44 protein-coding genes and 1 pseudogene (1 of these 45 running past the window's edge) are annotated in these 57,671 nt (G+C 27.3%); 36 read left to right on the forward strand and 9 right to left on the reverse strand.

The window, feature by feature from the left end; all coding sequences use genetic code 11:
* Positions 1-199: 199 nt before the first annotated feature.
* The 22 genes from KGF38_RS13820 to KGF38_RS13925 all read left to right on the forward strand — a co-directional run bounded on the left by KGF38_RS13820 (position 200) and on the right by KGF38_RS13925 (position 29,347).
* Entirely contained in the window at positions 200-1,546 is a 1,347-nt protein-coding gene (locus tag KGF38_RS13820) for a hypothetical protein (protein WP_074179668.1), read from the forward strand.
* Between the two features lie 38 nt (positions 1,547-1,584).
* Positions 1,585-2,361: a hypothetical protein gene (locus KGF38_RS13825; protein ID WP_074179669.1), complete on the forward strand. Its 777-nt coding sequence runs from the start codon at positions 1,585-1,587 to the stop codon at positions 2,359-2,361.
* The gene (locus KGF38_RS13830; RefSeq protein WP_054270754.1) at positions 2,354-2,767 is read left to right on the forward strand and encodes a hypothetical protein; all 414 of its coding nucleotides are present in this window, start codon (positions 2,354-2,356) and stop codon (positions 2,765-2,767) included. Before KGF38_RS13825 ends, KGF38_RS13830 begins: the two co-directional genes overlap by 8 nt.
* A complete protein-coding gene (locus KGF38_RS13835) occupies positions 2,748-3,563 on the forward strand; it encodes a baseplate J/gp47 family protein (RefSeq protein WP_074179670.1) in 816 nt (271 codons plus the stop codon). Before KGF38_RS13830 ends, KGF38_RS13835 begins: the two co-directional genes overlap by 20 nt.
* An 8-nt stretch (positions 3,564-3,571) precedes the next feature.
* On the forward strand, positions 3,572-4,246 hold the full coding sequence (locus KGF38_RS13840) for a hypothetical protein (protein ID WP_054277045.1): 675 nt from the start codon (positions 3,572-3,574) through the stop codon (positions 4,244-4,246).
* A complete protein-coding gene (locus KGF38_RS13845) occupies positions 4,247-5,365 on the forward strand; it encodes a hypothetical protein (RefSeq protein WP_074179671.1) in 1,119 nt (372 codons plus the stop codon).
* 15 nt (positions 5,366-5,380) lie between these two features.
* Entirely contained in the window at positions 5,381-8,752 is a 3,372-nt protein-coding gene (locus KGF38_RS13850; protein WP_074179672.1) for an Ig-like domain-containing protein, read from the forward strand.
* Between the two features lie 25 nt (positions 8,753-8,777).
* On the forward strand, positions 8,778-12,455 hold the full coding sequence (locus tag KGF38_RS13855; RefSeq protein WP_074179673.1) for a hypothetical protein: 3,678 nt from the start codon (positions 8,778-8,780) through the stop codon (positions 12,453-12,455).
* Positions 12,456-12,573: 118 nt separating this feature from the next.
* Positions 12,574-14,790: a hypothetical protein gene (locus tag KGF38_RS13860; protein WP_074179674.1), complete on the forward strand. Its 2,217-nt coding sequence runs from the start codon at positions 12,574-12,576 to the stop codon at positions 14,788-14,790.
* Positions 14,791-14,979: 189 nt separating this feature from the next.
* Positions 14,980-16,347, forward strand: coding sequence for a hypothetical protein (locus KGF38_RS13865; RefSeq protein ID WP_074179675.1), 1,368 nt, complete (start codon positions 14,980-14,982; stop codon positions 16,345-16,347).
* A gap of 8 nt (positions 16,348-16,355) precedes the next feature.
* Positions 16,356-16,841 carry a hypothetical protein gene (locus KGF38_RS13870; RefSeq protein ID WP_054270746.1) on the forward strand — a complete coding sequence of 162 codons (486 nt, stop codon included), beginning with the start codon at positions 16,356-16,358 and terminating at the stop codon, positions 16,839-16,841.
* 7 nt (positions 16,842-16,848) lie between these two features.
* A complete protein-coding gene (locus KGF38_RS13875) occupies positions 16,849-17,727 on the forward strand; it encodes a hypothetical protein (RefSeq protein ID WP_054270745.1) in 879 nt (292 codons plus the stop codon).
* A gap of 35 nt (positions 17,728-17,762) precedes the next feature.
* Positions 17,763-18,071: a hypothetical protein gene (locus KGF38_RS13880; protein WP_074179676.1), complete on the forward strand. Its 309-nt coding sequence runs from the start codon at positions 17,763-17,765 to the stop codon at positions 18,069-18,071.
* 36 nt (positions 18,072-18,107) lie between these two features.
* Entirely contained in the window at positions 18,108-18,437 is a 330-nt protein-coding gene (locus KGF38_RS13885; protein WP_074179677.1) for a hypothetical protein, read from the forward strand.
* 1 nt (position 18,438) lies between these two features.
* The gene (locus KGF38_RS13890) at positions 18,439-20,619 is read left to right on the forward strand and encodes a virion structural protein (RefSeq protein WP_074179678.1); all 2,181 of its coding nucleotides are present in this window, start codon (positions 18,439-18,441) and stop codon (positions 20,617-20,619) included.
* Between the two features lie 10 nt (positions 20,620-20,629).
* Positions 20,630-22,393 carry a hypothetical protein gene (locus tag KGF38_RS13895; RefSeq protein ID WP_074179679.1) on the forward strand — a complete coding sequence of 588 codons (1,764 nt, stop codon included), beginning with the start codon at positions 20,630-20,632 and terminating at the stop codon, positions 22,391-22,393.
* Positions 22,390-24,516 (forward strand): hypothetical protein, encoded by a 2,127-nt coding sequence (locus KGF38_RS13900; RefSeq protein WP_074179680.1) that lies wholly within the window; start codon positions 22,390-22,392, stop codon positions 24,514-24,516. The genes KGF38_RS13895 and KGF38_RS13900 overlap by 4 nt, the downstream gene beginning before the upstream one ends.
* On the forward strand, positions 24,516-26,234 hold the full coding sequence (locus KGF38_RS13905; protein ID WP_074179681.1) for a hypothetical protein: 1,719 nt from the start codon (positions 24,516-24,518) through the stop codon (positions 26,232-26,234). Before KGF38_RS13900 ends, KGF38_RS13905 begins: the two co-directional genes overlap by 1 nt.
* Positions 26,227-27,465 carry a hypothetical protein gene (locus tag KGF38_RS13910; RefSeq protein ID WP_074179682.1) on the forward strand — a complete coding sequence of 413 codons (1,239 nt, stop codon included), beginning with the start codon at positions 26,227-26,229 and terminating at the stop codon, positions 27,463-27,465. The genes KGF38_RS13905 and KGF38_RS13910 overlap by 8 nt, the downstream gene beginning before the upstream one ends.
* 242 nt (positions 27,466-27,707) lie before the next feature.
* Positions 27,708-28,070: a hypothetical protein gene (locus KGF38_RS13915; RefSeq protein WP_054270737.1), complete on the forward strand. Its 363-nt coding sequence runs from the start codon at positions 27,708-27,710 to the stop codon at positions 28,068-28,070.
* 26 nt (positions 28,071-28,096) lie between these two features.
* The gene (locus KGF38_RS13920; protein WP_054270736.1) at positions 28,097-28,357 is read left to right on the forward strand and encodes a hypothetical protein; all 261 of its coding nucleotides are present in this window, start codon (positions 28,097-28,099) and stop codon (positions 28,355-28,357) included.
* Between the two features lie 78 nt (positions 28,358-28,435).
* Positions 28,436-29,347 carry a sigma-70 family RNA polymerase sigma factor gene (locus KGF38_RS13925; RefSeq protein WP_054270735.1) on the forward strand — a complete coding sequence of 304 codons (912 nt, stop codon included), beginning with the start codon at positions 28,436-28,438 and terminating at the stop codon, positions 29,345-29,347.
* Between the two features lie 59 nt (positions 29,348-29,406).
* On the opposite strand, the gene KGF38_RS13930 is transcribed toward KGF38_RS13925, so the two are convergent.
* Positions 29,407-29,784, reverse strand: coding sequence for a PadR family transcriptional regulator (locus KGF38_RS13930; protein WP_054270734.1), 378 nt, complete (start codon positions 29,782-29,784; stop codon positions 29,407-29,409).
* A 265-nt stretch (positions 29,785-30,049) separates the two neighbouring features.
* On the opposite strand from KGF38_RS13930, the gene KGF38_RS13935 reads away from it, so the two are divergent.
* The 5 genes from KGF38_RS13935 (at position 30,050) to KGF38_RS13955 (ending at position 36,801) form a co-directional block, all read left to right on the forward strand.
* The gene (locus tag KGF38_RS13935) at positions 30,050-30,484 is read left to right on the forward strand and encodes a hypothetical protein (protein WP_054270733.1); all 435 of its coding nucleotides are present in this window, start codon (positions 30,050-30,052) and stop codon (positions 30,482-30,484) included.
* Positions 30,485-30,566: 82 nt separating this feature from the next.
* Positions 30,567-31,673 (forward strand): hypothetical protein, encoded by a 1,107-nt coding sequence (locus KGF38_RS13940; RefSeq protein WP_074179683.1) that lies wholly within the window; start codon positions 30,567-30,569, stop codon positions 31,671-31,673.
* Between the two features lie 110 nt (positions 31,674-31,783).
* Positions 31,784-32,926, forward strand: coding sequence for a peptidylprolyl isomerase (locus KGF38_RS13945; protein ID WP_074179684.1), 1,143 nt, complete (start codon positions 31,784-31,786; stop codon positions 32,924-32,926).
* Between the two features lie 454 nt (positions 32,927-33,380).
* Entirely contained in the window at positions 33,381-34,772 is a 1,392-nt protein-coding gene (locus tag KGF38_RS13950; protein WP_054270730.1) for a peptide MFS transporter, read from the forward strand.
* A 235-nt stretch (positions 34,773-35,007) separates the two neighbouring features.
* A complete protein-coding gene (locus KGF38_RS13955; RefSeq protein ID WP_074179685.1) occupies positions 35,008-36,801 on the forward strand; it encodes an aminopeptidase P family protein in 1,794 nt (597 codons plus the stop codon).
* An 83-nt stretch (positions 36,802-36,884) separates the two neighbouring features.
* On the opposite strand, the gene KGF38_RS13960 is transcribed toward KGF38_RS13955, so the two are convergent.
* Positions 36,885-38,267 carry a peptide MFS transporter gene (locus tag KGF38_RS13960; RefSeq protein ID WP_054277028.1) on the reverse strand — a complete coding sequence of 461 codons (1,383 nt, stop codon included), beginning with the start codon at positions 38,265-38,267 and terminating at the stop codon, positions 36,885-36,887.
* Between the two features lie 255 nt (positions 38,268-38,522).
* Between KGF38_RS13960 and KGF38_RS13965 the strand changes: the two genes are divergently transcribed.
* Positions 38,523-38,870 (forward strand): cupin domain-containing protein, encoded by a 348-nt coding sequence (locus KGF38_RS13965; protein ID WP_054270727.1) that lies wholly within the window; start codon positions 38,523-38,525, stop codon positions 38,868-38,870.
* 17 nt (positions 38,871-38,887) lie between these two features.
* The gene (locus tag KGF38_RS13970) at positions 38,888-39,922 is read left to right on the forward strand and encodes a DUF6398 domain-containing protein (protein ID WP_074179686.1); all 1,035 of its coding nucleotides are present in this window, start codon (positions 38,888-38,890) and stop codon (positions 39,920-39,922) included.
* A gap of 48 nt (positions 39,923-39,970) precedes the next feature.
* Here the strand turns inward: KGF38_RS13970 and KGF38_RS13975 are convergent, their stop codons facing one another.
* Positions 39,971-41,020 carry a PTS transporter subunit IIC gene (locus KGF38_RS13975; protein WP_074179687.1) on the reverse strand — a complete coding sequence of 350 codons (1,050 nt, stop codon included), beginning with the start codon at positions 41,018-41,020 and terminating at the stop codon, positions 39,971-39,973.
* Between the two features lie 274 nt (positions 41,021-41,294).
* Between KGF38_RS13975 and KGF38_RS13980 the strand changes: the two genes are divergently transcribed.
* The gene (locus KGF38_RS13980) at positions 41,295-42,830 is read left to right on the forward strand and encodes a hypothetical protein (RefSeq protein ID WP_054270724.1); all 1,536 of its coding nucleotides are present in this window, start codon (positions 41,295-41,297) and stop codon (positions 42,828-42,830) included.
* Positions 42,831-42,964: 134 nt separating this feature from the next.
* Here the strand turns inward: KGF38_RS13980 and KGF38_RS13985 are convergent, their stop codons facing one another.
* A complete protein-coding gene (locus tag KGF38_RS13985; RefSeq protein WP_054270723.1) occupies positions 42,965-43,666 on the reverse strand; it encodes an aspartate/glutamate racemase family protein in 702 nt (233 codons plus the stop codon).
* A 125-nt stretch (positions 43,667-43,791) separates the two neighbouring features.
* On the opposite strand from KGF38_RS13985, the gene KGF38_RS13990 reads away from it, so the two are divergent.
* Together KGF38_RS13990 and eam are read left to right on the forward strand one after the other, a co-directional pair.
* Positions 43,792-45,195, forward strand: a complete 1,404-nt coding sequence (locus tag KGF38_RS13990) for a PLP-dependent aminotransferase family protein (protein WP_054270722.1) — start codon at positions 43,792-43,794, stop codon at positions 45,193-45,195.
* Positions 45,196-45,574: 379 nt separating this feature from the next.
* A complete protein-coding gene (gene eam / locus KGF38_RS13995) occupies positions 45,575-46,843 on the forward strand; it encodes a glutamate 2,3-aminomutase (RefSeq protein WP_054277022.1) in 1,269 nt (422 codons plus the stop codon).
* 92 nt (positions 46,844-46,935) lie between these two features.
* Here the strand turns inward: eam and KGF38_RS14000 are convergent, their stop codons facing one another.
* Together KGF38_RS14000 and KGF38_RS14005 are read right to left on the reverse strand one after the other, a co-directional pair.
* Positions 46,936-47,292, reverse strand: coding sequence for a hypothetical protein (locus tag KGF38_RS14000; protein ID WP_054270721.1), 357 nt, complete (start codon positions 47,290-47,292; stop codon positions 46,936-46,938).
* A gap of 150 nt (positions 47,293-47,442) precedes the next feature.
* Complete coding sequence (locus KGF38_RS14005) at positions 47,443-48,537, reverse strand: AI-2E family transporter (protein WP_054270720.1); 1,095 nt, start codon at positions 48,535-48,537, stop codon at positions 47,443-47,445.
* A gap of 469 nt (positions 48,538-49,006) precedes the next feature.
* On the opposite strand from KGF38_RS14005, the gene KGF38_RS14010 reads away from it, so the two are divergent.
* The 4 genes from KGF38_RS14010 (at position 49,007) to cspC (ending at position 56,365) form a co-directional block, all read left to right on the forward strand.
* Positions 49,007-49,828: an AAA family ATPase gene (locus KGF38_RS14010; protein ID WP_054270719.1), complete on the forward strand. Its 822-nt coding sequence runs from the start codon at positions 49,007-49,009 to the stop codon at positions 49,826-49,828.
* 20 nt (positions 49,829-49,848) lie between these two features.
* The gene (locus KGF38_RS14015) at positions 49,849-51,045 is read left to right on the forward strand and encodes a vWA domain-containing protein (RefSeq protein ID WP_054270718.1); all 1,197 of its coding nucleotides are present in this window, start codon (positions 49,849-49,851) and stop codon (positions 51,043-51,045) included.
* Positions 51,046-51,286: 241 nt separating this feature from the next.
* A complete protein-coding gene (cspBA, locus tag KGF38_RS14020) occupies positions 51,287-54,682 on the forward strand; it encodes a bifunctional germination protease/germinant receptor pseudoprotease CspBA (RefSeq protein ID WP_074179688.1) in 3,396 nt (1,131 codons plus the stop codon).
* Positions 54,683-54,691: 9 nt separating this feature from the next.
* On the forward strand, positions 54,692-56,365 hold the full coding sequence (cspC, locus tag KGF38_RS14025) for a bile acid germinant receptor pseudoprotease CspC (protein ID WP_074179689.1): 1,674 nt from the start codon (positions 54,692-54,694) through the stop codon (positions 56,363-56,365).
* Positions 56,366-56,440: 75 nt separating this feature from the next.
* On the opposite strand, the pseudogene KGF38_RS14030 reads toward cspC, so the two are convergent.
* The 3 genes and pseudogenes from KGF38_RS14030 to KGF38_RS14040 all read right to left on the reverse strand — a co-directional run.
* Positions 56,441-56,686, reverse strand: a pseudogene (locus KGF38_RS14030) (GNAT family N-acetyltransferase); the annotation flags it as partial.
* Positions 56,687-56,698: 12 nt separating this feature from the next.
* The gene (locus tag KGF38_RS14035) at positions 56,699-56,965 is read right to left on the reverse strand and encodes a hypothetical protein (protein ID WP_227832463.1); all 267 of its coding nucleotides are present in this window, start codon (positions 56,963-56,965) and stop codon (positions 56,699-56,701) included.
* 13 nt (positions 56,966-56,978) lie between these two features.
* Positions 56,979-57,671, reverse strand: the 3' portion of a protein-coding gene (locus KGF38_RS14040; RefSeq protein WP_074179690.1) for a hypothetical protein. 234 nt of this gene lie beyond the right edge of the window; only the last 693 of its 927 coding nucleotides appear in the window; its start codon lies beyond the right edge, outside the window; the stop codon is at positions 56,979-56,981.

Raw genomic sequence — 57,671 nt, forward strand, 5'->3', positions numbered from 1 at the left:
TAAATAACTTATGTAAGAACCGTAGGAACTACGGGGATAGCCTGTGGAGAATTGGTAAGACATATTTCAGTATGCAAGATTCTATGAAACAGGAACCCTGTGACTTTAGTCATGGGAGGTTCAGTTAGATATAGTAGAAAAGAGAAATAAATTAGACAGTCAAGAAGTTTTAAAAGAAGGAACCAGAGTACATATTCGTATGGGGTATGGTTCAAATCCTTCAAAATATCCAGTTGTATTTAATGGAACTATAGTTGAAATAAATATCTCAAAAGATAATATATCAATAGAAGCAAAATCAGATGGTATAGAGCTTACAGATAAATATCTAGATGAAAAAATGAATTTTTCAGATGACAATATAGATTTAAAAAAAGATGCAAGTAATATAATATTAGATTTAATAAGTAAGAGAAATTTAAAAATAGAATACCAAAACGTTGAATGTAATGAAAAAAATCTTAAGAGTAAATACGGTGTAGAGCATTTTGGTATGTACGATTCTAACTCTATAGGAACTTACAGAACAATTCAAAATGACATATCTGAAAATATATATTTAAGTAATTATAAAGGAATATACTTCAATGATATTCAGAATATTGATTATATAGGAGAATCGATTTATGAGTTTTTACCAATAGGTAAAAAGATATGGGATATATGTAAAATGAGTGAAAAATCTATGCCTGAATTTGTAGTATATCCAAGACCATTTTTATTTGAACATAGATTGTTTTTTGGTTTACCTATTTGGATGTATAAATTTAATATAAACAATATAAAAAATGATATATATGAGTACTCTAAGGCTTTTTCACAAATGCATATAGTAGATTTTTATGACTCAATTATAGATAATAATATAATTATAGATAATAATAATTTAATAACAAATGTAAGAGGAATCTATAATGTATTAGGTAATTTAGAATCTACACCTTTTATAATAAGTGATAGCAATATAAAATGGTCAAATCAAAAGCTTAAAGTATTAGACAATTCAAGAATACAAAATTTTAATGTATTTTCTAACTTAGAGGATAAAACTTTAAAATACAGAGAATTATATGCAAATAATAGACATATGGCCATAAGAAATTGTATATCAGAAATTCAAAACTCATGGAAAGAAGCTTACGATGGCGAGTTGATTATTACAGGAAAACCGCAAATAAATGTATATGATTTAATAGCAATTAATGATTTGTTTGGAGGAATGGTAGGTGTATGTTTAGCAAAGAAAGTAACACATTCACTAAATATGAAAACTGGATTTACAACATCAATTACTCCAGGTTTGTTAACTACAAATTCGTTAAAATATAGCGGTATGAGTAATGTACTAAAATCATGTAATAAAGTATTATTTTATGTATCAAATATATTAAATAATGAAAGATTAGCAAATCTAAACGATACAACTGATAAATTTAAATGGACAAGATTATATAATTATGAAAATCTAAATAATATGCTTACTACACAATATGAAATGTTTAATTATAAAAACACTATAATTACATATCCATTATATAAAGTCTAATTCATATATGAAGTTTAATCTAAAGTAGGGGGGATTATGTGAAGCTCAAAGATAAATTAATAGATAACATCATAGATCCATATTCAAATACAATATTTACAACTTCTATAGGAAAAGTCATAGATTTTAATAGGCATAAAAATACAGCAGATATATATGTAGAGAATGTAAAAGGTAATAGTGCAGTTTTTTCAAACGTACCTTTTCAAAATATAGGGGAAGGAGTTCATCTATTACCATTAGAAAAAGATGATAAAGTCTATATACAATTTAATAATGGCTCTGTATTTCAGCCTAAGATAACAGGAATAGCAAATGAGTCTCACCAATATCTATCAAGAAAAAGAAAAACTCACATTAGAGATGGATGTCTGTTATCAAATATAAAGAGAGACTCAAGAGAAATAACCAAGAAAATGAGTGAGACTTGGTTAGATTATGATAATAAAGATAAATCAAAATATAAAGATTTTATGGATAAAAATCCTATTGATAGTGTTTTAGAAAAAATAGAAGGAAAAGGAAGTTTTGCAGGTAATGAAGTTGGTATATATCATCCTAAGAAATCTTCAATTGTAAAATTAAGAGATGATAGCAGTATAGACATATTTATAGCAACTAATGTTGGATTAAGGATAAATGCTGAAAATAAAACTATAGAAGTTTTTGGAGATTTTTCTACTAAATCAGAAAACTGGTCAATAATCTCAAATAATATAAATATATGTGCTGAAGATAAAATTATTTTATCTGGAAGTGAGATAGTTATTGATACAAAAAAGATAGAAATAAATGGAGTAGATAAAAATGTTTGATTTTTGCATAACAGATAGTGGAGAACTTATATATGATAATAATTCCAATAATTTGCTATATTTAAATTCAGATGATTTACTTAGACAAAAATGTATTTGTAGAATAAAATCTGTAACAAAAGATTGGTTTAATGTGGACTATATAGGTTCAGATATAGAAAAATTTTTAGGAAAACTAAATAATAAAGATACGCTAGATTCAATTATAGCATCTATTGAAAATGCATTATTTTATGACAGGCTGGTTGGAGAAAATAATTTGTTTTTTATACCTAAAATACACAGAAATAAGATAGAATTATTAATTTTCATAAAAGAAAGAAGAAATAACAATCCGATTGTTATTAACATGGAAATTGACATAGTTAGTGGGGTGAAAATCAAGTATGATATTAATACACAATAAAAATTTTGAATCTCTGGTTAAAGAAACAGAAGTTGAGTTAAATAAAATTGGGTTTGACACAAGCCCTGGTTCTATAGCTAAACTTTTTTCTGACATAATAAATAAAAATATATCAGAATTTTATGATGTACTTACAATGAGCCATCTTCAAGCTTTTGTAACTACAGCTACAGGCAAATTTTTAAACGCTATAGGTTTATTAGTGGGATGCAAAAGATTATTTGAAGAATCAGATGAAGATTACCGAAAAAGAATTACTCATCAAACATTAACTTTGGCTAAGGCAAATGAAACTTCAATAAGATTAGCCGTTTTAAGTATAGAAGGTGTAAAAGATGTAATATTAAAAAGATACTCTCATGGTCCAGGCAGTATGACTATTGTGCCAATAGCTGAAAATATAGATGATGAAGATTTGCTTTCAAGTGTAAAAAAAGCATTATTAGATATAACATCATTTGGAGAAAAGGTTGTAGTAAAGTTACCTAATTTTAAATATCTAAAGTTAAATATAGATTTAGTTTTTTCTTCATATGTGGATGAAATAGAGAAACAGTCTATAAGAGTGTCTGTAAGAGAAAAAATTATAAGCTATATAAATTCAATAAATATAGGAGAATCACTATTTATAAATGAACTGACTCAAAGAATAATGCAAGTTAGTGATTCTATACTAACTTATTCTTGTAACAGTATTAAGATAAACAATAAAAATTGTTTGTTAATTAATCATGATTGCAGATGGGATGAGAAATTTATTGTTTCTCCAGATGAGGATTCTGTAGTAATTATATAGGGGACATAATGACTGAAAACGTATATTTGGAATTAATAAAGAGTTTTGTAGCAATTATAACTGCAATTATCACTGTAGTTGGAGCTTACTTAGGTAGAAAAAAATATAAGATAAAGAATAAAGAACAGTATAGAGCCAAAAATAATCAGTTAATGTTGTATTCGCATCCAATATTTAAAAAAATAGAGCTAAATAAAAATATTATAAAAATACATTTTACACTTGAAAATAAGGGAAAAGAGGCTGTTTTTAGAGAAATATTAATTAATCATATGAATATATTTAAAATTCATGCTTTAAAACTATGTAAAAAAGTGGATTCTGGAAAGATTGTGGATACAGATGAATTATATACAGAGAGTGTTTATACATTAAATAATATTATTGCTGATTTGAAAAGTTTTTATAAAGATAGCAATTGCTATTCACAAGAAGAAGTAAATGTACTTGATATAGTAATGGATAAGTATAATCATTGGAATTCAGATAGGCAACAGGAAATAGTTGCTAGGATTCAAGAAATTTGTGTATCTGCTTTTTATACAGATATATACAATAAGTCTATAACAGTATTTGACACACTTCTATTTGTAATGAATGATATTATGTTTGATGCAAATAAAACATTAAATAATTTAAATGGAGATTTAGTAGGGCTTAAGTTTAGAGGAGTGATTATCTAAATGAAAGAAAGTGATTTTGCAAGATATACAGAAAAAATAAGATCAATGCTTCCCTTTTGGTTTGAAATGAAGAAAAACCCTAACAAATCTATTGGGATTGAGTTTTTAAATATCTTTGGCATGGAGTTAGATGAAATAGAAGAAATATTGCTTTATGCTTCAAAGCAAATCTATATTGAGTCAGCAGATGAGGATTTTGTCGATTTGGTATATAAAGTTTTATTACCAAGCAACTTTAATGTAAATAATATTTCTATGGTGTATACAAATCAACTTATACTTGAAAGAAGTTGGGATTTGTATACTTTTTTTGGAATAAAGAAAAATGAAAAAAATTTAGAAAACAACATAAGTCAGCCAGATTATTATTTTATTGATAAAAAGAAAAAAGTAATTTATGTTAGAGAATCATATGATAAAGAAGAAGATTTGCCTTTTGGGAAAATAAAAGTAAAGTGCAATAATAAAGAATTTTTATTTGAGTTAAATTTACATCATGTATGGAATTTTTTTGATGAGTTTGGTTTTTTAGTAGGATGTTCTAGGCTTAAAGGAGAAAAGAACCATGAATATAAGCTTAGAATTCTTGATGTTTTTAAAAATCCAGCTAATTCCACAAAACGAGGTCTTGCCAATGGAATTTCAAGAGAGCTTGGAATTAGAGAAGTAAAAGAATGGAAAGATATGAGTAAAGATTTTGTTATATCTGAAAAGATGGTTTTGGTAAATACTATATTAGTAGATAACAATTTAATAACTTTAGATGATGTTTACATCACTTCTACAGGAGAAATTCTATTAAAAGGAAATCCTGATAAAAAAAATCAATCATCAGTTGTTTCTTTTATAAAGAGTCTTGAAATGTATGAATTAGTAGATATAAATAATAAAAAATTAAGTATAGAATTATATAATTCAGATGCAACCCCAACCAAGTTATTAATTGATTATGTAACAAAGATAAAAGAAGATACTTCAATTTTTTGGAATGATTTTAAGTATGATGAAGATATATGGGTAAGAGAAGATGAAGATTATGACAATAGTTTTTCGTTTTTACCAACATTTCTTGACTCAAGTATAAAAGGTTTTTCAAAATATGGATATTATAAAAAGTAGACTGGAGGTGAAAAGATGGAAGAAGAAAAGAGTACAATTATGAAAGAAAATGAAATACCAAATCATACTAAATTTGAATTGCCAGAAAGAGTGGAAATGGTTCCACATATAAATACTAATATAGCAAGTAGAATGAAAGCTTTTCAATCTGGAATAGGAGATTATAATGATTGTAAGTTATATAAATCAGAAGATACTACATATAAAAAGACATTTAAACTGTTAAATAAAATATATGGAATAAGAGCAAGTAACAAAGTGAAATACAACACTATAAAATTTTATTATAGATATAAGATGGAAGCAAAAACTAATTATATAACTTATGATTCTAAAGTAAGAGTGAAAGTAAGCGCAAGAGAAGTATCTTCAATTGGGGAAAAAATTGAAGGAGAACCATTTGGACCAACTTACACATCTGAACTAACTTTAGATTATATATTTGATGAATATACTCAAGTAGCAGATATTTATTTATATAGTTTGATGCCAGAATTAAAAAATAAGGATTATTCAAAGCGATATAAATTTGATATAGAAGTTTATGATATAAAAGGACCAGTAAGAATATATTCATATACGCATGGATATAGGGATTTTTTAGAAGATAATGAAACTGATAATAGGGTTGAATTTAGTGAATATGGTTATTTTGACCATAAGGTGTGTATAAAAGCGATAGAAGTTACAAGACAAAAAGAGTATATAGAGATATTTCCACCATTAGAATATGATTCGCTTGTTGGAGTTATAAATGGAGATTTTCAGGTATCAGAAAATGGTAAAAAAGATATGATGGATACAGCTCCACCCTTTGAAGCTTCTATTGATGTTTATGATAGAAAATATTATTGTATCATAGAAAAATTTAGCCCAGAAGAAGCTTATGTTTTATATGAATTTGAAAATCAAGTAGACGAAGATAATTATACTCTAATCAATGGAGATAAAATAAAATTTTATTCAGATTCTATAATTGCAGATTCAACTGAATATAAGGAGTTTTTAGGCCAAGTTGATAGAGGGGAATTCATAATTGATGATAATAGAAAACACACTTATATATATGGTCTTACCGAATTTAATTTAAATTCAACTGAGTATAAGAGGTTTGAGCTTGTAGTGGAAGCTAGTATAAGTGATGTGGTGATTTTAGATTATCCCAAAGTGCTTACTATAAGATATGGGCATATTGATGATATTATAATTGTGTCTTTAAGGACATTACAAAATGCTTTAGCACGTTGGTGTCCAAGTATACATAATGGATATTATTATTATAATCAAGATGAGTATTATTTATATAATAAATGCAATATGAATGGTCAAGAAAAAGTATTACAGGATGCTTTTAATAAATTTAGAGTATTAATAAAAGTTACATTGAATGTATCAGAGTCAGAAGGAAAATTTGAAAGATACGATATTAGAAAAACTAATAAAAAAGACTTATTACTTGACAGTTCAAAATTTTTCTACAAAGATAATATGCTGTGGCCAAAACCAACAAAATGTTATAACGATTATTATTATGACTTTCTTGATGAATATATTTATGAAACAACACCATTTGTATTCAACAAAAAACCTACATCTATTCAAGAAATATCATGGATACAAAAATCTAGTCTATTCAGTACTGTAGATGTATATTATGTAGGGCATAACGATATTTATGGAGAATGGATGCAACCAGTTAAATTGATTTATGGACAACCCATTCCTCAAAATTTAATACTATGCAAAGTATTTAAATTAAGATTTGTACTCAAACCGTCTAAAATGCCTAAACTACAACATCGAGAATTAATTTATGAATGTGAATCTGATTGGAGAAATTTTATTGACTCTTTCTTGAGTTTCAATTTTTATTATAGAGAAGAAGTATTGATGCCATTATCAGATAATTCTATTTCAGTATCTATAACTAATATAATTGATTTAGGAGATACAGTAGAAGAATCAGCAGATTTAAGATATATAATGCCAGCAATGAAGTTTGATGGAAAAGTAGAATTTTATATACAGGATGATAATGTGTTGATTAATCTAGAAGGAAAACTAAACTCAGATAAATGGATTCAAGTAGAAAATAATACAAAGATTGAAACTAAGAGATTTGTGAGATTTAAAATTGTTTTGAAAGAGGGAGCAAAATTATATAGTTTAAATCTAAAAGTTGGAAGATATGAGTATACAGGAATGAATTTAGAAACATTTGTACCTGCGATAGGAAATATACAAGTTAAAGCCACTTATAATCCTACAGAACACTCATCTAAATATGAAAATATAACATCATATAATCTACCATATGATACCCAACAATATACAATTATAAAAAATATTGAGGAATATGCAGAGGCAGTCGCAAAAGCAAATGATTTCAAAGTAGAAAATATTCAAAGTATAAAATTTACCAAAGTAGATGTATATTCTGAAGAATATAATCTTTTATATGATGGTGAAGGTAAAATAACTAAAAAACCATTAAAAGCACAATCATTATATGTATCTCAAAATGATTTTATAGCAGAATTAGACCAAGATGGAATAATATTTAAGGTTCCATATACTAAAACTATAAGAATGTCTCCTATACCACAACAATATTCACCTATTATTATATATGAAATTGGAATAGAGGAACCATATACTCAAGTATTTTTTATAAGTAAAACAGGAGAATATTCACTTGAAAATGAAGAAAAATTTGAATCTCTAGGATTTAAAACTTTATACTTACAAAATATAGGTATAGATGAGACAACCATAGAGATTACAATAAATGATATATCAATGAATAACTATAATATTGAAAATAATGTTGTAGTTTTTGAAAAGGAAATTCCTAAAGGAAGTACAATAAATGTTAGATACAAAATTAAGAACTCTTTTATAGCTTTATATGACTATGAAAAAGATGAAGTTGAAATAAAATTGCATAAATTTGAAGAAAAATACCCAACTAAGGTGAAGGTATATTTTGAAACTCATAAAACATCTTCACTAAAAGAATTAAAGCATATATCATTAAATCCAATCTACAATACCCTATACAATGGATATATATACATATCAGACTACACTTTAGAACCTTACTTTTTAAAGATTTACTCAGAAAACAACTTTATATTTGCAAATGGAAAAGATGATATAAGCATCTTAATATCAGTAACAGATAAATATAATAATCCAATTGAAGGTGCATCTGTAAACGTAGAAGCTGCTCTTGGAACAATAGAAAAATTAAATGATAGAACTGATATTAATGGAATAATTGCATGTATTTATACAAGTTGGACAGGCAATTGTATAGATGTTATAAAAGCAATTGCCAATGAAAATGCTAAAGATGAAATTAATATAGTAAATAGAAAAATATAGATAAGTTACAAAAGGGGAATGTTTTATGGATATTAGTAAACTGAAAACATTAAATTATAAGATTACAAATGGGTCTAACCTTCAAGGAGCTATTCTGATAAATGATGGTCAAATAAATTCTTTAGGAGATGCATATAAAAAAGGCTCTATTGAAGAAGAGACTTTTTTAAAATTAGCTGGAGATGTTACTTTTAATATTTCAAACAATATAATTTATTTTAATTATTATGCAAATGATTTATACATAGGAGAAGACTCTTTTGACTTTGTTGTGAAATTAGAAAATGGTATGACATATATTCAAACAATCGATATTTTAATTGAGCAAAAAATAGTACCTATAAATTCAAAAGAAAGATTTATAGAAATATATTTTGATGATGAACAAGAAGATAGAGTAAATGTGAATATATCAAGCAATGTTGACCAATCTATAGAGTTACCAACCACAGTAGTTTATAGTTCAACAGATAAAGAATTTAATATTGATAAATGTGTTGAAACTAATGATGCTATAAATAACTTTAGTGTAATACCATACCCTTTATATGATTGTAAGGTTGAGATAGTGACTAAAGTTAAGAACGATATAGTAAATAATGGAGCAAGTATAAAAGTAATTAACAGTGCCAATATATCCTTTATAAAAAATAAGAAGTTTTTAGGGGATGAATATGGAAAAATTATATTTAAAAACTTTGTAAATAAAGAATACAATATTGATTCACCTACAAGAGAAATAGTTTATATAGTTTGGCATGCAAGAACAATTGCAACCGAATATAATCCTAAAGATGATATTGTAGTAAATCAAAGACCTGATATAAGTATGCCTGATTTCAAAATACCTACTATAGATTATCCGCAAGCACCAAAATATGAATCTATTTTGGAAAAAGAAGAATGTATATCGGGAGATTTATTTTCCAATACAAAAGTGCATAAGGAAATCGATAATAAAGGTAATAAATCTATTAAACTTGGAAGAAATATTCCAAGTGGAGCAGTAAATTTAGCCTATTATTATAATACAACAGCATCTCTAGATGATACTGTTTCTGTAATAGAAACTAATACCAATAATGTAACATTGCATTTTGTTGATGATTGGATTCATAAAAGAAACTTAGCTACAAAAAATGAAGACTATTTTCCAGAGACTATTGAGTTTGATGGTGAAAAAGGTACAGAATTAGAAGGATATTGGGGAATTTTATACAGAGACTTTGTTATGTGGGATGAATCTACTATCACTGATTTCAAGCCAGAATATAAAGTTCAACATGAGGAATTTCAAGGTCTATTAGCAAAAAGAGTGCCTATAGATAAGATATACAATGATGGTGACAGATATGGTGTTTTAAATCTGACAAATTCGATATTCGAAGCTGTAAATTTTGTTGAAACTGAGAATGAATTGATTGACTATAATCCCAAAACTTATAATGCATATACGCGATATGAAGGTTTAGTTAGGAAATTAAAAGTATTATATAATGGGTCAGCTAAGTACAGTGGTGTTGTAAATAAAAAAGATGAGATATCAAATCTATATCCAGAACAGGCAAAGGAAATAATAATGTATCCAGATGAAAGTGGTCTTTTACATAAGATTAATGGAGAATATTTGGTAGATGATGATTTATTTTATATAACAAATAAATTTAAGGACAATGTTCCATTGTATTACAAATATAAGTTAAAGTACAAAATTTATGATAATGTTGGATTAGATATAAATGGTCTGTATAATTCAGAAAACATAAGTCTTGTTTCAGGAAATAATTATCCAATAGATGAAAATAAATTTAAGTATAAGGTCTTTATAGAAAAAACTAAATATGAAAATGTATATGATGCATATATATATACATCATTTATTCCAACTATAGAAAATCCTATATATGTTATGTATGATGGTTTGTCAGAAGAAGCTTATAGAAAAGACAGTGTAAATCCTTTAGAAATCAAAGTAGGAATACTTGAAAAAATAAATCCAGTTCAATGTTGTGACTTAGAGTCGTATAAAGTGAATAGGCTTCAAGGCATAACAAATAAGTCTTCTATAGAAGTGTTCGAATATGAAATATTAGAGGATAAAAGAGCCAAAATACAAATTGAATATATTATAGTGGCTGATGATTTGGAAATAGCACCTATTACAAAGGAAATAATAAATAAAAAATATGCATTATATTCAGAACTCGATAGTTTTAAGAATGAAGATATGATTATATCTGAAAAGGATACAAACGGATATATGACAGCAAGAGATATATTTATGAAGTATTCATCTGATGAAGATAGAGACAAAATAAATGAAAATTCAACTTTTAGAGTTAAATATAATATTCAAAATTTAAATACCATGTATTCAAAGGATAAAACTTTGATATATACAGCATCAGATGGAAATGGATTTATATATGGGAGAACATATGAAGATACTGGATTTCCAGAACAAAATTCAAGTATTATTGGAAATAATAAAAACACTAGAACCTTAGATAAAGATTCTATATATAAGTCAGCTAATGGAAAAGTTTATAAAGGATATTCAGTAGTATGTAGAAACATAAATCAAATTATTGTGGGAACACCTCTAGAAAAAGAACCTTTAAAAGGATGGTTCCCAACCATTAAATATGCTTATTTCAGTAAAAAATACGAAAGAATTGATAAAACAATAGAACTTATATATTCTATACCAGAATACGACTTACAAATATTTGGAAAATATGGGAAGCCATACATTGATATATCTGAAGAAAAGGGAAGTTTTGTTGGAAATAATACTATTAAAGTAAAGAATACTCCAATGTATATAAAAGTAGATAATAGTTGGAAACCAACTAATTTAAGAGTTTATAAGATATTAAGTGATAAAAATAAAAAAGAACTTGAAATAAAAGGATTTAATTTCAAGTATGGATTTATAGAAATTAATGATTCAATAAGTGACAATGATAAAATACTAGTAGATTATAGCTATGAAGAAAAAAATCTTCATTATAGAGGCTATTATAAAAATCAAGATAAAAATAGTAAAATTATAGATTTAAATTTAAATCCAAATATGTATAGTTTTTATACAGACACTTCAAATGAGATAAATGAAATGAGAAACTCATATGATTTATTTAATCGAACAATCCATTTCTTTTTAAAGCCGATGAGAATAATAGATAGAGGGACAGGTGATATTCTAAAAGACAACTATTTCTGTGTATATCATAAATTTGATAATCAAGAAGCCTTAGAACCATTCGATTTACATATAGGTAGAATTTTTGTAAGACATCATACCTCGCTAAAGTCTACAAATCTAATAGATACTAGATTAAGAGGTGGAGGTATTATCAAAGAAATGGAAGATAGACTTCGTCGAGATTTAGAGCCTGAAAGCGATCATTATTTAGATATTGGTACACTTGATGGTAAACCATATCAAGAAAACTCTGTAATTATAATAAGAATAGATAGTAAGTTACTTTATAAAAATGGTGGAAGGTTTTCTGAAGAAGATATTAAAAAAGCTGTTCAAAAATGGGCTGCCTATGGTAGTTATCCTATTATTGAATTTGTAGATGTAATAGGAGATGAGGAATTGCCTCAAACTAGCATAGAAGTCCATAAAAATATAGACAATCAAAAACATATCAGACCAAGTATATGGATAGAAAATGTGAACTATAATGTATAACATAATTTGAGATTCATAAAAAATATATTTAAATGAAACTCGTTAAAAAACAAATAAATTAGATGATTAGTAAATATAACTTTAAAAATGTATTACTAGATTAAATGAGGTGATTTTATTGGGTGTTTTACCTTCGGCAACACTACTTACAAATGAATTGAAGTTGCATGATTTCAAAGGTGTTAAGTTATCAGTTACATTTGGAGATGCTGACTTAAATGATGGATATTCGTATGCAAAAATGAATTTTAGAGCAAGTGATATTAAATTCGATTGGTGGATAGATAAACCAAGATTAAATATTATAACAAGTGAATTAACTTTAAACGATAAAAAAGTTTGGAGCGAGTTAAATCAAGGACCTAATAGTGGATTAAATGCAGATTGTCTAGATGGATATCATGCTGTTGATTTTAAAGATAGATTAGGATACAACCATTTCAAACATGCTGTAATGGTGTCTAATAAAAGATATATCAAAATAGCTACATTTACTCCGAGAAGAGTTGGAAATGCTCCTGATTTTTCTACAGATGGTAAACTTCCATATCAAGGTATATTTGCAAATAGCATGGTAGCTAAAATGAAAAATGAAGATTATATTGATGAATTTGTTAAATCTACATCTGATTACATAGACTACACAAAGCCTAATATAGGGAAGTTTGACCATACTGATATGATGACAGAAGGAATTTACAACTCACTATTTAGAGGTTCCATAACTCTTCTTAAAGGAAATAATCCAACTACTATGGATATTCATATTGGTTTGTTTGAAGACCCTACAAACAAAAATAATGATGGATGGACTTGTACAAATAAGTTTTTTTATGTGTCATTACATGATGAAAAATTACCATTTATAAACGAAGATTTATCTTCTGAAGAAACTTTAACAAAAGAAGATAGAATAACAACACACAAAAATAATGATGTAAAGAATCATTTAAATAACAATATAGAAGATAAAGAAAAAGCAACTATAGAAAAGTTAAATATAGAGGAAAGTGTTTCAACATATTCAAGTATGACACCACCAAGTGAAAATCATGCACATGAAAGACCTCTTGATTTAAGTGGTTATAAGACTCCTCCAGACCCTAGTAAAAATGACTATAAAGCGGAAAAATTTCCACCATATAAACATGAAGGAGATAGTTATCAAAGAGATATAGATGTATTAAGACTGTATCATGTGAAGTCAGACTCTACTACAGTTGATGGTGTGGAAATAGTTACTCATAAGTTTGAATTATATTTAGCTATAGATGAAAAAACAGAAGTACATATACAACCATATATGTCTAGTTCTTGTATAGTTCATCAATATCAAAGTCCAATTACAATATCTGGACTTCCTGAGACAAATCATTTTATAAAACCAAAATCGATTTATGATAATAGATATTCTCATATTAGACATAGACATTATGATTATGAGTCTAGATTGGATAAGATTGATAATGAAGTAGAAGAAATTTGGGATACTTTTGATTATTATGTTGTAATAGCTCAAGGAAGTGATAATGCTAAAAAAATTCTTATGACAGATGATAATGGAAATGTTTTTTGTTCAAATGATAATATGGAAAGACATACAGATTATAGAAGAAATGGCTCAAGAGTTTTAGTTAGTGATACTAATAAGTGTATTAGTGAAAGTTCAGTTACAACTAGAGAACTTGCTCAACTTAAAGATGTAAGATCTAATGTTCAAGAACAGTTAGATGAACTAAGGGATGATATTGATGATGTTGAGAGAAGAGTAACTTATATAGAAAATGAAATTGATTCTATTAAGCGTAAATATGTAAAGAAAAGTGGAGATACCATGACTGGTAATCTTATTATGGAAGATTCTTATATAGTTATATCTGATAAATATGAAAGAAGAAAAGTAGCATTACGTGGAGATACAGGAAATGGAAGTAATATAGAAGGAGATGAAAATATAGAACATTTTTGTATGTATGATAAGAATAAAAATAGAAAAATATTTTCATACAGACCAGAAGATGGAGGAGGAGGGTGTATTTGGTTTTATAATAATGGAATTAGACTTGGTGATGGCGATGGAGAACCAGGGCCAAAGCTAAATATTTGCTATTTTCCGCCTACCACTAGTAAACCATTTAAACCACCTAAAATAGGAGATATCTGGATTAAAAATGAGCCTCAAAAAAACGCAGATGTACTTAATAAAAAATATCCTTTAGGAGTTTATACATGTACTAAAAGTGATGGGATATTAGAAGAACGACCTCCTGGTGCAGATGAAAATTATAAATGCAAATATATAGTTGAATGGACTTTACTGCCAAAGTACTTATAGTGCTTAGCCATATATTTACTTAAAATAATATCTTATTCATAATTTTTAAAGTTATGAATGAGGTATTTTCTTTATTTATGCGAAAATTACTAATATAATAAAAAATGTTGAACAAATTCGAGTATAAGCAAGGTATATTAAGAGTGAAAGTGATTTTACAAAAATAAAATGGAAAAGAGGTGAGTTTATTTGGAACATCCCAAAATAAATATATGTAAATCTACAGAAGGAAATTTACTACACTATATTTATAGATTTAAAAATATTTCATCAGGAACAGAAATAGAAGAGTACATAAATAATCAAGACCCAATTATAGAAATATTAGAAGAAAATGCTGACATAGAATCGACTAACATCAAAGATTTTTTACTTAGTAGAAATGATTTTCCAAAAGGATATAATGGATATACTGAATTTACGCTACCATTTGAAATAGTAATTCCTTTTAAAAAATTAATTGTAAATTTAAAAAATGATTTATCCTCAGTTCCTCAAGAAAAAATAGAAATACAATTAAGTTCATATCAAACTATATCAAGAATTTTATTTAAGAAAAAAACTGATTATAATGGATATGAGACATATAGAACTATAACAGAACAATATGAAATTGACGACATAATAAAGATTAGAAATAATAATGGATTTCTAATAAAAAAATCCAATGCTGAATACAATAAAGTTACCTTAGATTTTTCTATAGATATAGTTACATATATAGATATACATGCACATGGAGTATTTGACCCAGTAGTATCTACAATAGAAGGTAAAAACTACATCTTATTTTACCAGAAAAAAGAAGAACAAAAGAATAAATATGAGTATAGAGTAATAAGTAAATTTCAAGATGGATCTATCTCAGAACTATCAAATGTAGGAGTTTGTGAATTATATGAAAATCCAGATGAAATAATTCAAGTATTAGAAGTAAAAGAGGATGACATTAAAATAACCAAATGGCAAGAGATAAAGAGAGAAAAAGTTTCAAAAGATATAAATATCAATAAGGATGACTTATATAGTAAAGTAATAAAGACTATAACTAGTCAAGAGATACATTCAGATGATTCCACTTTAATAACTGATGGAATAAGATATGTGAAATTACCAAATATATGGCATAAGAATAAAAGAGAATTATTTTATAGAAAATCTAGAGCTTTTAGGATGAAAAACATATACAAAAACATATCAACAGACTATTGTAAACCAATAATATTTCAAGATAAATTTGAAATATTAATTGATAAAATGCTCATTTACAGAAAAGATGTAACAAATTTAAGTATAGATGAGCAGAAAAAACCAGTTGACATGAAAGATGAAAATGCCACGATATTTAAAATATATATAAGGCAAGGTGGCAAATACTATAATGATTATATAAATAATATAGAAGATAATGATACAATTGAGATGGTCGTATTAAATTCTAGATATCCACTTTTGTCAATAAAGGATTACTGCTTTTATTCAAATAAGTACAACTACACTATATATTTATATGATGAGAAAGGAAATATATCAGACCCCGTAGTGGCTGTATTGTAGGTATACATATGTATGAAAATATCAATAATCTTACAAAGATATATACGGAAAATACAATAACTTTTTCAAGGATAAAAAATTTAAAATGTACAAGTTATAAATTATATGTAAATGAAAAAATAGGCGAAAAGTGGAAAAAATATTTATTAACAGAAATACCGAATCCAAAGGTTGAAGTTTTGTTAAATGAAAGTAAAATGCTAGAGTATAATTCAAATCAAAAGTGGTATGTATCCAAGCAGATAAGTGGAGTAGTAAGTAAATATATAAGAGTTAGTGTAAATAATATAGAGTTAGATAGAAATAGTTATACATTTAATTCTAAATTTAAAATTTTATATATTCATATGGAACTTTCTCCTACAGACTTTATTGAGATACAATATCAAGTTGATAAGATAAAGTACGTGCATAAAACTTTAAATAAATGTGAGTATAGTGTAATACCTGTTTTTAATAAAGAATATTTGACAGGGCAACACTCTATATTATAGGTGAACTATGAGTGAAAAATTTACTAAGGTTTCAAGCAAAAATATAATAGATAAGTTATGTACTGATAAAGAAATAGTTAAAAATTCGTCTAAAAATGATATATCTTACTATTCAGATAATTTGTTTTTTGATAGAATTTTATTTAATTTTGATAATAATAGATATGCAAATTCCTTATTTATAAATGAATTTAAAAATAAGGAATTTTCTGATGTCCTAAATAGCATAAATATAAAATTTGATTTTGATAAAACGTGTATATCTTTAAATGAAGGTAGCAGTTTTGGAGAATATAATTCAGTTGATATTTATACTCATGAACATAAAAGTTCGTCATTAAATAATTTTTTTCTACTGGTGGACCAAGATATACCAGAAGGGTCAGAAGTAATATATTATCTAATAACAGATAAAAAAGAAGTATTTCAGATAAGAGCAAATAATACTGTACCATATACTATACAAAAAGAGGAAGATATACCTAAAACTGTAAAAATAAGAGCTAAGATATGGTCAAATTTGGCAGGAGAATCCCCTGAAATTAATGCAATAGCACTTTTATATAATGATGATTTTACAGAAGCTCAAATGGGTTTAATTAATCCTGATTTAGGAAGACTTCCAAATACTGAATATCCAGATTTAAATGATGTAACAACTATATTAAGAGATTCTAAAAATGATGATAAGTTAATAAAAGTAAGCAGTGCTAATGAAGATGTACTGCTTAATTATAGTGAAGAAGGAAATTTAGATACAATAAATATTTATGAAACAGTATCAGGAGATAAAAAAGAGGATATTTATCTTATATATGATGATTATGAAAATAGTGATAAAGAAGTCGAAAAAGTATTAATGCAAGTTATAAGCAAGAAAAAATAGTAACACATATAGACAATATAGTGAGTTGGTGAAATATGAGAATACAACAGAAAAAAGATAATATTTATGTAAAAGGGCTAGATAAAGTTGATGCATATCTAATAAATGTAATTCAAAGATATTTTGAATATGATGGTAAAAAAGTTCTGGGTTCTAAAGAGCAAATTATAGATGAGGTCATACAAAGAGTTAAAGAAGAATTTATATTACCTCAGACTCAAGATTTATTGGAAGCATTTTTACTAAAAAAGGGAATATCATTTGAGGAAAATAAAGTTATAATAACTAATAAAGATTTAATACTTATAAATGGAAAAATAAAAGAAGATAAAAATACTGAATGAACATAAAGTAACAAAATAGATAAAGGAGGAAATTTTGTGCAAGATTTTGAAGAAGATAGATATTTCATTTCAAAAGAAAGTTTGGAAGGGTATATTATGGAAAGCGGTGTTATCATAGGAAAAAAGTTAACTAGAGAACTAGAACTAATGGATGAAAATATGTATGAAGTTCATAAATTATCTTTGTGGATTAAGTTGATAAAGGAAGGTATTAGACCAATTAATTGGAAAAAATCAGAATGGGATGGTACCAGAGTAGAATTTGAAATAATGAAAACTAAGGAAGATGTACAAACAGCTATAAATGAATTAATTGATATACTTGATAAATGTTGCGAAAAGTATAAATTAAAGGTTGGAATATAATATGCTAGGTACTAACTTGAATATAAATAAAATAAAAGATGAGATTATAGAAGAAATTGTAAGTCAAATAGCTTCAAATTGTTCAACTGATGAAGAAAGAAAGATTTTAGAAAATGAATTTAAGACGAAAATTAAAAATAATACACTAATATCAAGTCTAAATGAGCATGAGGTAAACATTAAATCTCAATCAATCAATAAGACTATGAATGAACTATATATAGATTTATTAACCAGTTTTGGTGTAGTTAACTCAATGAGTGAATTGATATCAAAGTATGATGGTATCAGTACATCATACATAAATAGCATAACAACTAAGATAAATCAAATAAAAGATAAATTAGAGAGTTGTAGATATTCTACTTCATTTAAACATATGTCTAAATTTATAATAGAGAGGTTTAGAAATTCAAATAACTTTGATAAAAGTAGAAATATTCAAAAAGATAGAGCTGGGCAATGGATACTAGAGAAGTGTTATGCTAATTTTGATGAAAATGAAAACGTGTTAACATTACCATTTTTAAAACGGGATAATATGTTGATGTATGATAATAAAGTATATACAGCATATTTAAATTATAGCTTTCAGCTAGGGGAAGGATTTATACAATCTTGCAATAACGAAACATCTCTTGAAAATGCTATAGATGGAGATCCAAACTCATTTTGGAGTGATACAATACTATCTGATGCTCCATTAAATGTTTCATTTGAAAATAGTAAACCACAAGCTATATATGTAAGAGATAATTATTTTTATGGAATAGACTCTGGTGCAGTTTGTGATCTTGAGCTTAATTTTGAATCTATCAATAAAATAAATGAGATAAATCTTACCCCATTTACAAAATATCCTATTGATATAGTAGCTATAAGATATAAAATGACAGATGATGAAGATGAAGCATTGATAGAACTAGTAACACCAGATAATAAGGATAAAACATTAAAAAGTGTTTTTACAAAAGATAAGGTTACATTTAGGTTTCCAGATATAATATGTAAGAGAATATACATATTATTTACACAGAAACATTATATAAGAGAAACATATGTATATAATCCAACTGAAATAAATAAAAGTTTACTTTGGTTTAATAATAAAAATGATAGAAAAGAAGAAGTAACTAAAGCTATATTTAAACCAGTGTATTATGATAGGAATAGGGTTAATTCTTTATGGCGAAAAATGAATGATAGAGTACTGTCTTATTCTTATGACGAGTTACTGTCTAAAATAGTCGGAAATGACAAGTTAAATCATATGGTCTTAAAGTATGAATACAACTATGGTTTATATAATATAGGATGCTATAATAATCATTTTGATAGGACAGGTATTTATACAAGTAAGTCTATAAATTTAAATTCCAATATAAAAAATGTACAGATAGTAACTGATGAATTACATCCCAGAAATTCATTTGGAAAAACCGTTACTGATATAGAATATTATATTACTGCATCTGATAATCCAGAAACTAAAGACTGGATTCCTATATTACCAACTAATAAGGATATTATAGAATCTGAACTTTTATTTATAACAGGGAGTACTAGAGCTTATTTTAGATTTGAGGCAGAAATTATTTATAAAGTAATGAAAGATGGAGAAGAGATACCTTTAAATAGTGAGGAGTTTTATATACATAAAAATCAAAAAACTGGATTTTTTTACTGTATTCAAATATTTAACTATGATTATAATGCAGTATATAGTATAAGTTATAAACCTGTTGCTGGTAGTGATTCTGTGGATTTATCATCAAAGTTAGAAACAACTATAGAATCTTTTAATGGAAAAAATAAATCAAATTTTGAACTTAAATATAGGCCATTTACAGAATATGATGCTGATTATTGTGATGTAAAAGTTACAGATACATTAACTAGTAATATTAACTATGAAATAGAAACTGTAAATGTAACAGATATATCAGAAAATGGTAGTAGTTATAAGAATTTTAATAATTTAGATGATAAATTTCAATTTTATATATTTGAGAATTCAATCTATTTTAATAAAGAGATAGAAAGTAAATATATGATAGATATATCATATAAGCATTTAGTATCAAAAATAAAACTAAAAGCATTATTTAGAAGAAATACAGTTAAAGATGGCTGGCTGACACCTGTTTTAAAAGAAATAAAATATATGATAGATACATTTTAAAGGTGATAATATGAATAATTATAAATATAAAAGGCCAAGTATATTGTTTGAAGAAAGAATTAAAATTTTAATAGAGGATTTAAATAAGGATTTTGATTCTGGGAAAATCAAAACAAAAACAGAGTATTTTTATGAATTTAAAAATATGATTATCGATTTTTATAATAAACTTGGAAAACCATTATTTGAATTCCATGAGGCAGTAGATATACCATCCTTTTCAAGCTATAGTGATATGTTGAAAAAAGCCAAATGTGATATGCATATTTTAATATGCAGTTATAAGGAAATCGGAAATAACTTACAAATATATTTTAAAGATGTTAAAGAAGAGAATGAACTATTAATTAACAAATTAAATTGTATAGAAATAGAGATAAATGAACTAGATAAAAAAGTAGACTCCTTGAAAACTGTCAGCAATATGATTTATTCAGATGATTTTACAAAAATTAGTAATATAAACAACTTAAATAATGTTTCTTGTAGTGTATTAAATAGAGCATTAACATTAGCAACAATATCGAGTAAATGTGTAAATGATAATATAAATATACAAATTCTAGATGTATCAAATGGCTTTCCTGGGAATACACATGAAATATATTCATCTTACAATAAAATAAAATATATTGGAGAAGATGATCCTCATATATATTTATCAGACATATTAGATGGAAATGATGATACTTGGTTTGAGTTTGAAATGTATAATTTAGAAGATGATATAAAAATAAAAACTGCAATGGTTGGATTTAAGTATAAAGAAGGTATAAGTTGGATAAGTGATGATAAGATTTTAAAATTACATTTTAAGATTGTTTTAGATATTCCTGTTAATATAAATTGGTTTAAAATTTCTGGAATACCAAATCAAAATGTAAATCTACATAACCCTATAATAAAAAGGATAGTTGTAAGAGATAAATATGAGAATGTTCAAATATTACAACTAAACGAATCTTTAAAGGAAGAAAATATAATAACCTTTAAATCAAGTATAGTTAAAGAAATTGTAGTTGAATTAGAGCAAGAAGATAGCAATTTTACTAAAGTATGTAGAGAGTATTTTTTAAATATAGATCCAACTAAAATTCCATATTTTTTTTATGACAATAATAAAGATTATATACAATTTGATAAACCTCAAAAAAGTATAGAGATTATAGGTCTTAAGTATAACCATGATAATAAAAATATAATTTATCCATCTACAAAGTCAACAAACAAATTTTCAACAAGAGAGTATGTGAAATCTCAATTATTTTATAAAAAGATAAGTGAAGATAGTTATAAGTTTCAATATGAAGAAGTAAATGCAAAGAGATATGTTATAGGTATAAAAAATATTGAACTTAAATACAAGGTTTATGATAAATATGGAGTATATTTATCAGAAAATTTTTTATCAACTGAAAGTATAAGGTCAATTACTTTGAATTCTAAAGATTACATACCAAGAAGATTTATGGAATATTTAGATGAAAATAAAAAAATTGATGACTATATTAAATACTATATAAGTTTTGATGATGGTTCAGTATGGACTAGAATAAGACCAAGACATAGAGCTGAATATGGCTCTTGTGCAATAGTTATAAATAGTAATATATCAACTATAAATAGAAATAAAAATATTACATATGTTGATATGCTTAATGATGTGAATGAATTTAGGTTGAAAATAGAGTTAGATAGACCAGATGAAATAATTGATGAGTCACCTATAGTATATAATTATAGGATAGATGTAGGTTCGGAGGAAATTATATGATGAACATTCAAGAGTATCAATTAAAAATTAAAGAAGAAGAGATAATAAAAAGACTTCTGAATAATGGTGATTTAGTAACTTTTTACGAAGTAAACAAGTTTATAAGTGAGTTTTTTGAGAAAAAAATAATTGGGTTACCATATTTTAAGCCATTTACATTATTACCATATCAAAATTCAGATAAAGAACAATTTAATACTATGTTTAAAAATATAGAATATGATTTGAAATCTATTTATGAAGTACATAATAATCAAGTAGAATCTTCTATAGAGACTATAAATAAATATGACTTAGAAATGATAAACATATATAACGAAGCAAATAAGATTATTGCTTATTCAGAAATAGCAAATGAATTTTCAAGCAAAAAAAAATCGTATTATCCTTATGTTATAACTTTTAATACACTTGAAGATACGAACACTATTAATTTAGTAAAAAATAACATACCTAAGTCAACTTGTGAAATAGATTACAATACCTCTACACTTAGAAATGAACTTCATTCAATCCCAAGTGATAAAATAGATTTGAGTAAGTCAAATTTGAAAGTATTGTTAAATGGGCAAGAGATAGATTCAAATACAAATATAAATTTGGTATTAAATGAGGCTCTTAATGAAAATATATCATTAGACATAACACCAATTAAAAGTGAAACTCAAATGATTACTATAGATTTAGAGTTAGATACTATTAAAACAGTATCTAGAATTGAACTTAGTGGTTATTCACTACAGGATACCACTATAACATTATTAATTTCTTCTGACAATAAGAACTTTAAAGAAAAGTTTAAATATAAAGGAGAAAAAAATAATATATGGAGATTTAACAAAGAAGATATATTAGTAATTAAATTTATAATAGAAAAATATGAGATTGGTCAAGAAGAACTAGATAACTTAGGTTCATTATTTGTATTAAATAATATTTCACTTTATAATGATAAATACTCTAAAACCAGTGTGTACACAAGTAATAGAATTAATGTTGATGAACCTATATCAAAAATAACTTTAAATCCTCAAAATAAAGTGCCACCTATGACCAATATATCGTATTTCATAGGTATAGAAGATAAAAATAATAGTGTAGAATGGAAGAACATAAAGCCAAATATTGCTTTAGATTTAAATCTCTTATACGAAGAAGAAAAAATACTTAATTACTATACATCTGATTTATTTGGAAGACGCGATTTTGATATACAATTAAAAAACTTTTTATTTTATGTACAACAACTTCCAAGGTATGTAAATTTAAATTCTATTGAAATGAGAACAGGACATTCTCAATGGCTTATTGAGAGGTTAGATGTAAGTGATAAATACAATCAAGAATATCCAAGTTCATTGAGAGTATCTATAAATGATTATGCAAAGCATAGAGTCACTGGAATAGCTCCAATGGATGCAAATACAATGGAGATAATGTGTAAAAGTAAATGGAATTATATAGTGATGAGTCAGTATGTTAATTGTCTTGAAGAAACTATAATAGAAAATAAATACTTTAGTTTTGAGAAAGATAAAGAAGTATTTGATGTAGTTGTACTTGTAAATGGAAGACAAGTATTTAAAAAAGATAATAAATATGCATTTAAGTTAAAAAAGGGAGAAAATAAACTTCAAATAATGTTTTTACTTGGTGAATTAGATTTATCAAAATCAGTAAAAACCATTAAGCATAATTTTAATTTAATGTCTCATAGTGATTCTATATTTGCTGGTTCAAAGATGGAAAGAATAACCTATAATTCTTTAGTGAAAAATATAAGTAATAATTCTCTTAAGTATTATGCAATAAAATCTATAGATAATGTGGATAGTATAGTTATAAAGTTTGACCCTAATTATGTAATTACTCCAAATGACCCTATAAGTATTGAATTAAAAGAAAAAAAGATTCCACAATATCAAAGACCAGATATAAAAATTAATACAGCTGAATACTTTAGAATATTTGTAAAATATAAACATATGTTACCCTCAACAATTGAAAGATTAAAATCTCTGGATGGTAATAGTTTAATAAGATGTAGAGTAATGGCAAAATTATCTACATCAGATATATCTGTTACTCCTGTAATCAATAATATAAAGGTGGTGGCTGAATAATGTCAATAACATTATATACGAAATCATCTGATAGAGAAAATAAAGTTAGTTTAAAATGGGAGAATACATCAAGTTCACCACATTTGTATAGAGTATTTAGAAAAAAAATAGGAGATGATTTTGGGAATTCTGTTGACGAAGTATTTCAAACTATTTCTGTATGTGAACTAGAAAGATTAGAAAGTGACATAAAGGTATTAAATATACATCCAAATATAGGAGAAGAGATTAGTTTTAAATGTTATAGAGGTATTACATGGACCATTAAGAAATCTGCTTCTTTAAAAAAATGGATGGAAGAGCCTTGTAAAGAAGATGCAAGAGGGTATGGTTTAGCTAAGATAAATGTAACTCCTGTATCAAATAGAGAATTTTGTGAAAATCCAGATGATTTTTTAAAAGATAGTAGAGGGATGTATATTTATGATGTAATAGTTATCGGATTTTCTAGTGGTGAAGATTATATTGTTGAAAATAAATTAAACAAAAGAGCACTAGATGCTATATTTGAGTTTATGAAAACAAATAGAAGTGTTATTGCGAGTCATGATTTAATTTCATCTATATTTAGAGAAGATGAAAGTTTGAATAAATTAAGAGAGTTTTTTAATATAAAAGTTGGAAAGTGGAATGACAATAATATATTTTTTGATGAAGGTCATGGATTCACAAGTTCTGTATGGGGAAATGAAGTAGTTGTAAATAAATCAGATTCAGTTACATTATATCCTTGGAATATGGTGAATAATGAAGAAAAAATAAAAATATCATATACTCATACTACATCAAATTTTGCTTATGGAGATATATGGTTTAATATAGTACCACAAAAAATAGAAGGAAATTCAAATTGGTCTGCTTCACAAGAGAAAGCATCTTCCTATTATCTTACAACATGGAATAATACAGCTATGATTCAAATAGGACACAATATAGATGATATTGAAGATATAGCGGAATATGAAAAGAAGATATTGGCAAATACTATTTTTAGAATGAAACAATTGACTGAAAATATGTCTGTTGAAGACAAGCCAGGAGATACATCTATTCCAATTAAACCAAGTATAACAAATCAGTATACTACTGAGGATAGAAAGGTCATTTTGGAGTATACTTCTACAGATACAGGAAGTATATATCAATATTATGTAGAAGGAGTAGATTTAAACTCAAAGGTAGTAACAGAATCAAATGTAGCTACAACAATAGTTACAACAGGTATTAAAGAGTATAATTGGTGTTTACATACTGTAGAAAGTGATATTAATCCAATCACCTTAGATAATTCACCAATTATATATAATAAGACTCAAAGAGAGACCATTATGACACAACCTCTTCAAAAAGGATATTATATGTTTAGAGTTTATACAACTGATTATTCAGGTAATAAATCTAATGTAGAAAGTAAGATTTTTCATGTAGATGGTAAAGTATACGACACTTCAAATAGAGTATTAGATGAAGTTCCAAATGCTGTAAGGTTTAATAATAGGTATAGAGGAGCACAAGAAAGCTATAAGATAAGTTCAATGTACCATCAAGCAGAGCATAATATAAGAAAATTAAGTGATAAGATAGATAGGTTAGATGTAATGAAAGAAGACGTGTCTATAGACTCCAATTGCAGTTATGGAAGTTTTGCAGATATAATTGGAAATATACAAGAAGAAATAGACACATTCTATGATGTAAGGGGGGGATTAGGTGAATAAAGTAGTTATTAATAATTTACCAGTATCAAATAGAAAAGATTTTGGATATAAAGCTATAAATACAAGTTCAATGCATAATGATAATCAAAATAACATGCTAAATGATATATTAGATTTGTTTAATAAAACTAATGAGATAGAACGTATGTTAAATGATAATATAAATTTAATAAAACTTGAAAATGCTCAACTAGAAGCTGTAAACTCAAACTTGATACAAAAATATAATCAGTTATTAAATAAGTATATTGATATACAAAAGTCTAATAAATTGAGAAGAAAAATAATCTTACCACAAGATTGTAAGTCTGATGAGAGTACTTTTGGAGCCATAATAAACAATATAACATCAGATATAACTATAAGACCTTCAAAAAAAATTTCAAAATTAGCTGTTTTCGATGATGTCTCAAATTCCATGTTTATTCCAAAAAGTCTATCAGTTAAAACGAAAATTACTAGTTTTGGTGTTATATCAGAAAAGGACAACGATGTGTATGCTCCTTTTTCTAAAGATAATAATCTATATTGGATAAAAAGAGTAGTTACAGGTAATTCTGTAGATTTTTTGGACACAGAATATGAGATTACTCTTCCAGAAGATATTATGACTACATTAGAAATGAATGAAATATATATACATCCGTTTTTATGCAGTGTAAAAAATGTATATATAAGGTTTGGAGATTCTAGTTATTGGGAAGAAGTAGAGGGAATTGGATATCATTCAGCAATAACACAAAATAATTCAACAAATGAATTTTCAAATTCAGTTAGAGCATTTAGAATAAACTTTCCTAATAAAAAAGTTAATCAAATAAAGATAGTTTTAAGAAGTTATAATTATGAAGAATGTGAGACAAATCTAAGAACTTTCGTTTATGGTATAAAATCATTAGGAGCATATATAAATTATTATAATAATTATGAATCTTCTACATTTAGTTTTAAATGTAATATTGATGAAAAGAGAGATGTAATGATTACAGGTATAACACCCCATTTTAATAATAGCAGTGATGGTGGAAAGTATTCTAAAGACTTTATATTTGATATATATTATGAAGATAAAGGTGAATATTATCATAAAATAGTCGATGCTTTTCCATTTAGACCTCCTAGTCAAAACTTAATGTTCAAATGTAGAATAGGAGAAACTTATAGTGAAATGAATATAAAGAGTATTGATATAAATTATAGCTATTCTGGAGAGGATTCAGAGCATTTTTAGGTGTGAATAACTGTATTTAATATTTTGTATGTGATATAATTAGTAGTACAAATTTGGAGGTGGTACTTTTGATAGTGTTTGTGTAGGTTTATAATAAAACGTTTTTAAACTTTGTCTTTTATAGAAGACTTTTTTTTTGTTTATTAATTGTCGATTGTGACAAGTGACCTATATACTCTTATACTTAGATTTATTATTAAAATAGTAGGCAGAGTGAGATTGAAAATTAGGAGGTGAAAACTATGCATTTATTATATGAAAATAAAAGTGAAATAAAAACAGTAACTAAAATAGTTAATCTTATCTTTAAAATCATTGATGAGTTAAAGTTATTTATTAATAATATATTGATATGTAATATAAGTAAAGAAGATTTAAACTATTATTTCTTGAAGTTTGATTTACAAAATAAAAACTTGTTATTTAATATAAAGCTCTACAATTCAATTACAAAGACCGTTGTTATAAAGAGTTATGTATTAACAGATTTAATAAGAGATTGTGAAACTAAAAAAATAGAATTGAAATTGAACTATGATATTAAAACTATGATATTAAAATCAAAGGAGAATGTACATAAAGATATTACAGAAGTTTATATATGATTTTATCAAACTTATGGAGGGGAAATATGAATTTTACTATTGATAAAAATATAGAAAATTATATTACAAAAAGAAGTAAAGTACCAGAGCCACCAAGAAAAGGAGAGATAATGATATGCCAAATATGTAATAAGCCAATACTGCCAGAACAATTTTCTATAGATGAATATAAAAGAAAGAGAGAATTTAAGTGGCATATACATCCAAAATGCTTTGAATACATAGAGAAACTGGCAGACAAGTCAGTTCCTGGTTTACTTAATGAAAGAAAATATTTATTTGATTAGATATTTTTAGTATAAATGTATAGTTTTATAATCTTAATAGATAAGAAGTAATAATATAATGCTAAGAAGGTATATAATATGAAAAAAAAAATAACTTATAAAAATAATTTGCAAAAATATGGAATGAATGAGTATCAAAAAATACATGATTTGGTATATGAATTACAAGCTGGATCAAAAGATGCAGCACAAGAACTAATTAATTCGTTTAGAGCAATGTTAAATAAGTATATTTCTTTAATAGTATATGGACAATATTCTATAGAGGATTACTCAATAAGAAGTTTTATTAAATTATTTGTAGAAGAAGAACATGAACGATTGAAAATAAATTCGTATTTTGTTAATGGTCATGGTCAAATGATTGCAGATAAGACAGTTGCAAAAATAGTTGGTATATTCTCAAATAATGATAAAGAAGATATACAACAGGAGATATGTGCTATTTTTTTATCTATGTGTCATAAATATAAAGATACAAAACCGTCTTTTCACAATTATGTAAAGCGAAATTTTCATTATTATGTTTTTAGACATTTAGAAAAATTATCTAAAGACCCTATAGCAAGGGGCCTATACTATCAGAAAAAGATATTTAATATATATGATTCTGATCAACAATTACCGATAGAAGAAACTATTTGTGATAAAAATGCACAAAAAGAAATAGATGAAGTGCTCGATTATGTCGAGCTTTTTTATAATCTACAATTGTCGATTGCGATAATTGAAAAGGATATGACTATAAATATATATGATGAAGAATTTTTAAATAACAATTGGATTGATGGAATTACATGCTCTAATATATTTAAAGATCTTACAACATTTGAAAGACGAATACTAGTGATGTGGTATATGAAGGATAATACTGATTCAGAAATAGCAGAGATGTTTGGACTTTGCAGAGGAACAATAAATAAAAAAAGAGCTTGTGCAAAATCTAAATTGAAAAAGGCTGTTAGATTAATTAATTACTTAAGTGAATGAGAAGCATTACTGATATGAAATTTAGACCACTCTAACTTGAAGAGTGGTCTTCTTTGGAATTATTCTAATTCACTTGCAATGGTATTATAAAAGTTTGCCGATTCTATTAGCATTTGTTTAAACTCAGCAGCCCTCTCATTGTAGTAGATTCTTCCTTTTTCAGTTATCTTATAGAGTTTTTTACGTTCTTTTTTTGTTGCAACTTCAATAAGACCCTTTGTGAGCATTTTTTCTATTATTGGATACATGGTTCCGTTACTAGGTTTCCAAGACAAATTAAAACTACCTATGTAATCTGTAACTTCTTTCCCATAAACACAATCGTCTTTTTTTATCATTAAATTTAACGTGTATAGCTCTAAAAATATGCCACTAGAAAATTTATTGTCATTTTCTTTTGTATTTACTGCTTTCATACCCATTGTTGAATATTTCATATACTTTCTCCTTTTAAATATTATTTTTATAAATTCTGATAGAGTATTAATAGACAATTTACATGATAAATAATTTACATTATGTATTTGAATAATATAATTGAATCTACACTATGAATTTTAATTTATATATTTTATATAACTTTTATATACGCTTGATTATTATTATATAACATCAAACAGTCGCAAACAACAATTAATAGGTTATAAAATGTTTAGTTTTATGCTATAAGCAAAATTTTAAATAAAGGAATGGTGAATAAATATGTGTAATAAAAATATACAAGAAGAAACTATTTTAGAACAAATCAAAAAGATAAATGAAGAAGATAACAAGATAGTTACTAATATAGTAGATAATATTATAAATAAGATTTATGGTGAAATCAATAATAATGAAAACTTTAGTCTAAAACATGGTTTTTTAACTGTGGGAAGGTTACTAGTTATTTTAGCACAATCATTATGTGATAATGAAGAACATTTTTCGAAAGAGTGTGATTTAGCAAAAGACATGGTTTTAAATAAGATTATGGAAGCTATTATGCCAAAAAGTGATTATGAAAAAGTCACAGAAGATGATTTTGATATAGAGAATTTATCAATAAGAAGGATAATGCTTGCACTTGGAATAGCTGTAGACTATGTTATATGGAAAACTGATTTATCAAGAAATTATCAAGAAAATAGTAATAAGTAGTTATATACTAAATAAGAGTTTTGACAAAGTAATATTTTATATGGCAATATAAGGGTATAGAAAGTATTAGGAGGAACCTTGAGTGTTAAAAAAGTTGTTTGGTATTATGAAAAAAAGACAAAAATTTGATAAAGCAGAAGAAGAAGGTGAAATAGTATTAAAAAATGAAGAGGGATTATATAAAGAAGAGTTAATCGAAAAGGAACAAGTATTAACTGATAAAAAAGAAATTGAAAATAAAGAAGTTAAAGTTTTAGAACAAGAAATATTTTTGTCTAATGAAGATGATAAAATTTTAGATAAGGAAGATATAGTATGTAGTAATGAAAACGAAGTACCATGTATAAAAAAAACAAATGTTAATAATGATAATAAAATATTGAATAAAGTGGAAACAGTAATTATTGATAAATATATAAGTGATGGAGATAAGGAAACATTAATTGAAAATAAAAAAGATGATTCAAAAAAAGTTGAAGAACTTGACCAAGGAGAAAGTTGTGTTTTATTAAAAAGTCGTATTGAAGAAAAACAAATATGTGAAACAAGTGAATACCTAGCAGAAGAAGATTTAGATTACATAAAAGAAATAAAAATAAAAAGGGGAAAAAGTATAAAAGCAATAAACTTGTATACTAAAGAAGAAAATATTTTTGATACACATATACAATGTAGCAAAGCCCTTAAAGTACCATTAGGATATATAAGAGAAAATTTAAAATATGGATATATGGATTATTTTGGAGATGCCATAAAGTATTTAAGTAAAGTGTTAAATATAGAAGAGTATTGTAAAAATGAATGGAGCTATTTAGAAAATAGTAAATCTCCATCTGAGATATTTAATATTCTAAATGATAAGATATTTAGTACAAGACTTTCTGATAAAAAGAGAAATGAAATTTTAACCAATGATAAAATTGAGGCATTAAAAATGAATTATAAATTTGAATGTATCGATGAGGAGTATGATGAATATTTTAAAAAATATAAGTCTATAATCAAAAGAGGTGGAAAGAAAAAGATTGAATTAGTAAATAAAAAAGGCGAAGTATTAGAGATATTTAAGTCTTTAGAAGAATGTTCTATTTATTTGCAAAAAGAAAAAAATGAAGTTATACAGATGTTAAAGTATGGAGATACAAAAGTAGGAAGAAATTTTATAAGATATAGTTTGAGAAATATTTAATTTCATTTTAAATTCATGAGAGTTTCATTTCTGATTCACACATTTAATATTATTTTAATGTAAAATAATAAAAGTGAAGTATTGTACAAACAAAATTAAGGAGGATATTAATGTCTGAAGAAAAAAATCCAAAAGAAAATTCATTAGATGAAATTAAAAAGTCAGATAATGTAAGTTCTAAAAAAGATGATGTGTCAGATAAAAAAAACACTGACAACAAAGTCAAGAAAAGAGAAATAAAACTAAGTAACAAAACAATTAAAGCAGTTGTAGCAATTGTTGCAGTAGGAGCTATATGCTTAGGTGGAGGTTATGTTTTTGGCAAAGAAGCTGGGAGAAAGTTACCAGCCACTTCAAAGCATTATAGTAGCAATGAAGCAGTGGCTACTATTGGGGATAAAAAAATAACAGGTGAGATGTTGAGAAAAAGAATGGAGCCATTATTTTATTTAAATGCGAAAACTACTATGAGTGATGATGAAATACGTTCATATGAATCAAATATGATTGAGACTATGATTACGTCTGACATATTATCTACTGAAGCAACTAAAGAAAAAGTAAGTATAACTAATGATGAACTAGATGCTCAATATAATAATTTAATGACTAACATAGAATCTGCAATGGGCATGACTAAAGAAGAATTTTTAAAACAGTTTGATTTGACTGAAAAATATATAAAAGCTGATATGAAAAAAGAACTAGTAGCATCAAAATACTTAAGTGAAAAAGCAAAAGTGACTGATAAAGAAGCTGAGAATTATTACAATAAAAACAAGAGCAATTATTTACAGGTTAGAGCTTCACATATTTTAATAAAAACTGTTGATGATAAAGGTAAACAAGTTAGTGATAGTAAAAAAGCTGAACTTAAAAAAGAAGCTGAAGAGATACTTAAAAAAGCACAAGCTGGAGAAGACTTTGCTACTCTAGCCAAAAAGTATTCTGAAGATAGTAGTGCAGAGTCAGGTGGAGATTTAGGATTCTTTGGTAAAGGTCAGATGGTTGAGTCTTTTGAAAAGGCTGCATTTGCATTGAAAAAAGGTGAAATATCTAGTAAACTTGTAGAAAGTGATTATGGATATCATATAATTAAGAAGACAGATGAAAAATATCAACCATTTGAAGAAATAAAATCAGATTTAGTAAGTAGTCTAACATCAGAAAAACAAAATTTACTTATAACAAATTTAAAAGAAAAATATAAAGTTAAAATTACAGATAAATACCAAATGAAAGCTAAACAATAATTTAAGTCAATTTATTAAAAAAAGAAAATTTTGATATATAGATAAAAGCTATTTTTGTTCTCAAATAGAGAATTTAAAATAGCTTTTGTTATTTCATAATAAAAACAATTTACACACATGAATTGATAAAAAAATAACTTGCAAAAAAGGTTAATAAAAAATATTTCAGAATTGAATTATTTAAATAAAAATAAATGAAAATCAAAAAAATAAATACAAAAAAAATTAAATATTAAAGATATTATTTAAATATATATATATTAATATTTTTAGTTTAAAATACTGGAAAAATAATATTTTTCATAATTTTAAAAATAATAATAAAAAAATGAAAATACTGATGGTAATCTATTGAGTAAACATAAAAAAGATGATATTATAAGTATGTACTAAAATGATTAATGTAATCTTAGTACTAAATTTAACTATAAAAACAATGAGGGGGCGTTTTTTTATGTCAAATACAGAAAGCGTATCTAAAAAAGTTGGTCATCCGAAGAGTTTTTGGCTTATTTGCATGACAATTTTATGGGAGAGATTTAGTTATTATGGTTTAACAGCTTTATTGGTATTATTTTTTACAGCAAGTATAGCTCAAGGCGGTTTAGGCCTTTCTACACAAGAAGCAACATCTATGTTTGGATTATTTACAGGTCTTATATATCTTACGCCATTAGTTGGTGGCTGGTTAGCAGATAAAGTTTTAGGTCAACAAAAATGTATTTCTATAGGTGCACTTTTAATAGCAATAGGCGATTTTGTACTATTTGCTTCATCAACATCTATTGCAATGGTTTGGGTAGGCCTATCAATAATCATTTTAGGAAATGGTTTTTTTAAATCAAGTTGTTCAAATATAGTTGGGGATATATATCCTAAAACTGATGTATCGAGAAAAGATGCAGCATACAGTTTATTCTATATGGCAGTAAATGTAGGAGCATTTATAGCTCCAATAATATGTGGATTGCTTTCTGATAATGTCTTTGCAGTAAGAGGAGCAAGTGGTGATATAGTATCTTATGGATACAAGATGGCGTTTTTAATTTGTGGTATAGGTATGATGTTAGGTATGATTATATTTACACTTCTTGCGCCAAAATTACTAAATGAAATTGGAAAACATCCTGTTACTAAAGGAAATAAAGGTGAAAAAATTGAGTATGGACCACTTACTAAGTTAGAGAAAAATAGAATAATAGCAATGGTTGTTTTATTTTTATTTGTGGTCTTATTCTGGACAGCATACTATCAAACACAAAGTTCATTTATGATTTATGTAAGGGATAATGTAAATAGAACTGTATTTGGATTTGAAATGCCAGTAGCATGGCTTACATCACTAAATGCTATATTATGTGTAGCTTTATGCCCAGTATTAGCTGCTTTATGGGTTAAATTATCTAATACTAAAAGAGGTGACTTTTCTATTCCAGTTAAAATGGGTTTAGGAATGATAATAATGGGTGTTGGTTTTATAGTGATGGTATTTTCTACATTAGCTAACGGTCCAAATGGAATGGTAAAGGCTAGCATGTTGTTTATAGTAGTAACTTATATATTTACAACAGTAGGTGAATTATTTTTGTCTCCTATAGGACTTGCGATGTTTAATAAATTAGCTCCAGCTAAGTATGCTACATTATCTATGGGAGCATGGTATTTAACAAGTTTCTTTGCGAGTTTATTATCAGGGAAAATTGCTGGTTTTACAGCTACACTTGGTTTTTTACAGATATTTGGAGGAATAGCATCAGTATTAATAATATTTGGTTTAATATTATTAGGAATAAGAAATATATTAACAAAATTAATGGCTATGGATTTATTAACAAAAGAAGAATAATTCATACTAAATTAGTGAAAATAAAGGAAATTACATTTAAATATAAAATAAAAATGTAATTTCCTCTTTAATTATGAAAAAAAGCTTTACACAGATACATAATATAATTAAAATTATAATTGTGATAATTAGAGTGTATAAGATTTATATAAATTATAAGAGAAATATTTATGTAATAAACTTTACATACTTATATATTTAGTTATTAAAACTATTATTTTGAGGAGGTCTTGTTGTGAATATAAAAGACAGATTAAGTGAATTAAGAAGACTTATGGAAGAAAAAAATATAGATGCCTATATGATTCCATCTTCTGATAATCATCAAAGTGAATATGTAGGAGATTACTTTAAATCAAGAGAATTTATATCAGGATTTAATGGTTCAGCTGGTACAGTTATTGTTACTAAAGATGAAGCTGGATTATGGACAGATGGAAGATATTTCATACAGGCAGAGTCTCAATTAGAAGGAAGTACTATAAAATTATTTAAAATGGGACAAGAAGGTTGCCCAACTACAGATGAATATTTATATACAAATATTCCTGAAGGTGGAACTTTAGGGTTTGATGGTAGAGTTATATGTGCTAAAGAAGGAGCTACATTAGCTGAAAAATTATCTAAAAAAGGAATAAAGGTAGAATACCAATATGATTTAATAGATAGTGTATGGAAAGATAGACCTACTTTATCAGATAGTAAGGCATTCTTATTAGATGTTAAATATTGTGGAGAAAATTTTAGTTCAAAATTAAGTAGATTAAGAGAAAAAATGAGTGAAAAGGGTACTTCTACTCATGTAATAACTACTCTTGATGATATAGCATGGTTGTTTAACATAAGAGGTGGAGATGTTAAATACAATCCAGTTGTACTTTCTTATGCAGTAATAACTTTAAAAGAAGTTTACCTATTTGTTGATGAGAGCAAATTAAATGAAGAAATATTAAATGAACTAGCTAAAGAGAATGTTCAAATAAAGCCATATAATGATGTATATGAGTTTGTAAAATCTATAGACAAGGCTGAAAAAGTTTTAGTAGATGGAACTAAGCTTAACTATGCGATTTACAATAACATACCTTGTGAAGTTGAGAAGGTTGATGAATTTAATCCAGTAATGTTCTTTAAAGCACAAAAAAATGAAATAGAATTAGAAAATATAAGAAACTCACACATTAAAGATGGTGTAGCTTTCACTAAATTCATGTACTGGTTAAAGACAAATGTCGGTAAAATTGAAATAACTGAAATAAGTGCTACTGAAAAATTAGAAAACTTAAGAAGAGAACAAGAAGGTTTCTTTGAGCCAAGTTTCAATACAATTGCTGCATATAAAGAGCATGCAGCTATGATGCACTATAGTGCTACTCCAGAATCAAACTATAAGTTAGAAGCTGAAGGGTTATTCTTAGTAGATTCAGGTGGACAATATTATGATGGAACTACTGATATAACTAGAACTACAGTATTAGGACCTATAAGTGATGAGTTAAAACTACACTTTACTTCTGTGGCAAGAGGTATGATAAATCTTTCTAAAGTCAAGTTTTTACATGGTTGTAGAGGATATAATTTAGATATATTATCTAGAAGTTGTATGTGGAATATGGGAATAGATTATCAGTGTGGAACTGGACATGGTATAGGATTTGTGCTAAATGTTCATGAAGCACCAAATGGATTTAGATGGAGAGTAGTACCTGAAAGATTTGATAGTGCAGTTCTTGAAGAAGGAATGGTAACTACTAATGAACCAGGTATATATATAGAAGGTTCTCATGGTATAAGAACAGAGAATGAAATAGTAGTTAGAAAAGCTGAAAAGAACTTCTATGGTCAATTTATGGAGTTTGAAGTTGTTACATTAGCTCCTATTGACTTAGATGGTATAGTTCCAGAGTTAATGAATCAAGATGAAAAAGATTATTTAAACTGGTATCATAAACTAGTTTATGATAAAATATCTTCTTTCTTAACTGATGAAGAAAGAGAATGGTTAAAAGTATATACTAGAGCTATATAGTTTGTAACTAAATATAATAAAAAATCGAGGTATTATGTACCTCGATTTTTTATTGTATTTTTTACTCTATTTAGAAAAAGTTTTTAATTTGATAATTCTACTAATTTTTTGTTCATTATAAGCAATATAATTCCAAATAGTAATAAGAATGATGGTATTACTATGAATACTTGTAACATACCAAGCTGGTCTATAATAGCTTGTGTATAACCAGATAATTTATTTGCTGCAAATTTACCTAAAAACCAAACACCCATTAGAAATGAAATATATTTTTCAGGTGAAAGTTTATTTACCATACCATATCCAACTGGAGAAAAACAAATTTCTCCTATACTTTGGAATGTTAAAAATCCAACTACCCAAAATACACTTGCCTTATGAATAGAATTAGGGTCTGTTCCTGTTTGCATAACAGCTACTATCATGAATAAAAATGCAATAGCTAATAGTATAAATCCTAGACTCATCTTCTTAGGTACACTTAAATCACCTTTTTTAGTTTGAGATAGCTTTACCCATACTAGAGCAGATATAGGTCCAAGGATGACACAAAGAAGACCATTATATGAGTCTATCCATGAAGTTGGGATTTGAAAATTACCAACAGCAAGATTTATGTGTTCCTTTGTATATAAGGCAATAGACATAGAGGCTTGATTGTATGCTATCCAAAAAAATACTGTAAAGAAAGCTAAGACTAATATTACCACTATTCTTTTTTTCTCAACTAAAGTTAATGGTTTGGAAGCTAACATCTTCTTATATTCAAGTGATTTCTTTATAGATTCTCTTCCGTTACTAAATTTATTATTTGAAGATTTATAAAATTTTTTGTTGCCAAGGATAAAAAATAATAAACCTATTAGAACAGTAATTGATGAAAATAAGAACACATATCTATAACCATACATGTTTATAGAGGCACCACTTTTCATAGCAAACCATTCATTAGCAACTAAACCACATACTAAAGGTCCAAATAATGTTCCTAAATTGGTAGCCATGTATGTAATAGAGAAAGCTCCATCTTTTCGTGGGTCATCATTAGTATATAGATTTCCTACCAAAGTGTGTAGGTTGCCTTTATAAAAACCTATTCCTAATCCAGATAAGAATATCATGATATTTATATCCATTTTACTATCTGCTAAATATCCTAAAAAATAACCAATTGATACCATTATCATTCCAAGTATAATACAGTTTTTGGGACCTAAAAATCTATCACTTACCCATCCACCAATAACTGGAGAAAAATAAGTCCATGCCAAAAAAGATGCAAGCATTGATGCTGATTCTGCTGGTGTTAATCCTAAACCACCTTTGGATACTTGTTCAGCTAAAAATAATAATAATACCAACTTCATACCATAGTATGCAAGTCCTACAAAGGTAAATATTGAACAGCAGAAATATAAATCCTTAGGTTGTTTAAGTTTTTCTTGAGTTTTTGAAACTGACATATGTATAGAACCTCCAGATAAAAAATTTAACAAAAATTTCCCATACTATATGAGTATATGTTTTTTTGTTAGAGACGTCAACTTATGGGACAATTTAATTAAATTGCAATATATGTAAAAATAGTGTCATTTTTATATATTCAGTAATATTTTTTTATGAGAATATATGTTATTATTATATTAAAATACAACATATTATGGAAAGGATATGCCAATTTAGTAGTTAGATTGATTGTTTGGCAGGTGGGATGAGCTATGATAAGAAAGAAATCTGAATTACAAGTAGAATTAAAAGAAAATTTGAATGGTGGTATTGGAAAAGTTAGGCTTGAAAACATAATACAAAATGAAGAGCTTAAAGGGAAAGGAAGACTATTTAAAAGAATAGCTTTACCAGCAGGAAGTTCAATTGGTGTGCATGACCATACAACAGATTTTGAAGTATACTATATATTAAAAGGAAAAGGTAAAGTATTTGATAATGGGGAGTTTATAGAAGTTAATGAGGGTGATGTAGTGTATACAGCTGATGGTGCAAAACATTCTATAGAAAATATAGGAGAAGAAGAACTTGAATTTGTAGCACTAGTTTTATATATGTAAAATATGGAGGAGAAGTCATGACAAGCAAGATAGAAGAAATTAAAGACAAGATAAATAGATTTTGCAACTCCAATTTGAATCAAGAATATAAAGATATAAGTTTTAAAATTTTGCAAAACCTTTTGGATAATAACAAAGAAACAATTCATTCTTCTAGAGCTGATATATGGTCTTCAGCTATACTAAATATAGTTTTGGAGCAAAATCTTTTATATAATAAGAAGCATCCATTACATATAACAAAAAAAGAATTTTCAAAACAAATAGGTGTTTCTTTAAACACTATAAATAATAAATCATCTTTGATAAAAGAAGTTTGCAGTATTGACTTTTTAAATCAAGATACTATAGCTATCTCTAATGTAGAATTTTGGGTTAAAGAGACAAATTCTAAATCCAATTCTATAGACTTAGATTTAGAAAAGAAGAAAATATTGTATAAAAGATACATTAAGTTATCACAAGATGCTAATAGCAATATTGAATCAATTAGATATATGGAAGAAGCTGTAAATATAGGGAAAAGTATGATTACAAAAGAAGATAAAGAGCTTGGATTTTGGAAAGGTCTATCTACTAGAGCTTATATGATAGCGCTTGAATCTCTTGCTAGGAAGCTAGAAAGTATTGACAACTTAAATGAGTCCAAAAAAGTATTAGAGTATTTAATAGCAATTAATCCTAGTGATGAACAAGGAATAAGATATAAGTTGTTAAATATATTGATTAGATTAAATGATAGAACTTCAATAAATAAATTATTTGAGCTTTATAAAGAAGAAAAGTCTGCTACATGGATGTACAGTAAAGCTCTTTATTACTTTAAAAATAACAGTATGTTTTTAGCAAATGACTCTATTAAGGTTGCTAAAAGTAAAAATAAATATATTGGATTATATTTATTAGACTGGAGAAATGCTTTTGGTAGAGAATTTGTTACAGAAGAAGAAAAGGCTGAAGCTGTATATTACTATGATGAAAATATAGTTCTTTGGAATGAAGTAAAAGGTTCAATAGACTGGTTATTAAAAAAGATGTTGGAATTTTCATAAAAAAAACTACTCCTTACTTTTATACAAGTAAAAGGAGTAGTTTTTAATTTATACATCTAGTTTTAAATCTCCTGGTTTTATTAAACCTTTTTTTCTCATAAATTCTGAAATTAGCAAAGTTACAATAGCAGGAAGTACAAAGTTAAGTAAAAGTATACCAACCCACATAGTTATACCTCCTTTTCCAGCACTCTGCATAGCAGTTACTGTCCCAAATTGACCAACCAATCCACAAGTACCCATACCAGAACCAATAGGGATATTCTCCATTTTAAATATTGTTGTAGATAATGGTCCAAGTAATATTGAAGCAACAGTAGGTGGAATCCAAATTTTCCAATTTTTTATTATGTTGGGAACCTGAAGCATAGATGTACCAAGTCCTTGTGCAACTAGACCACCTACCCCATTTTCTCTAAAGCTCATAACAGCGAAACCTACCATTTGGCAACAACAACCAACAGTTGCTGCTCCACCAGCAAGACCTCCTAAACTAAGCATCATACAAATAGCTGCACTACTTATAGGTAATGTAAGAGCTATTCCAACCAGTGCAGAGACTAGAGCCCCCATTATGATGGGTTGCATAGTTGTAGCTTGCATTATTATGTTTCCAAATGAAGTCATAAATGCAGAAACAGCTGGACCAATAAGTTGAGCTACAAGTACTCCAATTAGTATTGTTACAGCAGGTGTAACTAATATATCTACTTTTGTTTCTTTTGAAACTAATTTTCCAATCTCTACAGCAAAAAGTGTAGCGACAAATGCCCCAACAGGACCCCCTAATTCGTTACCACAAGCTCCAACAAGTGCACAAGAAAATAGCACAAGTGGAGGTGCTTGAAGTCCATACGCAATAGCCACTGCTATAGCTGGACCTGTAACTTGTTTAGCAAGAGGGCTTATAACTTCAGTAAAAAGAGAAATATTGAAGTTGTCTCCTAATGTGTTAAAAATTGTTCCAATTAAAAGGGAAGAAAAAAGACCGAGTGCCATGTAACTTAACGCATCAATAAGATACCTTTGAACAGAAATTTCAATGTTTTTTCTTTTAGCAAATGATTTGAAATCTTTTTTTTTGTAATTGATTTCCAATTTAAAGTCCTCCTCATATAATACAAGTATAAATTTCTTTTGAATTAATTATATAACTTTTTAGCTGACAAGACAAATGTTATTTCACTAAAATTAGACTATTGTAATAGTAAGAAATTAACACTAATTTTAGTTTTAAATTTTAAATTTATGGTTTATAATTAGTATAGGGATATTCTGAAATATAATACTTTTCCAGTTTATCCCAATATTTAACTTAGGTAGATTGCTTACAAAACAAATGATTATATATTAGGCTAAAGGAAGTGGATAGATGAGATTTGTAGAAAATAAGAAATACAGAAAAATTGCCATAATTATATCTATTCCTATATTGCTTGTTGCGCAGTACTACCTTTTTAAATTTGGAATACTTAGACCAATGGTAAAGGGAGTAGAAATCGAAATTGTAGATGGGGAATATGTTAAAGATTTAGATAAATATGTAGTAAAACTAAATGAAACAGTTACTTTATCTACTGGCGAATATATCAAGGTTCCTTCATATGCTAAAGACCCAAATATTTGGTTTAATGTGTTGGATAATTCAGGGACTTTAAAAATAGATGGAAATAAGATGACAGCATTAAAGGTTGGGTATTCTTCTGTGGGTATTATGAAGAATTCAAGAGTGTTGAAAAAGGCTACTATAAAGGTAGTAGACCCAGAAGTAGAATCACTAGATATGGAGATTAATGGGGATTTAAAACATGTTGGTGATAGTGCTACTATAGAAAGTACAATAGAGGTTGATTATGACAAATTTAAAAAGTCATATAAACCTATTTATAAGAGTAGTAATGATGATGTGCTAAAAATTAAAGGAAATACAGTAAGTGCAGTTGGAGTTGGAAAAGCCACAATATATGCTAAGTGTGGAAATAAAGAAGTAGAGAGAAGCTTTAGAATTCAAGCTAGAGTTGCTGAAATAAATATGAATGATGTAAAAATAGAAGTTGACCAAAATGAAAAATTAAAACCAGATATAATAACTTCTCCACCTGGTTTAGAGCCACCAAAAATATATTATGAGTTAGCGGATTCAAAGTTACCTGTAGAAAGAGCAATAAGTCTAGGTAGTGATGGAAATATCGTAGGACTTAGAGAAGGTAAGGAAAGAGTAAGGATAACTTGTGGAGATAAATCTAAAATAATAACTATAACAGTAGTTAAAGAAACTATAACGAATGACTATATACAAAATTTAGTAGGGTCACATAAAATAGTAAATAATAAAGTTATTATTAAGCTTGAATGGGATTATATGAAAGATGTCTTTGATTATGATATATATCTTAAAGACAAGTTGTCAGGAGAATCATTTAAGAAAATAAAATCTATAACTGTAAATGAAAGTGATTTAGGAAAATCACAAAAAGTATATGCTACTATAGAAGTAGATATAAAAGATAATCAAAATTTAGATTTTGATATTTATGTTGTAGGTAAGAAAGATTCAGATACAACTAAGCCAAGTAATGTCATAAATATTACTAATGGAAATTCAAATTCAAATGATGATAATAATATTCAAGATATGAAGGTTGAAAACATATCAGCTAATGTTGACAGAGAAAACAATGTTATTAGGGTTAATTGGAGTAGTGTATCTCATAAGGGTTGTACCTATAGTATATATGTAAAAAACAATACTAATGGAGAGGGAGATTTTACATTGTATCAAAGTGATATACAAGGTAATGAGCATACTATAAGTATTCCTGAAGGAGACTTAAATATGGATATCTATGTTGTTGCAAATTATGATGGGAAAAACTCTCAAAATAGTGATGTTATAAACGTAAGATAGATTTGTATACAGATTAAGAGTACTAAGTTTGTGATTTATTGAAAAATTAAATTAAAAAAGGATAGTATAAGTAGAATTATACTATCCTTTTTTATATAAGGGTTTCAAGTTTTTAGTTTAAGAAATATTTTTTATTAATTTAAATAATCTGAAATTGACTTTAATGCAGCTTCTATTGCATGTATTAGTGTTGTATCAAATAGTGGAATAGAAGTATCATTTTGTTTAATTAGAAGACCTATTTCTGTACATCCTAATATAATACCATCTACACCTTGCTCACCAAGTGTATCTATAATAGATAAGAAAGCTTTCTTTGAAGATTCAGATACAATTCCTACACAAAGTTCGTTAAATATTGTATTGTTTATTATTACACGTTCTTCTTCAGTTGGAACTAAAACCTCAATTCCATTATTAATAATTATATCTTTATAAAAATCTTGCTCCATTGTATATTTAGTACCCAATAAAGCTACTTTTTTTATTTCTTTTTCTTTCAATACTTCAGCAGTTACATTTGCTATATTTAGTAGTGGGATGTGTATCTTTTCTTGTATTTTATCTGCTACTTTATGCATAGTATTAGTGCATATAACAATAAAATCTGCCCCTGCATTTTGTAATTTAATTGCAGCATCAGATAGAATTTTAGCACTTTTTTCCCAATTTCCACTAGATTGGCATTCTTCAATTTCTTGAAAATCTACACTGTAAAGTATACATTTAGAAGAATGTAGCCCACCTAATCTTTCTTTTATTACTGTATTAATAACTTGGTAATATGTAATGGTACTTTCCCAACTCATTCCTCCAATTAAGCCTATAGTCTTCATATTGATACCTCTCTTGTTCTCTGTATTTGGAAATAGCTATTTACAAATACAAGTATAGCATCTAGAATAAAAGCATACAATAATAAAATTGTATGGAGGACAATTATATTAAAAGGAGTAATTATATGCCAATAAATTCATTTGAAAACTATCCTATGACATGGAAGCCAAAATTAAATAGTCGAAAGCCACCAATATATAAAACTTTGGCGATGTTATTAGAAGAAGATATTAAAAGAGGAAATTTAAATCCTGGAGATAAATTACCTCCACAACGAGAATTAGCAGATTTTCTCGATTTAAATTTGAGTACAATAACACGAGCATTTAAACTTTGTGAAGAGAAGGGGTTGATATGTGCAAAAGTGGGAAAAGGAACTTTTATTTCATCTGATGTAAATGTGAGCAATACATTGTTATATCAAACAGAATCAAAAGATATAATTGAACTAGGAACAGTGCATCCTCCCTATGAGCAAAATACATATATTGTTGATTTTATTAAAAATGTGTTAAAACAACCAGAAATGGATAGGTTTTTGCAATACATGTCTCCGTCTGGTACATATATGCAAAAAAAATCAATTGCAAAATGGTTAGAAAGAAATAATTTATATACTAATGAAGAAAATATACTACTATCTACAGGTGCTCAGAATGCTATATGTGCAACTTTACTAGGGTTGTTTAAAACTGGTGATAGGATTGCTACAGATTCTTTGAGTTTTTCTGGAATTAAATCAATAGCTAAAATGATAGGTATTCAATTGATTCCAATTCCTCAAGAAAATAATGAAATGTCAGTAGAATCTCTTGAAAGTTACTGTAAAAATGAAAATATAAAAGGCATATATCTTATACCAGACTATCATAATCCAACAACACATTCTATGTCTAACTTGTCTCGTCAAAAAATAGCAGATATAGCAAAAAAGTATAATATAATAATTATTGAAGATGCAATAAATAGTATTCTTAGACCTAATATACAAACGCCTATATTTTCTTTAGCTAGTAACAATACTGTATATATTTTTAGCACGTCTAAATTTTTATGTGCTGGTCTTAGAATAGCATTTGTAGTTGCTCCAAAAGGCTATATGGAAAATCTAGAAAAAGCACTATATAACATGAATTTAATGGTATCTCCATTTATGGCAGAAATAGTACACCGTTTACTATATTCTCCTATTATAGATAAGATTATAGAAGAGAAAAAAGATGAGATTGTAAAAAGAAATGAAGTTGCTGATAAAATTTTATCAGATTACAGTTTAATTGGTGATAAAAATTGTAGTTTTCGTTGGTTGCTTCTTCCTGACGAATTGGATGGAAAGTCATTTGAAATATGTGCAAAAAATCTAGGAGTTCAAGTGTATTGTGCTGAACGTTTTTCTGTTGGCAATTCTACAGTACCAAAAGCAATTCGTATTTGTGTAACAGCTCCAAAGGATGTAGAAGAATTGGAAAAAGGTCTGAATATAATAAAGTCACTTCTTAAGAATCAGAGCTATTTTACTATGATTTAATTAAATAAATAAAAAAGCGGAGAAATTTATTATAATAAGCCTCCGCTTTTATTATTTAATGAAATACTTTATTTTCTATTAAAATTTTAACTTTAATAATCTTGAAAATATAATCGTTTTATGGTAAAATAATTCTTAAAAATAGAAAAAATTAATCATTTGTTAAAAAAAATGCATAATATATTGTAATTTATTGACGAAAGTGGAAAAATATTCACAAATGTATAAAATAACAGAAAAAATGCAAAAATAAGTTCAATTTTATTTGTTATAAAATCTATATGGCAAAGTTAAATCTGCCTATCAGAATGATATAAACACATCAGAAAGGAGGATGCTATCAAATAATATGAGTAGTTAATTTTGATAGCGAAGAATTATGAATGAACAAACTAGAATATCCTTAGAGAGAGCTGCTGAACTAAAATCAAAAATTGATGATTATATTCAGGCTAGAAAAACGATTAACAGAGGGCTTGAAAAAGAAGAAGAGATAAATAAACGAAAACAGAAAATATTAAATTTATTAAATGGAACAGAAGAAGATTGGAATAACTACAAATGGCAATTATCAAATAGAATAACAGACGTAGATACTTTATCAAAAATTATAACTCTAACTAAAAAAGAAAAAGAATATATAAAAGAGGTTGGTACTCAGTTTAGATGGGCGATATCCCCGTATTATTTGAGTCTGATAGACCCAGAAGATATATGCGACCCAATAAAATTACTGGCCATACCAACACATATAGAATTGGAAGATGAGCAAGAAGATTTAGACCCAATGGGAGAAGAGTACACAAATCCAGCAGGATGCATAACAAGAAGATATCCAGATAGACTGATAATAAATGTAACAAATGAGTGTGCTATGTATTGTAGACACTGTCAAAGAAGAAGAAATATTGGTCAACAAGATTCTCACAAGTCAAAAGCTATTATACAAGAGTCTATAGACTATATTAGAGAAAATGAAGAAATAAGAGATGTGTTGGTGACTGGAGGAGATGCTCTTACATTAAAAGATGATTATTTAGAATGGATTCTTAGTCAACTTAAAGAAATACCACATGTTGATTATGTCAGATTAGGAACTAGAACTCTTGTTACAATGCCACAAAGAATTACAGATGAATTTTGTAATATGCTAAAAAAATATCATCCTATATATATAAATACACATTTCAATCATCCAATGGAAATAACTAAAGAATCTAAAGAAGCTTGTGAAAAGCTAGCAAATGCAGGAGTTCCATTAGGAAATCAAGCAGTGTTATTGAATGGTATAAATAATGATAAATTTGTAATGAGATGTTTAAATCAAGAATTATTAAAAATAAGAGTAAAACCGTATTATATATTCCAAAGCAAGCATGTAAAGGGAACAAAACATTTTAACACATCAGTGGATGATGGTCTTGAAATAATGGAGTATCTAAGAGGATATACATCAGGAATGGCTATACCAACATATATAGTTAACGCTCCAAAAGGAGGAGGAAAAACTCCATTACTTCCACAATACCTTGTATCAAAAGGAACAGATTATGTTATGCTTAGAACATGGGAAGGTAAAGTTGTAAAAATGGAAGATGAACCTGCTGTAGATATAAAGAAACTTATAAAAGAGCAAGCTCAAGATTAATAAATATTTAAATTGCAAAAAAAAGAAACAACTTTAAAATAAAAATAAAATGGATGCTAAATTTATATCAATTTGCATCCATTTTTTATTAGTTATTTATTATTTTGTTGTTGATTAACTAATTCAAGATATCCACTTGGGTGGAAGTAATATATCTCAGAAGTATTTTCATTTACAAAGTAACCGATGTCACCATCTGCATCTGGTAAAAATACATAACCGTTAAGATTTTTAGCTTTTAGTGCTTCGAAATCGCTAGCATTTCCTTGATATATGTAATCAACTTCATTGTTGTATTTTATTAAAAGTTCTTTAGCTTGTTCTTGAGTCAATTTAGTATTTTGGCTTACAGGAACATTCTTTTGTGAATCAGCATAAGAAGATTCATTTACTGGTGCAGTTAATAACAAACAAGATAAAACTAATAAAGATATAAGTGCTTTTTTCATACTAAAACCCTCTTTCGTGTTTAATTATATAAGATTCATTACTTAATAATATTGTATGTTTCCTATAATTAAATATTACCATTAAAGAGAATAATATTACAGTTACACAGCTGTAACCTTTGATTACAAAATCGTAATTAAATTGTATTTTTATTCCATCTGTATTTTATCATGTCTACGATTTACAAATTCACAGAAATATATCTTTATAACACCCATCACAGGGGCTGATAGAATCATGCCTGGTATACCAAAAAATCCTCCTCCAACAGTAACTGCTAGTATTGTAAAAAATGGACTAAGACCTAGTTGTCCACCTACGATTTTTGGTTCTATAAATGTAACTTCAACTTGCTGAATTATTATTAAATAAATCAAAGAAGTTAGTGCAGTTGTTGGATTAGAGAATAAATTAATTATTACAACTGGTGCCATACCTATTACTGGACCAAAATATGGAACCATATTCATAACACCCATAAGCGTACCAAATAACAGTGCATATTCAGATTTTAAAAAGTAAAGACCAATTCCAGAAAGTACTCCAACTATAAAAGAGTCTAGAATCTTTCCTGTAAAGTATTTACCAATATTCATGTTTAAGCTCTGACATAATTCTATTATAAAATCTCCATACTTTTTACCCAAAGAAATATAAACTATCTTCTTCGTAAATAATAAGAATTTTTCTTTTTCTAATAATATATAGAAACAAATTATAAAACCTAAAAGAAATTGTACTATAAATTTTCCAACAGAGAATGTAGTACTAAATATTCCTCCAAGTGAGCCAATAAGTAAGTTACTAAACTTAGGCATTACACTCATAATTTTGTCACCATATTCTTTTAGTGTGTTAGGGTCTACTGATTGTAAACTTTTACCTAAATCAAATAAAAACTGCTCTGTTTTATCTATATATGTAGGAACTTGAGATACCAAATCAGCTAAACTATTTACTATGGATGGAACTGTAAATAGTATAAAGGCAATTAGTATAACTATGAGTACACCATAAGTAAGAAGTAATGAGTATATTCTCTTAAAATTTAGTTTGCTTTCCAAAAACTTTACTAATGGATTGAATATATATGCTAATATAAATGCTATTATAAATGGTGTCAATAGTGACATTAATAGACTTACCATTCCAAAAAAGTATTTATAATTATCAATAACTTTAATTAAGATATATGAAACAACCACCGTAAGTACAATATTTAAATAAATTTTTTTATCTTGCAAAACAACACAACCTTTCTTATATTTGTTAAATTTTAAAATATCTAAATTTAAGTTCAAGTTAATATTTATAGCTTATTATACAATAAAAAGCAGTATTAATATAGTATGATTAATATGAAATTATAAATACATTAAAATTTTATATTTATGATTAAAAATGATGAAAATTAATTAAGTTATGTTTATATATAACTTAATTCTAAAAAAAGTGATATTCTCGGTTAAAGTAAGTTTATTATAATTTAAATTTTGTATAAGATACTCTCTTTTCATGCTTTTTTAAATATATATTTCATTTAATTATGACAAATAAAGATAAAATTTAAATATTTTAGAGGTAATTTTACTTGGATATAGAATTTTAGAATAATACTATACAAATGTATTGTCTTATTATTTTTTATATTAAAAATAGTAATAAAGTCTCTATATACATTTAGAAAATTATTGTTTAAAAGGAGTAGAACTTATGATAAAAAAAGAAATAGGTAATTTTAAAGGTACTAGTGATTATGTGGTATCACCAGAATTAATGGCATCAGTTAATGTTGCTATTGCTCTTGAAAAACCACTTTTGATTAAAGGTGAACCTGGAACAGGTAAGACCATGCTTGCACAAGCGATTTCAAATGAACTAAAAAAAGATTTAGTAATTTGGAATATAAAGTCAACTACAAAAGCTCAAGATGGTCTTTATGTATATGATACTGTTCAAAGACTCTATGACAGTCAATTTGGAGGAGAAGGAGTAGACGATATTAGTAAGTACATAAAATATGGTAAATTAGGAGAAGCATTTAGTTCAAAGCAACAAGTAATTCTTTTAATAGATGAAATAGATAAAGCAGACCTAGAATTTCCAAATGACCTGCTTTGGGAATTAGATAAAATGGAGTTTTACATAAATGAAACAAAAGAAACTGTAAAGGCTAAACAAAGACCTATAGTTATTATAACTTCAAATGCAGAAAAAGAACTTCCAGATGCATTTTTGAGAAGATGTATATTCCATTATATAGAATTTCCTGATAAAGAGATGATGGAAGAAATAGTCAAAGTACATTTTGATAAGGTAGAAGAACATCTATTAGAACAAGTAATGACTACTTTTTATTGGATTAGAGGGCTAAAAGAAATACAAAAGAAACCTAGTACATCAGAATTAATAGACTGGATACAAGCATTAACTTTGAGTGGAATTCCTATCGAAAAAATAGAGAAAGAAGTTCCTTTTGCAGGAATACTACTTAAAAATAACGAGGATATTGAATCTATGCAAAGACGTTTATAGTTAATAGGAGCTGGATAATTATGTTTATTAAATTTTTTTATTTATTGAGGGCAAGAGGATTAGATATATCTTTAAATGAATGGATGACTTTAATCGAAGCATTGGACAAAGGTCTCTGTTATTCAAATTTTTCAAATTTCTACTACCTTTGTAGGATGATTTTAATAAAAAGTGAAAGTAATTTTGATAAGTTTGATGCAGTATTTTTAGAGTATTTTAAAGGAATAGAACATCAAGAAGAAATTCCAGAAGAAATTATGAATTGGCTTAATAAAACAGATATAAATTTAGAAGAATTTGAAAGACTAGAACAAAATCCCAATATAAATCTTGATGAATTAAGAGCTAAATTAGAAGAACGTATAAAAGAACAAGATTCTCCACATAATGGAGGTAATTATTGGATAGGAACAGGAGGTACTTCTGAATTAGGGCATTCAGGAAAGGGACAAACTGGTATACGTATAGGTGGAAATTCAACCTATGGGAGAGCTGTTTTGGAAGTTGCAGGAGAAAGAAAATATAGAGACTTTAGAGATGATGAAGTTCTAAATATGCGTCAGTTTCAAGTAGCACTAAAAAGGCTTCGTCAATTTTCTACTAGAATAGATACTCCAAAAACAGAGCTTGACTTGGATAAGACTATTGAAGAGACTTGTAATAATGCAGGGTATTTAAAGTTGTTTTTTGAGAAGCCAAGAAAAAATACAGTGAAGCTTTTATTACTTATGGACTCAGGTGGCTCAATGAGAGGATATAGCACTCTATGTAATACATTATTCCAGTCTGTAAGTAAATCAAACCATTTTAAAGATGTAAAAGTATATTATTTTCATAACTGTATTTATGATAGATTATTTACAACACCTGAATGTTGGCTAAGTAAATCTATTGATACTGAATGGATATTACAAAATATAGATAAAAACTATAAAGTTATAATTGTGGGAGATGCTTCCATGTCACCTACTGAGTTACTTAATATTGGTGGTAATTATCGTGGACCATACAATTATACTCCTGGAATAGAATGGCTAAAAATATTTAAAAGAAAGTATAGTAAAATAGTATGGTTGAATCCAGAATTGAGAGATGGATGGGATTCAATTAGTTATTGGTATCAGACTCAAAGATTAATACAAGGTGAATTTAATATGTTTCCATTAACTGTAAAAGGTTTGGAGAAAGCACTAAAAAATTTAATGGTGTCAAGGTAAAATAAATAATAATGAGGCTGTCTCAAAATAGAGATAAGCCTCTTTTTAATTGTTGAAATAATAAAAATATATCTGATTTCATACAAAAAAGGGTGTAATGAACTAAAAAACTAAAGTATTTATAAATAGTATATACTATTTAGAAGATATGTTTGCATAAATGAAATTTAAAAATTATATACTCTGATACATTTTAGAACTACAGAAAACATATACATTAATAATAATTTTAGAAATCGAGGTGATTATAATAAATTATGAATTAATTGTAAAATACAATGGAGATATATTGAAATTAGAACAAGAATTAGGAGTTTCAGTAGAGATACTTAATTCATCATATGCGATAATAACATCAAATAATGAAGAAGATGTAAATACACTTTTAACTTATCCAGAAATTGAATTTATAGAAAAACCTTTCATATTACAGACTCAGGATGTTCAAAGTTTTTCAAGCACAGGAATAACAGGGTTTAAGAATAGAACTGGATTAACTGGAAAAGGAACTATAATTGGTATAATCGATTCGGGAATAGATTATACTCTACCTGTATTTAGAGATAGTGATGGAAGGTCTAAAATATTATATTATTGGGACCAATCTATTCAGGGAAATCCACCAGAGGGTTTTAGAGAGGGGACATTATATACTAATGAAGATATAAATAATGCAATAGATGGAAATATGTATATACCTATTTCAACAACCAGTTTACATGGGACACATGTTGGAGGTATCTGTGCAACTATTGCAAGTGATGCTAGGATAATAGTGGTGAGAGTAGGAAATATACAGACAGATGTTTTTTCAAGAAGTACAGAGTTCATGAGGGCAATTAAATTTATTTTAGATAGGGCATTAGAATTAAGAATGCCTGTTACGCTAAACATAAGTTATGGAAGTAATGAAGGCTCACATAGGGGAACATCCTTATTTGAACAATATATAGATGATATGTGTTTATTTTGGAAAAATAATATAGTTGTAGCAGCTGGAAATAATGCAGATAAAGGTGGTCATAAAAGGATTAGACTGCGAAATAATATTACAGAAGAAGTTGAGTTTGTAGTTGGAGAAGGAGAACGTATATTAAATATAAATATATGGCCAGATTTTGTTGATGACTTTAGTGTACATTTGGTAAGTCCATCAAATACTCAAACACAATCAATTTCTCTGACTTCAGGCGAAATAAGAAATACTTTGGGAGAAACTAGAGTAACTGGTTATTTTTATCCTATAGCACCATATTCTCTCACAAGGAGAGTGACCTTGCAATTAAGTTCAAATACACAAATAAATCCAGGTTTATGGAGAATTATATTTGAACCAATAGACATTGTAACTGGTAATGTAAACATATATTTGCCAACTTCTGAAGGATTAAATAGAAATACTAGATTTCTGATTCCTACTCAAGAACTTACTGTAACAGTTCCTGGGACAGCAAGTAGAGTTATAACAGTAGGTAGTTTTAATTCAAGAACAGATATAGTATCCATTTTTTCTGGGGAAGGAGATACACAATTAGGTGTATTTAAGCCAGATTTATTGGCTCCAGGAGAAGATATAATATCTTTTTTACCAGGAGGTACAAGTGGAGCATTAAGTGGAACTAGTATGGCTACTCCTCATGTTACAGGTGTCTGTTCATTATTTATGGAGTGGGGAATTGTAAATGGAAATGATTTATTTTTATACTCTCAGAAATTAAGAGCATTGCTTTTAAAAGGGGCAAGAAGATTAACTAATCAATCTTACCCAAACAATTCATCAGGTTTTGGATTTTTAAGTTTAGCAGATATAGATTTATACACCTTATCTAATATAAATCAAGACTTGGAGACTGATGGTATTGTATATAGAAGTGTTAACAAATCATTTAAAGATGAAGAAAATAATTATAAACTTATAGATGGTTATAATAATATAAAAAATGATATTAGCTTAGATAGTTTTTGTAATGAGGATATGAATAGACAAACTGGGGTTCTGGCAGGAATAAATATAATTCATACTCCTGAATTTGAAAGTGAATTAAATGCTTTAGGTATGGGCTCTAATTTTATTAAATTAAGCGATTCATTAGGCATATTACCTATAGATGCTTCTGATTATAATAGTATACAAAGGATATTGGAACTTCCATCAATTATAAGGTCAGAATCAACTATAAAGATGTCATTACTTGGAACTATTAATCAAGGGACTTTTGGTGGTATAGTTGCAACAGAAGAGATAGGTGTAAATTTCTTTAAAAACAATCCAAATATTACAATAACAGGAAGGGGTACTCTAATAGCGATTGCAGATACAGGAATAGACTATCTACATAAAGATTTTATTTATCCAGATGGAACTTCAAAGATAGTATATTTATGGGATCAAACCAAAGAAGGAAGTCCGCCTGAAGGTTTTTATATTGGAACAGAATATACACGAGAAGATATAAATCGAGCTATTGCAAATAATGACCCTAGTCTATCTCAGGATGAGGTTGGTCAAGGAACAATGCTTAGTGGTATATGTGCAGGATTGGGAAATGTAAATAGTGAATATGCAGGGATAGCAGAAGATGCAGAATTAATAATAATAAAACTTGGTAAGATAGATGGTTTTTATAATAGTGCAATGCTATTTGCTGCGTCTCAATATGCATATAAAAAAGCTTTTGAACTTGGAAGACCATTAGTTATAAATGTATCTTTGGGTAGTAGTAGTCTAGCTGGCTTAACTAATAGGAGTAATAGTGAAAAAGCTTTCTTTACAAGAGGTCTATGCATAACAGCAGGGGCAGGAAATGAGGGCAATACACAAACACATACATCTGGAAGGATACTACATGAAGATGGCTCTGTTGATATTGAGTTGGAGTTAAGTGAAGATGAAGAAGAATTATCATTAGAACTTTGGTTAAACAAGCCAGATAAGGCAGATGTAGTAATAGTATCACCTTCAGGTGAAGAGAGTAAAAGTGTAGGTGTATCAAGTTACAATAGAGTTACTGGTTTATTTGATTTAGAAGGAACTGATTATTTTATAACATATGTATATCCAACTACTTTTTCAGGTCAGCAGTTCACTAATATTACCTTGAAAAATGCTAAAAGAGGCCTTTGGAAAATCAGATTAATTGGGGTTTATATTATAAATGGTATATATAACTTGTATTTACCAAATAGAGTGCTTCTAAAAAGTGGAACTAGATTTAGACAAGTTGACCCTTTTTTTACTATAAATTATCCAGCTATTCAAGATGATTTAATAACTGTAGGAGCATATAACACTATCAACAATAGTTTATGGCAAAGCTCATCAAGAGGGCCAACCATTGAAAATAGATTGAAGCCAGATTTAGTGGCACCAGGAGTAAATATAATAGCAGCTTATCCTGGAAATAAATATGCAACTATAACTGGCACAGCAGCAGCAAGTGCACACGTTGCAGGAGCTGCTGCAATGTATTTTCAATATACTTTTGCTGATGGTAGATATCCAAATCAAGCATATGTTCAAAAAGTAAAAACATTTATGCAAGCTGGGGCTAAGAAAAATTTAAATACAGTATATCCAAATACAAGTGCCGGATATGGTTCTTTAGATGTTAGGGGTATGTTTGATGTGTTAAGGTAGGAGGGATTTATGGAAAAATCTTATTGTATAATTTATCAAGGCGATATAGAAACTGCACTCCAAGAAAATGGTATAAATAGGTATATGGTTTTAAATAGCCAGCTTGCAGTAATATATGTACCTATGGATTTTGATGAAACTATTTTAAATAACATATTGCAAGTAGCATGGTGGGAAGAGTCAGCTCCCATGAGTAGTTTGATTGATATAACTAACAATGTAAATAACGGAGAAACTATCACTACAGCTGCCGAAACTGAATATATCTATGAAAATCCATACAATGATATAACAGGAAGAGGAATCCTACTGGCAGTTATAGATTCAGGCATAGATTACTTACATCCTGACTTTATAAATGCGGATGGAAGTAGTAAAGTTTTAAAACTATGGGACCAAGAAGCAAATACAAATCCACCTCCAGAAGGTTTTATTTTTGGAAGTGAATTTACAAGAAGTGAGTTAAATATAGCTATAAGTAGAAATGATGGGAGTTTAAGTCAAGATAATATAGGTACTGGAACTTTGGCTTCTGGTATATTGGTTGGAAATGGAAGGGTAAATTCACAGTATAGAGGTATTACTACAGAATCAGACTTAATAGTGGTTAAATTAAAATCATATGTGGATACTTATTACACTGGAAGGATAAATTACAGTGTTTCAGATTTTCTAGCTGCTATAACATATGTCACTAATATAGCAAGAACAGAAAATAAGCCTATAATAATAAATTTAACTATTGGAGTTAAATCAGGTGCTGTAGCAACTACTTCAATATTAGATACTTTTAATCTATTGAGTAGTGCTGGTGTGGTAGTAGTGAGTGGTGCAGGTAATCAAGGCAATACAGATATTCATTATTCTGGAAGATTTAGTAGTGTAGGTGAAGTACAAGATGTAATAATACAAGATGGAGATGACTATGCACTTGATATAACACTAAATACGAATGGTCCAGATAAGATAGGAGCACAGATAATATCTCCTTCAGGTGAAGTTAGTCATGATATAAGATATTCTCCAGACTTTTATGTATATAGAGGAAAATTCAACTTAGAAAATACTACTTATGCAATGCGATTTATTTATCCATATATCACTTCTGGAAAAGAAAACTTGGAGATAAAGTTAAGAGATATAAAACCTGGAGTATGGACTTTAAGATTGACTTCAGAACTTATAATAGGAGGAGAATATGATATATATTTACCGAATAAAAACCTGATAGCTCCAGATACAAGATTTCTGGACCCTGATTCAATTGCGACAATAACGATGTATGCAGCTAGTGATGATGTAATCACAGTGGGTACATTTAACAATAAAACAGATAGTATGTGGATTGGTTCTTCAAAAGGTCCAATTAGAGGAAGAGGAATTAAACCAGATATAGTAGCACCAGGTGTAGACATAATATCTACATACAAAAACGGAACATATAATACAGGAACAGGAACAGGTATTAGTAGTTCTATAGTTACTGGTGTCTTAGCTTTATTAATGGAATATCTAGAAAAACAAGATAATATACCAAGGTTATCATTATTTACACAAGTTTTAAAAACATATTTAATATTGGGAGCAACAAAACTTGATATATATACATATCCTAATGTATCACAAGGATATGGGATTTTAGATTTGAAAAATACAATTCAACAGATAGCAAATACTTTGTAAATAAAAAAGTATCTTTAATTAGTAGTTTAATTTTATTGTATAGTTTGTCATAAAAAAAACTTATATTAAATTTGATTATCTTTTCATAAGTTGGTAAATGCCGATATATCCTGTATCTACAAGGAGTATCGGCATTTTTCTATTCTTTATTATGGAATTGTGACAGTATTCTTCAATCTTAAAACCACATTTTTCCAATACTTTACTTGACCCTCTATTGTAGGAATATACATTAGCATGAATTTTGTTAAGGTTGTATTTTTCAAAGGCAATTTTGCATATTTCTTTTACTGCATTTGTTGCTATCCCTTTGCCCCAATAGTTCCTAGCAAGCTAGTAACCTAATTCAGCATTTTTATTAATAGAGGTATCTTCTTCAAATGTTAGGCAGATACTTCCAATAGCCCTTTCTTGATAAAAAATAGCATAGCTAAGTTGTTTAACATCTGGAGTTGCCAAACAAAAACTAATAAAATCTCTAGCGTTTTGCTCCCTATAAGGGTGGGGGAAGTTGTCACGAAGATTCTTTGCAATTTCTTTATCATTCGCAAACTCAACTAAATCGGTAATATAAGCATAATTCCACTCTATAAGTTCCATTTTTCTTCTCCTTTTATGAAACAGCTACAAGAAATCTTTCTAAGCCAATACCACTTATCAAACAGCGTTCTTTTTTATTTCCAAGCATTTGATAAGTCCAGTCAACAAATCCACCGTCAACTATTTCAACGGTTTCATTTCCTTGTTTGACCAATAATTTGAAATTGATACCTTTATAATAATTATTATCAACATCATCATTATGAATTGATAACTCTATATTAGGAAAAATAAGTTTGATAGTTTCAACCATTCTGTCGAAAAATCCGTCATTATCTTTGTATCCGTTTCTTTTGCGTAGAATAATAGAGAAACGAACATTTTCTATTTCACTTAATATATCTTTATAATAGTTTAAATGCTTTTCTAACAACATTTTTTCACAAGTGTAAGACCCTGTATCTATACCAGATGAAACCATACAATATAAGCCAAAATGTGAATATAAACCTTTACCTACAAAATTTTGTGCTCTTATTGCCCTAGCAGTAGTAGCCATGTGGATAGGTATGGTATTATTTTCTTCTTTTCTTTTTAATTTATCAGCAATAATTATTGCCAACATATTTGAGGGGTCTGCAAGTGTTTCTGTCCCTCGTAGAGCACTTACTACGTTATATTGATCTACGGAGCCAAAAACGCTACAGCTACCTAATGGAGCAGAGGGAGAAAGCATAATCGTCTTGATATCCATATTGAATGCTTT

Origin of the sequence: Clostridioides sp. ZZV14-6387 (assembly GCF_020657835.1) — a bacterium.
Classification (GTDB): Bacteria; Bacillota; Clostridia; order Peptostreptococcales; family Peptostreptococcaceae; genus Clostridioides; species Clostridioides difficile_A.

Excerpts from the sequence above, each read along its gene's own strand:
- KGF38_RS13820 (WP_074179668.1), top strand. The coding sequence starts at position 200 with ATGGGGTATGGTTCAAATCCTTCAAAATATCCAGTTGTATTTAATGGA.
- KGF38_RS13830 (WP_054270754.1), top strand. The coding sequence starts at position 2,354 with ATGTTTGATTTTTGCATAACAGATAGTGGAGAACTTATATATGATAAT.
- KGF38_RS13835 (WP_074179670.1), top strand. The coding sequence starts at position 2,748 with ATGATATTAATACACAATAAAAATTTTGAATCTCTGGTTAAAGAAACA.
- KGF38_RS13840 (WP_054277045.1), top strand. The coding sequence starts at position 3,572 with ATGACTGAAAACGTATATTTGGAATTAATAAAGAGTTTTGTAGCAATT.
- KGF38_RS13845 (WP_074179671.1), top strand. The coding sequence starts at position 4,247 with ATGAAAGAAAGTGATTTTGCAAGATATACAGAAAAAATAAGATCAATG.
- KGF38_RS13850 (WP_074179672.1), top strand. The coding sequence starts at position 5,381 with ATGGAAGAAGAAAAGAGTACAATTATGAAAGAAAATGAAATACCAAAT.
- KGF38_RS13855 (WP_074179673.1), top strand. The coding sequence starts at position 8,778 with ATGGATATTAGTAAACTGAAAACATTAAATTATAAGATTACAAATGGG.
- KGF38_RS13870 (WP_054270746.1), top strand. The coding sequence starts at position 16,356 with ATGTATGAAAATATCAATAATCTTACAAAGATATATACGGAAAATACA.
- KGF38_RS13875 (WP_054270745.1), top strand. The coding sequence starts at position 16,849 with ATGAGTGAAAAATTTACTAAGGTTTCAAGCAAAAATATAATAGATAAG.
- KGF38_RS13880 (WP_074179676.1), top strand. The coding sequence starts at position 17,763 with ATGAGAATACAACAGAAAAAAGATAATATTTATGTAAAAGGGCTAGAT.
- KGF38_RS13890 (WP_074179678.1), top strand. The coding sequence starts at position 18,439 with ATGCTAGGTACTAACTTGAATATAAATAAAATAAAAGATGAGATTATA.
- KGF38_RS13895 (WP_074179679.1), top strand. The coding sequence starts at position 20,630 with ATGAATAATTATAAATATAAAAGGCCAAGTATATTGTTTGAAGAAAGA.
- KGF38_RS13900 (WP_074179680.1), top strand. The coding sequence starts at position 22,390 with ATGATGAACATTCAAGAGTATCAATTAAAAATTAAAGAAGAAGAGATA.
- KGF38_RS13905 (WP_074179681.1), top strand. The coding sequence starts at position 24,516 with ATGTCAATAACATTATATACGAAATCATCTGATAGAGAAAATAAAGTT.
- KGF38_RS13915 (WP_054270737.1), top strand. The coding sequence starts at position 27,708 with ATGCATTTATTATATGAAAATAAAAGTGAAATAAAAACAGTAACTAAA.
- KGF38_RS13920 (WP_054270736.1), top strand. The coding sequence starts at position 28,097 with ATGAATTTTACTATTGATAAAAATATAGAAAATTATATTACAAAAAGA.
- KGF38_RS13925 (WP_054270735.1), top strand. The coding sequence starts at position 28,436 with ATGAAAAAAAAAATAACTTATAAAAATAATTTGCAAAAATATGGAATG.
- KGF38_RS13930 (WP_054270734.1), bottom strand. The coding sequence starts at position 29,784 with ATGAAATATTCAACAATGGGTATGAAAGCAGTAAATACAAAAGAAAAT.
- KGF38_RS13935 (WP_054270733.1), top strand. The coding sequence starts at position 30,050 with ATGTGTAATAAAAATATACAAGAAGAAACTATTTTAGAACAAATCAAA.
- KGF38_RS13945 (WP_074179684.1), top strand. The coding sequence starts at position 31,784 with ATGTCTGAAGAAAAAAATCCAAAAGAAAATTCATTAGATGAAATTAAA.
- KGF38_RS13950 (WP_054270730.1), top strand. The coding sequence starts at position 33,381 with ATGTCAAATACAGAAAGCGTATCTAAAAAAGTTGGTCATCCGAAGAGT.
- KGF38_RS13960 (WP_054277028.1), bottom strand. The coding sequence starts at position 38,267 with ATGTCAGTTTCAAAAACTCAAGAAAAACTTAAACAACCTAAGGATTTA.
- KGF38_RS13965 (WP_054270727.1), top strand. The coding sequence starts at position 38,523 with ATGATAAGAAAGAAATCTGAATTACAAGTAGAATTAAAAGAAAATTTG.
- KGF38_RS13970 (WP_074179686.1), top strand. The coding sequence starts at position 38,888 with ATGACAAGCAAGATAGAAGAAATTAAAGACAAGATAAATAGATTTTGC.
- KGF38_RS13980 (WP_054270724.1), top strand. The coding sequence starts at position 41,295 with ATGAGATTTGTAGAAAATAAGAAATACAGAAAAATTGCCATAATTATA.
- KGF38_RS13985 (WP_054270723.1), bottom strand. The coding sequence starts at position 43,666 with ATGAAGACTATAGGCTTAATTGGAGGAATGAGTTGGGAAAGTACCATT.
- KGF38_RS13990 (WP_054270722.1), top strand. The coding sequence starts at position 43,792 with ATGCCAATAAATTCATTTGAAAACTATCCTATGACATGGAAGCCAAAA.
- eam (WP_054277022.1), top strand. The coding sequence starts at position 45,575 with ATGAATGAACAAACTAGAATATCCTTAGAGAGAGCTGCTGAACTAAAA.
- KGF38_RS14000 (WP_054270721.1), bottom strand. The coding sequence starts at position 47,292 with ATGAAAAAAGCACTTATATCTTTATTAGTTTTATCTTGTTTGTTATTA.
- KGF38_RS14010 (WP_054270719.1), top strand. The coding sequence starts at position 49,007 with ATGATAAAAAAAGAAATAGGTAATTTTAAAGGTACTAGTGATTATGTG.
- KGF38_RS14015 (WP_054270718.1), top strand. The coding sequence starts at position 49,849 with ATGTTTATTAAATTTTTTTATTTATTGAGGGCAAGAGGATTAGATATA.
- cspC (WP_074179689.1), top strand. The coding sequence starts at position 54,692 with ATGGAAAAATCTTATTGTATAATTTATCAAGGCGATATAGAAACTGCA.
- KGF38_RS14035 (WP_227832463.1), bottom strand. The coding sequence starts at position 56,965 with ATGGAACTTATAGAGTGGAATTATGCTTATATTACCGATTTAGTTGAG.